Consider the following 57,671-nt stretch of genomic DNA (forward strand, 5'->3'; position numbering starts at 1 on the left):
TCGTTGAACAGTCCTATGTCAATTCACTCGGGGACAAAAGTCTCGAAGGTGCCCTGATCGGAAAAACCCTTCGTGTGCTGCCCATGTTCGATGCTCCATATGAAGTGCAAGTCGAAGAGAAAAAAGGCGGCCATGGCGGTGGAGACCCCGTTCTGCTTAATGATCTGTTCGGCGAGCCTGCAGAAGATCCGTATGCCCGTGCTGCCAACCATATTGATGGAGCAAGATCGATCCTGACCGGTATTGCAGCCAATCGTGCAATTTCAACCGGGATGCCGGTCCACATTAAGAGCCTGGTTCAGTTTTAATTTGATGGAAAGTTGATCCTACAACGGTCATGATTCAAGGCTGCGTATTTACGCGGTCTTTTTTCCATTTGCAATCTCTTCTTAAGAACCAAAAGCGAACATTGATTAATCACCAAGTTGAAGGAGGAAATGGATGTTCTTTTCATTAAAAAGCCGATTAATTGCCTTAATTCTTGTCCTGTTCGTCCTCTCGTTCGGCACGCTCTCCTTCCTGTTGTTTGCGGAGTCCCGGGCTGTAATCCGTTCCTATATCGAATCCTCTGCTCTCGAGAAAATGGAGGAATACGGCTCTTACATCGATATGGTACAAATGCAAATTTATGATGTAGCCTCTCTCGTCTTCAATAGCGATATGGCGAAAAACTGGGATAATGCCATGAGTGATCCACAACTGTCCGAGGGAGAGAAAATGCTGGCTAACCTCGCCATGAGCCGCTTTCTGACGCAGGCAACGAACAGCTATACCAGCATTTCGGATGTGTCCATCTATCGGCTGAACGGGCTTCGGATTGGCGGCGAAAATCAGGTCGTTAACAATCCTTCGTTTTTGCAAGAACCATGGTATACGAACTTCTTCACATCCGGTGACAGGTGGCTCGCTGCACATACCGACGTTCATGAAAGGGTCAGGGACCATGGCAACCCGGTGGTCAGCCTGCTTATGCCTCTGGGTACCTTCCATCATGCTACAGCGCGGAATGTCATGAAGGTCAATGTAAGCGAGTCCTATTTTCTCGAACCCCTCAGCCGGATTCATCTGGCCAAGAACAGCACCATTTTTCTGCTAAATGAACAAGGGTTGCCCCTCCTCTCCCAACAAGCACATGAGCTTGGGACCGGAACTCTATCCGACATCGAACATATTCGAAACCGCACATCAAAATCAGGTGTTGAATACCTGACCAATGATGTGGGCGGGCGAGACATGATGGTATACAAAAAACTTGGGCGCACAGGCTGGACGCTGGTAGGTCTGGCACCGGAAAAAGAGATGTATTCCTCTCTGCATAAACTCCAGACGACAACATTCGTGGTGACAATTGCCGTAATCCTGGTGTCCCTGTGTGCTGCGGCCTGGCTGTCCTACGGCGTAACCAAGCCCTTAACCCGCCTGGTTCTGGCAATGAGACAGGTACAGCGGGGTGCGTTTGATCAGGCCGAATCCCTGCTCCCCCCAGACCAGAATGTGAAGAGCGAGATTAGTTATGTGATATCTACATTTCGCTACATGATCATCCGCCTCAGACAGCATATCCAGAATGAATTTGAGCTGAAGCTGCTTCGACAGCAGGCGGAGTATAAGGCTCTCCTCATGCAGATCAATCCGCATTTTATGTTCAACACGCTGGAACTGGTCAGCAGTCTCGCGATGCAGCGGCGAACGGACGAAACTGTGCAGGTCATTGAGGATCTTGGGAAAATGATGAGGTACTCCATGCATACGAATGATGATCGTGTGCCACTGGCTGAGGAACTCACCTACGTCCGCCACTACATCTCCATTCTTCAAACCCGCTTCGGACCCAAGCTCGATATTTCCACCCAAGAATCGGGCAGGCTGGATCACCTTGTCTTGGTCAAGTTTATTCTGCAGCCGCTGATCGAGAATGCAGTTAAATACAGTTTTCAACATCAAACGACTGCTCGGGTGCGTATTCGAATCTGCAGGAACAAGGAACGCCTGCACCTCCAGATTAAGGACAATGGTCCGGGGATGCCTCTGGACATCATCTCCAGACTGCAGGATCCTGAGACCGGTACAGCACAACTCGAACCGATGCTTCGCCATTCAAGTTGGCATATCGGACTTGGCAATGTGGTTGCCCGGTGCCGGCTGCATTACGGTTCCCTCTTTGCCATTCATATTACGAACGGGGATACCCAGGGCACTTGTATTGAACTGGTTCTGCCCGTACAGGAGGAAAATCATGTACAACGTATTGATCGCTGATGATGAGATTGAGGTCCGTGAAGGCCTGAAGCTGAAAGCCGACTGGAGTGGAATGGGCTTTGCCATCTCAGGTGAAGCCGCAAACGGAGTGGAAGCCGCTCGGTTGCTCCAATCAGGACACTATGACCTGCTCCTGACTGATATGAATATGCCTGTCATGGATGGAGTGCAGCTGCTCGACATCTGTAGAACCCACAATCCATCCATCGAAATCATGATCATCACGGGATATGAGGACTTCCAATATGCCAGAGCCGGTGTTCGTAATCATGCCATGGACTACTTATTAAAGCCGGTAACCCGGGGAGAATTGAAAGCGGCTTTGATCAAAATCAAGGAGGAGCTGGATAAGAAACGCAAGGCTCGGGATGAATCCGAAAGGATCCAATGGCGCCTGTCCCAATACTATCAACAGATGAAAACACACTTTATTATGGATCTCGTCAAGGGTAACAAGCTCCCTCCTTCTTCACTGCCTGAACGAATCCGATTATTTCATCTGGAAGAATGGCAGCATTCCGAGGTCTGCTTCCTGACTGCAGGTTTGCGGGAAACAAACCATGCTCCTGCTTCCGAAATCCGGATTCCGGAGGACATGCATCTCCCATTCCAAATGATCTGTCACGAGATTGCTGAATCTTATACGGGAACTGCACTTGTATTTCAGGACACAGCTCATCCTGGAATCATACATTTCATGATCTTGGACGGAATGCAGCATGAATTTGTGGAAAGGCTCCGCATACAGATCATGTCCTATCTGACAATGGAAATGCAGATTGGAATTGGGCTGACAGTGGCTGGACTCGAACGCTGGAAGGAAGGGTACGTCCACTCCCTGCTGGCATGGAACCTGGCCGGACGTCAGTCTGGGCACGCTCAGACAACAGAGGTAACTGATCACAGTCCACTGATTCCCGAGGAGATCAACCGCGCCATGCATCGATGTCTTCTCCGAGGGGACCTGGATTCCTTTCGCAGCATGATTCGAAAAGAGCTGGACGATGCCTTTCACAGATCTACTTCCCGTTTAATCCGCTGTCTATTGCAAATTTCACTGCTGATGGAGTCTGCCGCCATGGACTACATGCGACATGCTTATGGCACATCATCTCACTGGATCTCTCCTGAATGGGTACTGTGGCTGGAGACTCCCGAACAAGCAGAACGGCTGCTGATGCAATGGGCACAGGATTTTGTAGACGGGCAGCAGCCATCCGAGACCACAGAAGCAACCATGATCGAATCAGCGAAATGTTATATCGAAGAAAACTACATGCAGGAAATTACGCTCACCTCTATCGCAGAGCAATTTAACTATCACCCTTCCTATTTCTCTGAAATGTTCAAGGAAGGTGCAGGCATCTCATTTATTCAATATTTGACGGAAACCCGGATGAAACACGCAACACGCTTACTGAAGGAAACTCAATTGAGTGTATGGGATATCACTGAGCTTACAGGCTTCTCTTCCCCGAGCTATTTCAGCGCCCGCTTCAAAAAGGTGCACCACATGAGTCCTTCCGAGTACCGGGTGCTTCAATCCGAAAAAATCACTAATGAGAATCCGAAGAAATGAGATTCCGGCCGCGTCGGCTCCCAGGTAAGATGAGGTTATCAGGACGTTCATCGCTTATCATGTAAGCGGATTCAGTTATTGGAATTGTGAATGTTCAACCACTCTTAGCCTGAAGGGAGGCAAATCATGAAAAAAATGTCCACGCCCTTATATGGCCAGCAAAATAAGACAGCCTACTTGTTCCTGTTGCCTTGGCTGATCGGACTGTTCTGTCTAACGCTGGGGCCAATGGCTGCATCGCTGTACTTATCCATGACCAAATTCAATCTGTTATCACCGCCGACGTGGACGGGGCTCAGCAACTATGTGCAAATCTTCAGTGAAGACGATACATTTCGCAGATCGCTTGGACTGACCTTCTTTTATGTATTCTTGTCCGTCCCGCTCCGCCTCGCCTTTGCGCTGCTGATAGCGATGGCGCTAAACAAAGGCATTCGCGGCCTCGGTATTTATCGAACCGTGTATTACATCCCTTCCCTTTTGGGAGGAAGTGTTGCCATCGCCATCGTATGGCGCCAAATTTTTGACGGTAACGGACTCGTCAATCAATTCCTGAACTGGTTCGGCATAGCGGGGCCTTCCTGGATTGCACATCCCGACTATGTCATTTATACCATCGTGACCTTATCCGTGTGGCAATTCGGTTCGGCGATGGTGATCTTCCTCGCTGGTCTGAAGCAGATTCCAGCCGACCTTTACGAAGCGTCGGATGTGGACGGTGCGAGCAAGCTGCGTCAATTTTTCCGCATCACGCTGCCCATGCTGTCACCGGTCATTTTTTTCAACCTGATCATGAGCATGATCAATTCCTTCCAGGCCTTCACTCCGGCATATGTCATCGGTGATGGTCGCGGAGGCCCACTTGATGCCACCATGTTCTACACACTGTATTTGTATCTGAAAGGCTTCTCGTTCTTTGATATGGGTTACGCCTCGGCACTCGCCTGGATCATGTTGGTCATTATCGGTATATTCACAGCTATCGTCTTTCTCACATCCAGGTTCTGGGTATTCTATGGCGACAATCAGGAGGGGAGGTAATGCATATGCCGTTCAAACGAAAGCTCATTCAAACCGGGAGACACACGGTCATTATTCTCCTCGGTCTGCTGATGCTGTACCCCGTGTTATGGCTGATCTTCAGTTCGTTCAAACCTAACCATCTAATCTTTACGAACAGCAGTCTGATTCCAACCAGCTTCACACTGGATCATTACGTGAATGGCTGGAAAGGATTACAGGGCGTTTCCTTCGGCCGATTCTTCGGCAATTCGGCACTCATCTCGGTCATGAGCGTTCTGGGAAATGTGATCTCCTGTTCGCTCGCTGCCTATGCTTTTTCCAGACTCCGCTTCAAGTTAAAAACGCTGTGGTTCAGCATCATGCTGGTCACGATTATGCTGCCTTACCATGTAACGCTTGTACCTCAATATATTCTGTATAACGAGCTGCAGTGGATCAATACGTATTTCCCGCTTATTTTGCCTAAATGGCTGGCACAGGACTCATTTTTCATTCTGCTTATGGTGCAATTTATCCGCGGTATTCCGCGGGAGCTCGACGAGAGCGCAACGATTGACGGGTGCGGACAGTCGCAGATTTTTTTCCGAATCGTGGTGCCTCTCCTTGTTCCTGCATTGATCACAACGGCAATCTTCACCTTTATCTGGAGCTGGGATGATTTCTTCAGCCAGATGATTTACCTAAGCAAGATCGATCTGTTCACCGTACAGCTGGGCATACGTTCCCTGTTTGATCCATCAGGACAATCCGATTGGGGAGCATTGCTTGCCATGTCCACGTTATCCCTGCTCCCTGTAACGATCATCTTTTTGGTATTTCAGCGCTATTTTCTCGAAGGCATTGCTACTACCGGTCTGAAGTAAGTTCTATTTTCGCAATCACCATATTCGTTAGGAGGATGAACGATGTTTAAGCGACTCATGATGGGAATGGCCGCCTCACTCCTGCTATTTGCAACAGCCTGCTCGGGTACGGATCATACGGGTGCTGGCGGTAATACGGATCAAGGTAACGAATCAAACGGCCAGGTCGAACTGCGCATGATGTGGTGGGGTGATCAGAAACGGGCAGATATTACAAACGAAGCTCTTCAAGTCTTCCAGGAAAAACATCCGGACATCAAAATTGTAGGTGAATTCGCCCCTTCCTCCGGATATTTTGACAAATTGAATACACAGCTGGCATCAGGAACGGCACCCGATGTATTCTTCCTGGGTGGCAATGTAGTCGATTATGCCAAAAAGGATGTATTGCTCAACCTCGATCCATATGTCGGAAATGAACTGAACCTGGACGGCATGGATACCACCATGGTGGAATACGGTCGTCTTGACGGGAAGCTTCAGCATATTTCAGCCGGTGCCAATGCACGTGGAATTGTAATCAACAAGGCGTTGTTCGATAAAGCTGGCATCCCTCTGCCTGAGACGGACTGGACCTGGGAAGATTATGCCGCAATCAGCAAGGAGCTCTCTGACAAGCTCGGCGATGGCATATTTGGAACGTATAACTTTACGGTGGACGGGATGGATATCTACCTGAAGCAGCGTGGTAAACAGCTGTATGACATGACCAACGGTACGTTGGGTTTTGCACAGGAGGACATTCTCGAATGGTTTCAATACTGGGAAAAGGCATCGGCCGACGGTGGTGTAGTCACACCTGAATTGCAGGTCTCCAATCCGCATGATGACACGAGCAAATCGCTGCTGATTACAGGCAAAGCGGCCATGACCCTGCTTCCGTCCAACCAGCTCGCTGCATTCCAGAGCCTGACGGAGGATCCGCTCATTCTGCATCCGGTTCCGCGCGGACCCAAGGGTACAGGCGTGGTATTTGAATCCAGCCAGGGATTGTCCGGCTATGCGAATACCAAACATCCCAAAGAGGTTGCCATGCTGATGGACTTCTGGATCAATGATCCGGATGCGGCCCGAATTCTTGGCAATGACCGCGGCGTCCCTGTTACGGAAACCAATCGGAATCTTCTTCAGGAAGAAGCCGGAGCCGTTGAAGAACTCGTTTATGACTATACCAATTTTGTATCTGAAGCCACCAAAACGGAGCCTTTTGACGTAAGTTATAACCCTCCTGGTTTTGCGGAATTCTCCAAGCTGGCTCAGACGACAACCCAGGAAATTGGATTTGGTCGCAAAAGTGTCGAGGAGGCGGTATCAAGCTTCTACAGCGGTACTCTCCGAATTTTCGAATCCAACCAATAGCAATAACCACCACAACCCATTAGGAGGCGAACATGGCAGAAGCACTATTGAACCGGCTGCGCCAGATGTCCATTCCAAACCTTGTTCAGCCCAGTAAGCCGGAAGAGGCAGATATCTTGCAAGAGTGGCAGGAATCGGGAGTCCGTTTTGCCGCTTCGGGCGGAGGCCTGGAACAGGCTTATTATGCAGCAGTAGAGAAGCTCCTTGCCTGCATCGTTCCCATGAGCAGCGGAGATCCTGTTCTCCAGGAAGGAGGCATCTATCTCGGCTGCTGGCTGGAGAGCACGGGCACGATTAACGCAGAACTGCTCTCCCGCCTGCTTCCTTCCGTTTCCCGAGCAACCTATCTAAGCTTTGCAGCTCATCAGCGGGAGGATGGATTACTGCCTTACAAACTGACAGAGACTGGCCCCTCCTTCCGTCAGATTCAATTGGTTACTCCGCTTGCACGAAGTGTATGGAATCACTATCAGCTTCACGGTAAGGACCGGAGTTTCCTGAGTACGATGTATACTGCCATGACACGTTATGACGAATGGATTGCGAAGCACCGGGATACCCGGGGAACCGGATGCGTAGAGGCTTTCAGTACATTTGACACCGGACATGATCTATCACCCAGGTTCTGGCATGTGCCGGATACGCCTTACCAGAATGATCCCGGTGCATACCATCCGGATTCTCCGATATTGCCGTTCCTGGCACCGGATTTAACCGCCAATATCTATTGCCAGCGTATGTATATGTCCCGTATGGCAGAGGAACTTGGCGAATCGGGTCAGGAATGGAAAGCAAAAGCTGAATTCAGTCTGGACCGACTCTTTCGCTACTGTTATGACGAAGAGGATCAGTTCTTTTATGATCGTGACCGCAATGACAAGTTTGTTCGAGTTCAATCGGATGTGCTGCTGCGCGTGCTGGCCTGTGAGGTGGGTGATCAACATTTGTTCGACCAGCTGCTGCAAAGATATCTGCTCAATACAAGCAAATTTTTTGCCCGATATCCCTTTACGTCCCTAGCCATGGATGATCCCCGGTTCGACCCTTCATCCACCTATAACAGCTGGGGTGGGCCGTCTAATTTTCTGAGCCTCATTCGGGCTCCCCATGCCTTCGAACATCACCATCGCTATGTGGAATTGACATGGGTGCTGAATCCGATTCTGGCTGCGTTATCCAGAGCGAAGCGTTTTGCTCAAACCCTTAGTCCATGGACCGGTGAAGAAGGCTTCACGGATACCTACTCCCCAGCCATCCTGTGTCTACTTGATTTTGTGGAAAGGTTATCCGGCATTATGCCTGTCGGTTCAGACCAGCTGTGGTTTACCGGACTTCTTCCCCCAGCCATGGATCATGGCGAAGAAGTTGCCGGGAGTACAGCCTACAGCCGAACGGTTGACGGGCAACCGTTTGAACTGGTAAACACCCCAGATCAAATGGTGGTCTATCGAAAAGGCAGCATTCATATTCAGGCTCCGGCTGGAATCCGGGTGATCACCGATCGTGATGGAAGGCTGGAAAGTATCATTGGAATGAGCGTGCGAACGATTAAGGGCGAGCTTACTTATCAGGGGAAGTCCCTTCCGATTCGAATTAAAGGAAATGAGATGCAGTGCTTCACTGGGGATGGTTTGCAAACCGTCCGGGATATTGGCATGATCTATCCAAGTTATCAATAGTAAAAAGGCGCAAGTGCAGAGAAGTCTCCATGCACCTGCGCCTTTGCTTATCCAAAGCATGTCCATTACCGAGGAGAGGGTGTCCATTCCTCCCGGTTTATGATGCTATAGAGAAACAGACTCACTCAAGCTTTTCGCTGCCACGACGGGTGGCGATAAAACTCAATCGTATCAATGAAACTTACATTGTATTCCTGCTCTACTTCCGACAAATCCAGCAGTTTGCGGTCAATTTCTTTTAATCCCATGACCACGTCATGCCGCAGCAGGTCCATTGCAATTTTGCCTACAAACCCGCCCTCGTTCTCCTTGTGTCGATTACGAAACTCTTCATTGTATATTAATTCCGGGGTAAAGGATGACTCAACAAACGCATTGACGAGTGTTAATTCTTTCCCTTCCTTATGAACCGCAATATAGTAATTTCCGCGGTCATCCTTGACCAAATCTTTACTCAGTTCCACGTTCATTGGAATCACTCCCTATATCTTAAATAATGGGCCAATACGATAAAACATGGGCAGGCAAATGCTCACCACCTGACCTGATCCGTTCATATAGTAGGTATAAACGGAGAACGGAGGATGACTTATGAAGTGGCATCATCTCCATACAGGCAAAACGCTGCAACAGCGTCTGGCGGAGCTGCAGGGACATCTGGCCGAGCTCAATACACCGCGGTCAGGACTTGAACCAGGCCGGATCAAACGGGTGTATTCTCGCCATTTTATCAAAGTAAATCGACAATTGTTTATTCCGCTCAGCCTTTTGTCCATCCGTGTGTTTGATACACATCAGACACGCCGAGGTGTTCGAGTAGGCATTCGCACCGTGTTCCCATCCAAGAATGCCTTTCGAAATATCCGGCTGGTTGGCGTGGGACTTGATTATCTGGAGCTGCAGGGAACCGGCAAATTCCCTTCCCGCATCCTGTTTCCCCTGAGTCAGATCGAATCCATCCATCGTCCAACAATCAAAAAGAAAAAGCAGACACGTTAATCGGCGCTGTCCCCTCTAATCCATACGGCCCATTTCATTATAACGCAACCTGTATCGATTTGCCTGCTTAGCGCTTCACGCCAAAAACGGTGAGCACAGAATTTCTCTGTGTCTCACCGCGTAGTTCACCAATTGAAGCTTATCCATGTAATGAACACTGTATTCGACTCTACTTGGGTTATCTCATTATAGCCCTGTCCATACATCCTTGGCGTAACGACCTTCCTGCTGTAAGCGTTCAAGCCATGCATCTGCCTCATCTAAAGGCTTGCCACTAATGTCGGTGTATGCCTGCTTGAGTGTTGCCTCCACATCAGGAGCCATCTTGCTGCCGTCTCCGCAAATATACAGATGCCCGCCATGCTCAAGCAGAGGAATCAGTTTTTCGGCGTCATCCCTCATCAGATGCTGAACATAACATTTATCCTGTCCATCGACTCTGGAAAAGGCTGTGTGAAGCTGGACAAGTCCTTCTTGCTGTGCCGCTTCAAGCTCATTTTTATACAAATAATCATGCTCCGGATTGCGGCATCCAAAGTACAAATGAGCTTCGCCCACGCTCTGTCCTTGTTCCTTCAGAACCCGTCTTGCTTGCAGGAATCCACGGAATGGGGCCACTCCCGTTCCTGGACCCACCATAATAACCGGCACTTCTGGATCAGATGGCAGTTCAAACCCGGATTCAGGCGTTCGGATAAACATGATCACCTCTTCACCCGGTTTCAGGTTTGCCAGATAATTGGACGCTATACCTTTGTACTCCCCTTGACCGCTCCAAGCCGGCGCTCGAACCACACTGACCGTAATACTGGCCTGCTCTGGCTGTACCCGAGGCGAACTTGAGATGGAGTAATATCTCGCTTTGAGTGAGGGCAGCAGTTCGAGGAAGCGTTCGAACGGCATTTCACACGCCTCATACTTGACGAGATAATCCAGCATCGATACGCGCTTACCCCGCACTTCTTCCATATATATCGATTCGTCCAGAAGCGCTTCAAGCTCCTTCTTATGCGGCGGGCATACGGTGTAGGCTGCCAGCTCTCTCAGCTGGGCACGTGTTGCAGCCTCCTGCAATTCCACGCTGTGGCTGAGCAAGTCAACCAGATTAACCGGCTGATGCAGTGGCAAGTGCGCAGCGCTTCGACCAGATGCATCCAAAACCAGGTGTTCCGTACCCGTAAAACCATAACGTTTGAGTACACGCTCCACGAGTTCCGGTGGATTTTGCGGGAGAACCCCCAGATGATCGCCTTCCTTGTAAGTCATGCCTTCAGGCAGCTGAATCTCCAGATGACGCGTGCTGCGGAGGCTGCCAGCATCATGAAGTTCCCGATTCTCCAATACGTGAGCCGCATGGGCATCGTACGTATCTGCAAGTGGAGTCACCGCATGCCCACTGACAAATTGAACGGACAACGAGCTGCGCTCACTGCCTGAGCTGCTGTTCAACTTCAATCCCATTGCGTGTGCCAGATCCGGCCACAATTGTTCGCTCCAGTCCTCAACCTGTTTCTCGAAATCTCCGCTGGCATCACTTTCGCCAAGTGGGGATAACCGGCTTGCTCCCTTGGAAGAGAGCTGTTCATCAATCAAACGCGGAATACGCTGATACGTGCTGGCCCAGTTATGATCCCCGCAGCCAAGAACAGCAAAGCGCACGCCTTCAAAAGCATTGGCATCTGCATGCTGAATCCACTCCACAAAATTCTTGGCGTTGCTTGGCGGCTGACCATTGTAGGATGCACTAACAATAATGACGACACCTTCCTTCGGCAGGTTGCCTACCCGATTGTCCAGTGCCTCTACTTCGCTACGAAAGCCCTGATATCGCGCAGTATCTGCAATCTCACGTGCAATGCCTTCCGCAGTACCCAGGTTTGAACCGTACAGAACCAGCATCGGGGTATGATGGGCATTTGCCGTATCCAGCTCTTTTCGTTTGACAGCAGGAGCTGGCTCTTCCAACGCAACACCCGGTACAGCCATGACAGGCTGCCCACCACGGGCACGAACACGGATCGTGAAATGGTCCGGCTTGAGCGTCAAGGTCTCTTTCACCTTCAACTGATAATCCGTATGATCAATGAAGTCAAAATGTTTCAAAACCATGCCCAGCACCAGCGTTGCCTCCTGAAGCGCAAACTGCTGCCCAATACATGCCCGCTGACCGTTACCAAAGGGCTTATACGCATCGTGCGGTACCTTGCTTGGATCCTCAAATCGCTCCGGACGGAACTCTTCCACATCGTCACCCCAGGCATCGCGGTCACGATGCAGCTTGGGAATGAGCACACTAACGCTGTCCCCTTTTTTCAACGGATACTCTCCGGCGAGCACGGTATCTTCTTTGGCATAAAGGGAGAACGCCGGGGCTGTTGGCCACAGACGAAGTGCTTCGTTTAGTGCCATACGGATATATTTCAGACTCCGAACCTGATTATACGTTGGAACCGGATCCTTCAAAATCTGATCAGCCTCGGCTTGCGCCTTAGCCAGTTTATCCGGATTTTTCATCAAATAATAAATGGCAAAGGATAATAGTCCGCTCGTTGTCTCATGTCCTGCAATCAGGAACGTAATGATCTGGTAGCGGATATTTTCGTCATCCAGTGTTTCTCCCGTCTCCGGGTCCTTACCGGTCAGCATATAGGATAACAGATCGTCTGCGCCCTCCTGAGGCTGTTCTTTGCGCTCGGCGATAATATGATCGACCAGCGCGAACATGGAGCGAATATCCTGCTCAAATTGTTTCTTTTTGCTAATCATCAATTTGTCCTGAAGACGGAGACGCTGCAGCGAACTCATGGATTCATCCAGAGCGCGAACCATGCTTGTAATAAAGGGGTGAGGTTCTTCCCGATAAAAGCTGTTAAACCGGTAATTGAATCCGCATAACCCGATCGTATCCAGTGTTAGACGTGTCATATCATCGGGTACATTTACCGTTTCATCAGGATTCAGCCTAGACCATTTCTGAACAAGCTGCACGGCCAGATCGATCATTTTATTATGATATCCCTGCATGGCACGCTGACTGAAGCTGGGCAGAAGCACATTATGTGCTTTTTTCCAATTGGGCTCATCCGTCCAACTTGTAAATAAGCCATCTCCAGCAAACGCACGAACTTTCGCAAGCGGTGCCCATACACGCTTGTCGAATTTGGATTCATCCGTCACCTCGGCAACCAGCTTATGACCCGAAATGTACAGCTCGCTCCGTCCCGGGTATTCCATTCGAAAGATCGGTCCGTATTCCTCAGCAAGCTTAACCAGGGATTGTACCGGTTCATCCAAGTTTAATTGTGGCAAGTTACCCAGTGGTCCAAAGGTTTTGGGCTGGGGTACTGACATTGACGACATCTTCTTCACTCCTATTCCAACTCATATGGTCGACTGATCATGAATAATGACACTGTTAACTTCAGCATTCGAATAAATAGGTATACCATCATTTTCTACAAGTACTCACATTTGATTCAAATCATGATAAAACATAATAGAACCAACTGACCAAATTGGTATATCGGTCAATTTTGAGTAAAAAAAATGAGGTGCTTCGTTATCTTACTTTTACCCTAACATTTCCAGTTCCAATCTTCAACAGTCTCAAAGTCATAGGACCATCGGGTCGCCCCTGCTCTTTGAACTAGGTGGTCCCTTGGCCTGAAACGGTTTCAGGCCTTCTCCACCCTTGATTTTTTCACGGCAGCTTCACCATGTAATCTAGCGTTTCTTCAGCAGTTCCCTGATTTTCGTTTCCATCATCATAGGTTCGACTGTCGTTTCATAGCGGGCACTAACCTCGCCATCCGCTCGGATCAAAAACTTGGTGAAATTCCACTTGATCCCGTCCCCGTAATACAATGCAGGATGGTTTTCCCTTACAAAATGATCCATCCACCGACCTTCTTCCGTTTCGAGATCATATCCCTGGAATGCAGCCTTTTCGATCAGATGACGAAACAGAGGATGAATGGATGTTCCGGTAACCTCGATCTTATCAAACATCGGAAAGGTCACATGAAAATTGCTTTTGCAATATTCGGTGATCTCTGCATTATTACCCGGTTCTTTATGGTTGAATTGATCGCAGGGAAACGCCAAAATTTCCAGTCCTTGCTCACCATACTTGTCATAGAGCTGCTGCAGCTCCGAAAATTGTCTGGAATAGCTGCACTTGCTGGCAGTGTTGACAATGAGCAGCACCTTCCCCTCAAACCTTGATAAATCAGCAATATGTCCATCCTTTGAAGAAACTTGATAAGAATAAATAGGATTCATATATAGGCCTCCCATAAGAAGTAGCCTAAAATAGGCTCTTTAGATAAATTATATCTGTGTTCATCTTATAGATGAAATATATAAAACATATCAACTTAATAGATAACATCTATTATGCATTGTGAAAGTATGCCAAAAAAACAACTGTCCTGAGAAGAAACGGATCTACTCCATTGGACAGTTGCTGTGCTGGGTTATTAATTAATTGATAAATTTGGAAGATTTAGACGTTCGCTTATCCCATAATCAGGCCGTATACTACACCCGGACCATGTACACCAATCGTCAGGTCATTTTCAATATCGGAAGACCGACTTGGGCCGGAAATAAAATGGATACCTGCAGGAAGGTTCTCTCTTCCTGCTTCATCAAAGCGATTCAGCGTCTCGCCCAATCGGGTATGCAGGCGTTCTACCGGAATGATAATGATTAATACGGTTGGCAGAAGGCTCACAGCACGTCCTTTCTCTGGTGAAGACAGAACCGTCACAGAACCTGTGTAAGCAGTCGCATAATCCGCCATGACCACGCCAATATCGGCCTCTGCGGCCCGGGCTTTCCAGTTTTCATCCGGCTTGCTGTTCCATACGGAAATCTGTACTTCCGGCAGCTCTGCTTCAAGCTGCAATTCATCCAGTTCCTGTTCGTTCTGACGAATCACATACTTTGCTCCCAGTTCATTCGCTTTCGTTGTAATAAAGATGGAAGCTTCATCCAAATTCTTCACCCGAACAATGTGGGCACCAACACTTACAAAGTTATCGGTAAATGCCTGTATACGTTTCTCTTCATCCCATTCCAGTTCATTCCAGAATGACGGCGCACCTCGAAAAGGCTGCGTTGGCGCATGGTTTTGGCGGGGCCTTCTTAACTTGGAAGCAATACCATTCATGAACTTCTCCTGTTTCTCGCGCGACCGCTTCTCCAATTGGTTCAGCCACTGCTGATGCTCAGTGCTCATGCCTGCCGCCTCCTTGCTCCCGTTCTCGCAAAATGTGCTCCATCCGGTTGCGGACATTGCTATCCATTTCTTTTCGATCTTGATCCAGTTCCTGATCCAGCTTCCTCCACTGCTGGCGGAATGAACGTTTGGCCAGGCTCGGTGCAACTCGGTATGTGTTCCAGCCCTTGAGCGGACCAAGCTTGAGCGAGATTCCTTCATTACGAACAACAGCCTTCTGGCCAAGCTGGCCCAGACGAATAGCCGCACTGAAACGTTTGGAGCTGGACACCACAGCGGCAAATCCCTTCATGCCTGCTCCCTCCAGCTTGTTTCCGTGGCCTTCTTCAACTTTGCGTCTGCGTAAATACACGAGCATATCATGTAAAGGTATTTTGACAGGACAGGCCTCATAACAGGCCCCGCATAAACTCGAAGCACTGGCAATGTCGTTCCACTCATCTATATTCCCATTCAGTGCTGGGGTCAACACCGCTCCAATCGGCCCGCTGTAGGTTCCACCATAGGCATGACCGCCTATATGACGGTATACGGGACAAGCGTTCAGACAGGCTCCGCAGCGTATGCAATTCAGCAGTTCCTGAAATTCAGGATCACCCAGCTGCAGAGATCTTCCATTATCCACGATAATAATATGCATCTCATCAGGACCATCCCCGTCTGCTGTTCGGCGCGGCCCGGTGATGCCGGACATATACATGGTCAATTTTTGTCCTGTAGCGGAACGCGGCAGCAGCGTGGCCATCACTTCAAGATCGGTCCAGGATGGAATGATACGCTCCATTCCCATCAAGGTAATCTGTGTCTTCGGTACAGTGGATACCATACGGGCGTTGCCTTCATTCTCGAACAGCACCATGGAGCCTGTCTCCGCAATGGCAAAGTTACAGCCCGTCATGCCAATGTCAGCCTCAAGAAATTTTTCACGCAGCTTTTTACGCACAAACCCGGCGAGCACGGATGTATCCGGTTCGAGGGTTTCCCCTGCTTCTTTTGATAATAACTCCGCAATCTGATAACGATTTTTGTGAATCGCCGGAATAACGATATGTGAGGGGGCTTCCCCAGCCAACTGGATGATATATTCACCCAAATCGGTCTCAATGGCTTCAATGCCGGCAGATTCAAGCGCATGGTTCAGATGCACCTCTTCCGACACCATCGATTTGGATTTGACCACGGACGCAGCTTCATTGTGGGCCGCTATATCGAGCGCAATTGCGGCGGCCTCGGCCGAAGTATCTGCAAAATGGATATGGACACCGTTAGCACGGGCGTTGTTGACGAATTCATTCAGATAATAATCCAGATGTGCGATCGTGTGCAGTCGAATCTGGCGGCCCCGTTCCCGCCATTCATCCCAGTTTCCGTGTTCCTCCGAAGCAGATTTCTTTCCGTTCCGCAGACGTTCTGTTGTGAACTTGACGGCTTTGCGCAGAAAATCATCATTGAGCGCGAGTTCCGCACGCTTCTTGACAGACACATCCATTACACCAGGCTGACTCATCCTGTTTGCACCCCCTCATACAGTAATTCCGCCAAATGCATGACACGCACCGGTTCATTCCGGTAACGCAGATTGCCTGCGATATTCATGAGACACGCCATATCCAGTCCAACAAGCACCTCGGCATCGGTCTCTTTGATATGATCAACTTTCTCGGTAACCATGGCGCCGGATATATCCGACATTTTTACAGCAAACGTTCCCCCGAACCCGCAGCAATCCTCTCCATAAGGAAGCGGTACAAATTCCAGCCCTTTCACTGCAGACAACAGCGCCATCGGTTCGTCTTTCACTCCGAGCAGCCTGCTGCCATGGCACGATGGATGGTACGTAACCTTGTGAGGGAAATGTGCTCCCAGATCCGTTATCCCCAGCACTTGCACCAGAAATTGCGTAAATTCATAGGCTTTTGCTTCCAGCCGTTTTGCCTTTTCGAGCCATACCGGATCATCCGCAAACAGCTCGGGATAATGGTGAATCATATACGTGCAAGAGCCGGAAGGACAGACTACAAAATCGCTGTCGTCAAACGCTTCCAAAATCGTTTTGGCTGCCACTCTCGTCTCATCCCAATACCCGCTATTATAAGAAGGCTGACCGCAGCAGGTTTGGACAGGTGGAAATTCCAACCGAACGCCGTGAGCGGCAAGCAGTCTGACCATCGCTTCTCCGACACGCGGGTAGATGGCATCGCTGAGGCAGGTAATGAATAAGGAGACCTTCATAAATACACGCTCCCATAATCAATTAGTAGTGGGTCTATTGAAGTTAACGCTAAGTATCAAAGTCAGAACGAGCAGACTATATGCCCCATCTGTTTATACAGTCGTAATTTGGATGTCATAGTCCTTCAATCGGTTCATGAGATCACCGTCCAGCTGCTCATTGAGTATGACAGCATGAACCGCATTCAATCCGGTTACCCTGGCGAACGCTCGCACACCAAACTTGCTGGCATCTGCGAGCAAAATAACCTGGTCGGAGATGCCGACCATTTTTTGTTTCAACCTGGCTTGCAGTTCATTGGATTCGCTAATTCCGCCACCATCCAGATGGACCCCCTTGCAGGACAAGAACAGTTTATCAACGTGATACGTTTCCAGTGAACGTTCGGCGAGCGGCCCGACAAACGATAGCGAACGCTGTGCCAATTGTCCCCCGGTAGAGATCACCTCTATCTTGTCCTTGCTGCTAAGTTCGGTCGCTACCTGAATCGAGTTGGTTAACACCGTCAGTGGGATATCCGGCATGTTCGCAGCCATATAACCTGCAGTGGTGCTGGCATCCAGGAGTATTCGATCCCCGGGGCGAATCATGGCAAGGGCTGCCTGAGCAATTCGCTTCTTCTCTTCCGCATGCGTCGTTTCCCTCACCCGATAGGGGATCTCCGGCTGATCATCCTTGATGCTCACAGCACCCCCATGGGAGCGCTTTAATCGCCCGGCTTGCTCCAGCCGATCCAGATCGCGGCGAATGGTCTCTTCGGTTACCCTACAGCGATCACTTAGCTCGGACACACGCATGCTTCCGCTTTCATTAACCATCTCGACAATCCGATCATACCGCTCAGCAGCCAGCATGGTTACACCTCACTTCCGGCCTGTGATTTCGATGAGTCCGTTATCCTAAGAAATCTGCCGTATGCCTCTTCCCAAATCGAGCTGTCTTTCGGTTCATACACGGTTACCGGGAACGAATCACGAATGACCCTGCGAGCCTCCCAAATGTCCTTGAACGCTCCGCTGGCAATCCATTGGACAGCCATATTACCGATTGCACTGCCTTCTGCCGGTCCTGCCCATACCGGTCTGCCAATAGAGCTTGCTGTCCACTGGCACAGCAATTGATTCTGGATGCCTCCGCCGACCATGTGCAATCCATTAAAAGACTGACCCGATAATTGTTCAGTCCATTCCAGTACTCTTCTGTATTTCAGCGCAAGACTCTCCAGGATGGATCTGGCAATAGCTCCTTGGTCCTGTGGTTCCTGCTGTCCCGTATCTCGGCAATACTGGCGAATCCGAATCGTCATGTCACCTGCTGGCATAAACAGATCGTCATCAGGGTCAAACAAACTTGCAAATGGAGGAGCCGCTTCAGCTTGTTTTATTAATTCAGCGTAACTGATCCCCTTCCCCTGACGCTCCCATTCCCGCATGCTCTCCTGCAGGATCCAGAGTCCCATAATGTTCTTCAGTAGACGGAATGTTCCGCCAGCTCCGCCTTCGTTCGTAAAATTCAAGGCCAAACTTTCCGGAGTAATGGCAGGATGATCGATCTCCGTTCCCATCAAGGACCAGGTTCCACAGCTTAAGTAAGCAAACGAACGATCCGTTGCCGGGACAGCGACCACTGCTGAACCCGTATCATGTTCGGCTACTGCAATAACAGGAACTGCTGATATTCCCAATTCACCGGATATACTGCTGCGGAGTTGACCTACTCGTGTACCCGGCATCACCGCTTCACCAAACAGCTGATCCGAGACACCGATGTGAGCAAGTAATTCTCCGTCCCACTGCCCGCTCACCGGGTTGTAGAGCTGTGTTGTCGTTGCATTGGTAAACTCATTCACCGCTTCTCCAGTCAAAAAGTACCGAAGCAGGTCCGGAATCATAAGAAAACGATCTGCTGTATCAAGCAATGGTGAACCGTTCCGCTGCAGAGTTGCGAGCTGGTACAGGGTATTAAAACTTAGAAATTGAATGCCTGTTCGCTCGAAGATCCGCTGGGAGGTTAACTCATTGCGAATCTGTTCCATCATGCCGTTGAACTGCCCATCACGATAATGATAGGGGTTACCAAGCAATTCTCCATTGTGGCCCAGAAGTCCAAAGTCAACTCCCCAGGAGTCGATCCCCAAACTGCCTGGTTGCTCTCCCTGCTGCTTGACCAGGTGCAGACCTTGCAGCACTTCATGATGCAAACGCAGAATATCCCAGTACATTCGCTCGCCTGCCTTGACCGGCTCATTCTTGAATCGATGAACTTCGGTGGCCGTTATTCCCCGGTCATCCAGATGACCCAGCAGCGCCCTCCCGCTACCAGCTCCCAAATCATATGCCAACACGCTCACTGCTCTACACCAACCTTTCTATACAAATGTTGCTTTTTACCTGCGATTAATTGTTTGTTTGTTTTTGTTTAATACTGTTTTGCTTTATTTTACGAGTATATCACTGTTGTAAGCGTTTGAATACCCTGTGTTTTGTTCTTTCCCAACAAAAAAACGACCTGATCCCATGGATAAGTCGTTCTTATGTTTGGCATTCCGTTTGGATTACGTATAAAAGCGGCCATTACTTACGCCGGACTGGGGCTGCACATCTCTCTCGAAATGCTTGAACCTTGTGCCCTGGTATGTCAGCAAGCCTTGGTCATTTTCCACCAGCATGCCATAGTTGCTTCCGCCGACGTTCAGTTCCACACGTTCTCCATTATCCAGTTGAAATGTTGCGTAGTACCAGGTGGAAGCACTACTGTCCCCGCTCCCTCCGGTAACTTGGGTTCTCTTCGCTACCACGGTGCAGTGCAGAGTGAGCAGTGTTGCTGCATTATTAGAAGACCATGTTCGAACCCCTGAAATAATAACGTACACAATCACACATGCAATGATGAGAAATATAGCACCAATAAATATGGATCCGAATGCACTCATGGCCCCAAACTCATTAAATCCCGAAAAAAAACCTCCCTGATTCCCCTCAAATCCCGGCACACTATTCATGTCGTCAAATACACCGAAGCCGTCTGTGGTTAATCTGCCCATTGATGAGGATATGTTGATCGTCGTCATTCATCATCATTCCTTTCCGGCTCCAAAATAAGATGCACCGCCCCTTGCCAAGGAGACGGTGCACGTGGACAACCTTACTTGCCTTGTCCGTATACTATATGAGCTTAATTAGGAATACAGACGTTCAAGTTCATCAACCAGACTGCCAACATACGCCACGGCTGCACGAATCGGCTCAGGTCCGGACATGTCCACACCCGCAAGTTTCATTAGCTCTTGAGGTGCGAGACTACCTCCTGCTTTTAATGCTTCGAGCCAGCGATCCACGGCAGGCTGTCCTTCCTCGCGTATCAGTCCGGCAGCTGCAGTCGATGCCGTCAAACCGGCTGCATAGGTGTAAGGGTACAGACCCATATAGTAATGAGGCTGTCTCATCCAGGTTAGCTTCGCCCCTTCATCTACAACCAGGTCAGGACCCCAGAACGCGGAAAGAATGTTTCCTTTTAGCTCACTGAGCAGCTTGGCTGTAATCGGTTCATCCTTGGTCGCAAGTGCATATACTTGGCGCTGTAATTCACCTTCAAGCAGATGGGTTACGAAGTTATGGTAATACGTGTTGAGTAATTGCAAGATTACCCACCGACGCATTCTTGGATTGTCAGAGCGTTTTAAGAGATGATCAGCCAGCAGCATTTCATTCATGGTAGATGGTGCCTCAATGAAATATAGAGAAGGCCTTGTATTGGTGATCCGCTGATAGCGTCCGGCAAGCATGAAATGTCCAGCATGTCCGACTTCATGAGCGAGCGTAAACGCACCGCGCATATTGTTAGCCCATGAGATAAGGATATACGAATGCGCCCCGTAAATGGATGAACAGAAAGCACCCGTTGACTTGCCCGCATTATCTGCGTAATCCACCCAACGTTCGCTGAATGCCCGCTCCACAATCTCGCCGTATTCGGGTCCAAGCACAGCAAGCGCTTCACGGATGAGCGTGCAGGCTTCCTCATATGTAATGGCCGGACTGAATTCAGGATCCAGTGGAGCCTTGAGATCGCAGAACATAAGCTTGTCCAGCCCCAGCTCGCGTTTCTTGAGAGCCGCAAGTTTGCGCATATGCGGTGCAAGTTCCTGCTGAATGATATCCAGGATATTGTTGTACATCTCTTTGCTAACTTGCTGTGGGCTAAGCAGCATATCGGTTACGTCGTCGTAACCGCGAAGCCTGGATAGAACAACCTGTTTCTTCACTTCGGTTGCATAACCTTCGGCAAATGTATTTTTATAATCATTTAGCTTGGAGCTAAAGGCTGCATAAGCAGAACGGCGCAGCTTGGTATCGGAAGACATTTCGTAGTTATTTTCATAGAAAGACCAGGACAGTGGACGGTTGTTGTCTTCTCCATCCAGCGCATCGTCGAAAGTCATGTCTGCCAGTTTACCGCGGAGGTAGATCCGGTATGGCGAATCCAATACTTCACCGAGGGAAGCCAGCACCTTCTCCGTCTCCGGTGAGAGACGATGTGCTTTTTCCTGAAGAAGAAGGTTCAGGCTGCGAGCATAAGGCTCCAGTCCGGGAAGTTCTGCAATATAACGTTCAACTGTACCCTCGGGAAGATCCGCAATTTCCGAATTGACAAAAGACAAGGAAGACGACAGAAAAGATAGGATGTCTCCCGCTTTGGCCGAGTTCTCAATGTTTACCGGATTGGTACTATCCTCTGATTGTTTCAGTCGTGCGTAGGATGCGGTCTTAACAATCCGTTCCTGAAGTGCTTCACGAGCGTCCAGACAAGCCAGCAGCTGTTCGGCACCTTGGCCCAGACGTCCTTTGAACGTTTCAATATCGACAGCTGCTTCAGGAAGTGATCTGAGTTCCTGTTCCCACTCCGCATCAGTCCCGAACAAATCGGTCAGATTCCATGTCGACTCCTGGCTTACCTCGTCGCGTGTACGTATTTTTTCCATCTGTATATTTCCTCCTCCTTGCATTTCCAATATCTCTCATCGTATCATATTACGACCGTTGATACCTGACATCTCCCAAATTGAGACTTTTGGTTCAAGCTGAATCAAAATAAACCGCTAAGGTGTGGAAATATTCCATACCTCGGCGGTTTAGTTGACTTAGGTTATTTGACTAAGATTTATTCTGATTTCCAGATTACATTTTCCCCGTAATTTTTGCCCCAATCGTACATGGCTCGCAGAACTGGCATCAGACTGTGTCCATGGTCCGTCAAGCTGTATTCTACCCGAGGAGGGACTTCTGCATAAACCTTGCGCTCAATCAGCCGATCTTCCTCCAGCTCCCGAAGCTGGTTCGTCAGCATTTTTTGGGTGATATGAGGGATCAATCGTTTCAATTCACTGAATCGCTTGGTTCCTTCCAGGCCCAGATGCCACAATATAATTAGTTTCCATTTGCCGCCAATAACAGCAAGGGTCAATTCCTTCTCACAGTTGATTTCTTTCAGATTTATCCGTTCCTTGACTTCGGCTGCCATGGCTCCGAGCCCCCTTAGCTTACATTCTTATATCAATAGGTACATTATTCGATATAGCTTCTCTTAATTCTACTACAGCATGGCCCGAATGCATAGGAGACGTGACCTAGCACCGTATAAAGCATGACAGAAAGGACCGGCTCCCCTCTTCTATATGAGGGGCCCGGTCCTGCCTATGTTTTCTTCAAGATCTATGAGCGATCTTCTATTCCAGATTCGCGTGACGACCAAACATGTCCGCCCCAGTCATCTCTTTCTTTTTCATCAACGTGAGTACAAGAGCATCCATAGCAAGCAGCAATCCCTGTTCAAAAAGCGAACCCATCGGCTGAATCGTGACTGCTGCGCCTGACGTTGCCGTATCCTCTTTCGCAGATGCAGGCAGACGAACGACGGTGCTAGCCAATTGACCAATGGTGGACTCCGGCTTGATCGTGATCAGACCTACAGGTGCACCTGCTTTACTGGCTTTTTGAGCCATCGCCGCCAGACTGCCTGTTTCTCCCGAACCTGAGCATAACAAAAGGAAATCCTTCGGACTGATGCCTGGTGTGACAGTCTCCCCGACGACAAATACCCGGAGTCCCATCTGCATCAATCTCATGGCAAAAGCTTTTCCCATTAGTCCGGAGCGTCCGGCACCTGCCACAAAAATCTGTTCCGCAGCCAAAATATGCTCAGCCATCGCCTGCATCTCCGAATCGTCAATCTGGCTTAGTGTACGTTCCAGCTCCTTCAGAATGTCTGCTGCGTATTGTCTGCTGCTCATTCCGTTACCCTTGTTGAACGAGACGTTGCATTTCAGCCGCAACTTTGGCTTTGTCTGCTTGTCCAGTGATTCCGCCGCCCACAATGACCAGATCCGGTTGTGCTTTGATTACTTCAGGCAATGTTTCCAGCTTGATGCCGCCAGCTACAGCCGTTTTTGCGTTTTTCACAGCAGCTTTGATGGTTTGCAAATCTTCGAACGGGCTTTGTCCTTCAGCTTGCAGGTCATATCCTGTGTGTACACAGATGTAATCTACGCCAAGCGAATCAACTTCACGAGCACGTTGTTCAAGGTTAGGCACGTTGATCATGTCCACAAGAACTTGTTTGTTTTGTTTCTTCGCTTCTGCTACTGCACCTTTGATCGTACTGTCATTGGTTGCCCCAAGCACAGTGATCAGATCCGCACCAGCTTCAGCTGCTTTCATGATTTCATAACCACCAGCGTCCATAATTTTGAGGTCTGCAAGAACTTGCAAATTAGGGAATGCTTCTTTCATCGCTTTTACCGCGTGCAAACCTTCATTAATAACGATTGGTGTACCAATCTCAACGATATCGATATATTGTTCCACTTCTTTAACCAGAGCGATACCTTCAGGGATATTTACCAGATCGAGTGCGAGTTGCAATTTCATGATTCATTTCTCCTTTGTTGTTCAAGTATGAGTATTGCTGTATAGGATTCTAAATAATTAGCCTGCACCAATCAGCCTCTTCAGATGCATGCAATGTTTATCTTGGCTACTCATTCATTGTAGGGCCTGACTTTCCATTCAGGAAGTACGCACTTTGAAGTCAGGTAGTTACCTACACGATACTATCGATTTATTAATGTTGTTATATGAAGTGTAATAATCAGAATTAATTAAGGAACACTCTATAGGAGAAGTAGCGAATACAAAACTCTTCCTTACATCAATAAAAATACCCTGCCATAAGGCAGGGCATTATTTCATGTATCTATGCATGTACAACTGGATCAATACGGTTTAGAAATAAACGGGTTTTACACATACCGGCTTGGAAGCACCTGTACTATGTCCTGTATATTTCAGACGTCCGCTTTCTTGATCTACAGTGAACGTAACGATGTTGTTGGTATCACGGTTAGCTGCAATGAGCAATTTACCGTTCGGTGTCAATGCAAAGTGACGTGGATGTTCACCTTCAGCAGAAACGTGTTCTACCAGTTTCAGATGTCCTGTTTCAGCGTCTGCTGCAAATACAACAATGCTGTCATGTCCACGGTTCGATCCGTATACAAAACGACCATCATTCGATACGGTAATTTCAGCAGTTGTATTTTCAGCGCCCTCATAACCATCCGGCAAGGTCGACACAGTGGATACTTCAGTCAACGTACCTGCTGCTGCATCATAACGGTAAGACGTAATGGAAGAATCGACTTCGTTAATCACATAAGCGAATTGGCCATTTGGATGGAACGCCAAGTGACGCGGACCTGCTCCTGCATGGGTTTTTGTTTCGCTATGCAGCACAAGCTCATTGTTGTCAGCATCGATCGTGTAGATGGCAATCTTGTCAGCACCCAAATCCTGTACCATCATGTATTTGCCATCCGGGCTGAAGAAAGCAGAGTGTACATGAGGCTTGTCCTGACGCTCTGGATGTGCGCCTTTACCCTCATGTTTTTTCTCATCCAAAAGCGCTCCGACTTCACCGTTATCCGTCAACGATTGCAGACCTACGAGTCCACCGTGATAGCTGGAAAGGATTAGGTAACGTCCAGAAGGATCACGCTGGATATGACATGGTGGAGCCGAGATGGAATCATTACGATTAAGCAAGGATAGCTTCCCTGTGGAAGGATCAATGTTCAGAGCAACCGCTTCGGACATTTTGTTTCCCTCTGGAGATACAGCTTCCCCAATCGCATACACTTTGTTGTTTTCGGCATTAACGTTTACAAACGTTGGATTTTTCACACCCGAGATGCCGTCCAGCTTGCTTAAGCTGCCTGTATCCTCATTCAATTCATATGCGTAAATGCCCTCATTTTCCGCTTCGGCATAAGAGCCGACTAATACGAGCAAGCGTTTTGATTCACTCATTACAGTTTCCTCCTCTATGTGTATGTAGTCTAGTTGCACCTCTTCTATAATAAATCTGCCATATCAAAATAGCAATCCGTCAGCCCTCTCCACCCTCAACATACAGGGGCTCATGGAAGTAATTGGAGAAATATCATGCGTGTATTCATTCACGATCCAGGACAACTTCTGATATGATTAGATAGGTTTTTCATCATGAAAGGACTGAATTCGGTTGCTGCAATCATTTCTACTTACGTTGTATCATGTTTTTTTGCCCATATCCCTGCCAGTTATCGGAGGCCTTCTGTTGAAACGGTTCAAAAATTGGGATACCCGGTCACTGTCAACCTTCTCCCTCTATATTTTGAGCCCTGCGCTGATCTTTGATACGCTGCTTCATGCCGAAATTACCTGGACGGACGTCACAGGCACGTTCTGGTTTTCCATTATTAATCTGATCGCGTTATGGGCACTGGCTGAAATACTAAGCCGGATCTTCCACCTGGGTGCAAGCGAAAAAGCAGGACTCACCCTTGTCTCCACGTTTACAAACTGTGTGAATTACGGGCTCCCGCTCGTTCTGCTTGCCTTTGGACAACTGGGATTGGACAAGGCCTCGGTCTATGTGATCGGACAGATGATTATTGTGAATACGGTCGGGATCTTTTTTGCAGCCAGGTCGGAATTCACGGTCAAACATGCCATTTTGTCCGTGTTCCGTATGCCGTCCATTTATGCCGCATTCATTGCAATCGTTCTGCGGTCCACCAGCATCAGTCTTCCTGAAGCTCTGGATGGTGGCATCGCGATGCTTGCAGCGGGGTATTCCCCGGTCGTGCTTGCCATATTGGGTGCACAGATGTTACGACCACGCGGTTCCGCTGAGCCATGGCAGCCTAACGTACGGCGTGCTTTCTGGACTGGACTTGTCGTGCGTCTCGCTGCTGCGCCGGTACTATCTTACCTGATTCTGACCGCACTTCAGGTCGAGGGCACCTTATTTAGCGTGCTGCTGATTCTGGCATCCATGCCAACGGCAGTAAACGCCGTTATTTTAGCTGAGCAATTCAATGCCTCACCGCAATTTGTATCCCGCTGCATTCTATGGACAACCGCAGCATCCATGGTCATTCTGCCGGTTATGATTGTGATGTCTTCCGGATAAGCACTGGTGCTGGTCCAGGAGATATCGCCGCTAGGCGGCGCTTCTCCATTCTTCGTTCATGGCGACGACGGAGAGCTCTGACATAGAAGAATTTGACCACAAAATACGAAATGAACCCCAGGATCACGCCAAAGACAGACATGCCTGTGAGGATATCAAGCCCACCCAGCAATAGTTCGCTGAGCGCAGACCAGTTGCCGCGAAACAGCTCCATAAAGGCACTCTCGTGCACAGGGCCCTGTCCCATGCTGTGCGCTGGCAATATCCATGACCCGATCTGCTTGGCTAGCGGCATGAGCAAAATCGGCAGAAATGTCAGTTTTCCAATCACATTGCCCACAATGGCTGCCGGAAGTGAACCGCCAGACAATCGCACAATGGGGTAAAACACGAGATAGATCAGTGATGCCGTGGAGATAACGATCAATTCGAGACCAAAACCGATCGCGAATCCGGTGGAAACCTTATGTGCTCCTCCGGGAGCACGTAACAATTTAAGAAAATTCAGCTTCAACGCACGTGTTAAACGCGCGAATCGGTTCGATTTGCTTTTCTGTGAATTCATACCGAACTTCCCCTTATTTTACACAAATGACGGCTCGCGCCGTCTCTTCATTTCTTTTAGACTGTTTTAACATCAGCTGTGACAATGACAGGCTGCGTTTCGATGGTTACATTCCCTGCGACCGCTCTTGTTATCATACAAGACTCTTCGGCCTTATGTGCAAGTCGATCCGCTTTGGTCAGCTCAGCCTCTGTTGCATTAGACTGAAGCACAATACGTGGTCGATGCACGATTCGTTCATAAGTAAATATGTTATTGGTGACATCCACCGTTGCTTCCGACTCCAGTGTCAGCTCATGCGGTGTAATATCCGAGCGTTCCAGCATGGCCGCCAGGGTAATTAGATAACAGGTAGAGGCTGCACCCAGCAGCATTTCATCCGGATTGGTTCCTGTACCTGGCCCCCCCATCTCCTGCGGGATGGATATGACCGATTTTAGTCCTCCAGCATCAATTGTGCCCTCACTGTTACGTCCGCCGTTCCATACGGCTTTCAGATGAAAAGGATGTTTCATTTCACTCATTCCTTTCTTGAAAAGTAAAAAATGAATCTACACAAGAGAACTCCGAAGTCAGAAAACTTTCAATCGCTGTTATCCCCAGATTTTTTAATTCCCTTTTTATAGGGGAAATCCGTTGATAAGCGTATGCTTCCGATGTAGCTTTCTTTGCAGAAAGCTTGTAGCGAACGCTCCGCTTTTCCAGTTTTTCTGCCCTCTCCGTTCAAGTGTAGATATTCGGTTATACTTTTCTATAACTACACTCGTTTACATGGTATGGATTGTTCGTTCAGTGCGCTAACAAGCTCTTCGTTCAACCCCACATCGGTAATAACCTGTGTCACACTGCTGAGTTCTGCAACTCTCGTAAAAGCCTGTATATCGAACTTGCTCGAATCTGCGAGCAAAATAACTTCATCCGCAATACTGATCATCTTCTGTTTCACGAGAGCCTGCAATTCGTTCGATTCGCTGATGCCTTTGGTCAAATGTACCCCTTTGCAGGACAGAAACACCTTGTCCACATGGTAGGCATCCAGTGAACGTTCAGCGAGCGGGCCTACAAAAGACAATGACTTGGAAGCAAGCTGCCCTCCCGTAGCAATAACCCTGATCTGTTCCTTGCTGCTCAGTTCAGCGGCCACCTTGATGGAGTTGGTCAATACAGTCAGCTGAATATTCGGCAGCCCTGCAGCCATATACCATGCCGTTGTGCTGGCATCCAGTGCGATCCGGTCGCCTGGCTGTACCATCTTGATGGCTTCTTCGGCTATTCTGCGCTTTTCTTCAGCATGCGTAATCGCCCGTTCAGGATAAGGGATCTCTGCTTGTCCTTCTTCTTTATATTTTACGCTTACCGCACCGCCGTGGGATCTTCTAAGCCTGCCAGCCTGCTCCAGCTTGTCCAGATCGCGGCGAATCGTCTCCTCTGTCACCCCGCAGCGCTCACTAAGCTCGGTTACACGCATGCTTCCCTGCGCATCCACCCATTCCACAATTTTCTCATAACGTTCAGCCACGAGCATTATTCATTCACTCCAAACCGTTGATATCCAAGATGAATCCTGTACATCCCATCATACCACAGTGCTACCTGAAGGAGAATTTTATCGGGATGAAGAACGTGCAAAAAGAGGGAGCCTATGCTCCCTCCGTAATTGCTAAGATGTATTATTTATCGTCTGCCAAAGGGAACCAGCCCGGCGTGTTGATGATGGCATTCCACAATCCGTCAGGGATAACCAGACGCTCCTGATCCGCTTTGGTCAAAACGGTCTCGATATCCTCTTCTCGTCCGCTCTCGATTTTTTCTACCCAGTCCGGTTCAATAATCAACTCACGTCCGATGGCAAGCAGTGGCACGCCAGTTTGAAGAGCTTCCGCTGCCTCGTCTGCCGTATGGATTGCACCTACACCAATAACCGGCAATTTGCCGCCTACACGGTCAAGGATAAATTCCATTCTGGAACGGGTATCTGCTTCGCCCCGGCGTGGTTTGGACCAGAACTCGTTCAGGGATACATGCAAGTAATCCAGATTTTTTTCTTTCAGTGCGTCAATAAGTGCGTAAGTCTCTTCCATAGTCAACCCTGGTGTTTCCGGTTCTTCAGGAGAGAAACGGTATCCAACAATAAACGGAAGCTTGGTATGTTTCGCAACAACCTTATTCACTTCATCCACTACGGCCAGCGGGAATGTCAGGCGTTTCTCAATGCTGCCACCCCAGCGGTCTTCCCGGCGGTTGGAATGCGGAGAGACGAACTGCTGGATCAAGTAACCATTCGCACCGTGGATCTCTACACCGTCGAAGCCGGCTTCAATGGCGCGACGTGTCGCTTCACCGAAATCGTTGATGATGGACGTAATCTCTTCGTCGGACAGTTCTCTCGGTTCAGGAGATCCTGGTCGTTCACTGGCAACTGCACTTGGTGCTACCACTTGACCAGCGGGTACAGCTTGTTCCGGAGTGAGACGTCCGGCATGGAAAATCTGAAGTACTGCTTTGGAACCTTGCTGCTTGATCGTGTCGGCGAGGCGTTTCAGGCCCGGAACGAAGCTATCGTCATAGGCTGCAAATTGCGCCGGAAATCCGATACCGTTCGGTGTAACATACGTTACGGCAGTCACGGACATGCCTGCACCGCCAGTGCGACGAGCATAATAAGCCAGTTCAGCATCCGAGACGGTACCGTCGGGATTCGAGGACATATGAGTCATAGGAGCGAGTACGATCCGGTTTTTGAGACTAATGCCGTTTGGTAGTGAAACTTGTTCAAACATTTGGCTATACTTTGGATTCATTCGTGGTTCCCTCCTGATTATAATATCTCTTTAAATAGATATATGAATACGTATTTCGATTACTGTAACTATTATAGTTACTATTACTCCATATTTCAACTTTTCATTTTCAAATCTTTTTGGACGATTCGATTCCTTCATTTATTAAACACAATCACGCCGCATCAAGCTCACAGCAAAAAGGGCGAAGTGAAATCCAACACTCCGCCCTATGGATCACCATCCACAGAAATGCGTTTAGAAATTGCGTACATACGCGAGCTTCAGATCCATCTCTTCCACACATTCATAACAATCATGTTCATCGTTAGCTACCATAGGTGTCACCGGGTACAGGTTCATATCTGTCGTATTGTACGATTTGAGAAGAGGTAGCAGCTGTGTCACCCGTGTATTAGCAGGGTCAAGCCATGTGTTGATTTCGTCTTCAGAGAGAATCGCCGGCATTTTGCTCCCGAACTCCCGGGTCACCATGTTGGCACCAGTCATTAGCATCGTACAGGTGCGAAGCGGCTGTTTGCGGGTATCTTTCCAAATTTCATATAACCCTGCGATACCAAACAACCCCCGATCCGGCATTACCACTCGTACCGCGTAGCTTTTTTTGCCTTCCTTGCGCCAGTAATACAGTCCGTTACATGGGATAACGCATCGTTTCGTTTCCACCAATTTGTAGTAGGATGGGTTCTCATGCACAGTCATCAGGTTGGCATTGACGGCATCACGCCCCCAGAACGGAATAAATCCCCAGCGAAACTCGTCCAAAACCCGTTCACCGTCCTGATGCAAAATGATCGGCGTATGCTGCGTCGGACTAATGTTATACCGGTTCTTGTAATAATACATCACGCGTTCAATCTTGAAATGGTCCCTCACTTCATCCAGATCAGCTGCTAATGAAAAACGATTGCACATGCTTAACGCTTCCTTCCCTGTGTGAATTTGAATGTATTGTTTGTTATTAAAGGGAAATTATGCATGGCAATATGGAAAGTATTGATGCGCAATCCAAGCGTACAAGACGTTACATCTCGAGACACTTATGAAAATGACAAGATCATGCTAATCATCACAACATGTTGTTATACTCCGCTGAAAACATCCATTATACAATGAGTTAGAAGTACCTTACGTATGCAAGATGATGCTGCTTACTATTGTCTGATACAGGCACAGCAGCTTCATGTGCAGTTAATCATTTTTATTGTAAAAGGAGCTAATACATATGGAATTCAACCGTCCCGTTCAAATGGGCGTCGATTATTATCCAGAGCATTGGGACTCTACGTTATGGGAACAGGATGCACGTTTGATGGCCGAAAGCGGTGTACACATTGTGCGTGTGGGTGAATTTGCGTGGAGCCGTATGGAGCCTGCAGATGGGCAGTTCGATTGGAAATGGCTTGATCAGGCCCTGGATATCCTGCACAGTCACGGATTAGAGATCATCATTGGAACCCCCACCATGACACCACCACGCTGGCTCACTGAGAAATGTCCGGATATTCTGCCTATCCTTCCAAATGGTCAACGATACCACGAAGGGGTTCGTGGCCACCGCTGCTATAACAGTCCGAGCATGAGAACATACAGTGCACGCATCGTGCAGAAACTGTCTGAACGTTATGCAAAGCACCCCGGAGTAGTAGGCTGGCAAACCGACAATGAATTCAGCTTCACGGATTGCCAGTGTCCCGCCTGTGCGGACGTTTTTCGGGAATGGGTTCAAGCGCGTTACTCTACGCTGGATCAAGTCAATCAACACTGGGGTACTGTGGTGTGGAGCGGTGAATACAGTGATTGGGAACAGATTACACCGCCCTATGGGGGATCTACGTTTCAGAATCCTTCTTTCTTGCTGGACTATTCCCGTTTTCAGTCGGATTCCATCGTCGCCTTTCAGCAGATTCAGATAGACATCATTCGCTGTAATTGTCCAGACCATGCGATTACGCATAATTTCCATAGTTATCCGCAGAAGGCGGATCAATATAAGATTGCAGCAGAGCTCGATTTCGCTTCTTTTGATTATTATCCGAATCCATCACCAAACAAAACCGAAACGGCACCATACAGTGGGGCACTGTCTCTGGACCTGACACGTGGCATCAAACGCCGCAATTTCTGGATTATGGAACAGCTAAGCGGACCGCCAGGATGCTGGTTTCCGATGTGGCGTGCACCCCGTCCGGGTTTTCTGCGTGCTTACTCGTGGCAGACCATAGCCCGCGGTGCAGATGCGGTTGTGCATTTCCGCTGGCGGAGTGCTACCGTAGGAGCAGAACAATTCTGGCATGGCCTTATAGACCACAGTAATGTGCCCGGCCGGCGGTTTAAAGAATTCCAGCAGCTATGCACGGAGGTGAACAGACTCGGCGAGCGTCTGCAAGGTTCAACGCTGGACAATGAAGTTGCCATCCTGCATTCGCATGAGCAATTATACGCCCTGGATATTCAACCTCAGGCTGAAGGATTGAATTACTACGAAAATATAAAAGTATGGCACCGTGCCTTGACCAAATTGGGGATCAGTACAGATGTCATCCACTCTTCAGCACCACTGGATGGATATAAAATTATTATTGCTCCTCATCTGTACCTCCTGGACGAGGCAACCGCAGAGCGACTCCAGGCATTTGCAGCTGCAGGAGGAACCCTGATCCTTACACATCGTTCCGGCGTTAAGGATGACCATAATGTATGTGTGATGGCCCCGCTTCCGGGCTTGTTGTCCGCTTGTTCCGGTGTAAGAGTGACCGAATATGACCCAGTTGGCGGCGACACCATCACGATTCGGGATGATCAGGGCAATGAATATGCCGCATCCCAGTGGGCAGATGTGCTTGAACTCGATACGGCACAACCTGTTGCTGTATATGCGGATCAATTCTATGCCGAGAGTGCAGCCGTTACGCGGAACCAGTGGGGTGAGGGTGAGGTCTATTACATAGCCACCCAGCCGGAAGAGGCCTATTTGCGCAAGCTACTGCGAACGATTGGCGACAAGCGCCAGCTTGCCGGAATTGAAGCTCTACCTGACGGAGTCCAGCTCACCACCCGGACGGGTCCAAATGGATCATTTCGTTTTATTCTGAACTTAAGCCCCGAGCCTGTTTCCATCCAGTTGAATGATACCTATACGAGTGCACTGGACGGCACAGTCAAAGGCCCTCACCTGGAACTCGGTGCTTACGATATTGAAATTATAGAGATTACTGAGTAAGCAGCATCCCGTCCCTCGAATAATGTGTTGACAAGAAAAGGCCCGGTGTGCAAGTTAAATGCATCCGGGCCTTAACATTTAAGGGAAAACACTAGTTTAGTTGTCGAAATCACTCTTCGCTGGCCTCTGTGTTAAGCTCAATGATCCAGTTAGCCAGATCCTATGTCAGCTTGAGCAAAGCTTATCGGATCACGGAACCGTGACTCTTCCTCTGTCCATATGGTATAAAATTTCCTTAAACCATTAGATCCAATAGAGTAACACTGGCGATTTCTTCATATTTTAAAATTTCCATTTTACTACCTCACGTAATTAAAGAATATCTCTTTAATTTTTTTCGAATTCTGTTTCTGTGGATCTTCTCCGTCTACCATCTTAGATGTATTGGTTATGGGTAACCCGTTATTTTGAAACATCTTCGTGATAATCATACCCTTTCCCATTGAGCCATTTGTTTTTATAGTACTGATTCGGATTTGATCGAAGTTTATTAAGATAATCTACTATACTTCCTTTATTGATAGAACGATAAGAATTGATATCCGTAGTCCCATCATCTTGCCACTTGCAAGAGGGACAAATATCATATCCTGTTCCTGCACTCTTATCATAGAGTTCTGTTAGGGTTTTGAGACCACAACAAGGGCATGGAAACAACTCTTCCACCTCACCAATAACTTCAACTTCATATCCTGTAACAGCATAGATTATTTCTGATAAATATCCATTACTGACACCTTCGAAATCCATCTCGCTTAGTTCCATATTAATGTTTGAAGAATCTTCATCAAAATACTGGTGCAAATCTATCTCTTTTTCAACAATATCACGTACTGAGCATATTAATTCAAAGCACTTTTCCCTAGATATATTTCTCATAAAATTAATCCATCCCTCTTAAGAATAAGATTACAGTATCATCAGGATGACTATCCCATAACGGAAGACATTAGGCACTACTTGTACTCATTCAAGATTTTTTCGGATGTATCCCGAGGTCTCGATGACATCTCCACGAGCATTAGTCACATAGAACTGCCACTTCGACACATGTCCCTCGACATGAGAAAAAACCTTAAGGACATTGCATCAAGGTTTAAACTTAGGTTCATTATACATGTTCACTATATAGAAAAAATAGAAAATAATAACAAATTCGGAGTCCTGATTCAAAATAAGATCAAGAATACTGATGTGGATTTCTCCCCATTGATATGATCATACACAACCTACCTTATGTATTACTCTACAGAATATCATTTAAAAACGAATCTATATAATCCTTTGAAGATAAAGTCTTTTAAGCCTAATTAACAAAAAACCGCTGTCTCCCTAATTAAGAAGGAGAATCAACGGTTTTGAATTAAAGAGTTTCTTAGTTAACCAGCTTCAAAGATTACAGCTTAATAAAATCAGCCATCGAACGAACCTCAATCTCACCAGCTTTCGAGGTAGCACCAGCATTCTGTAATCCTTCTCTGGACGTGAACTTGACCTTCACCGGAATGCCAGGAATGAGATCGAAGAAGTTATCGGAGAACACGCCTTCAGCTTCTGTAGAGATCCATACCTGTTTAGCCAGGGTGTCACTCTCCAGAACCAGATATGAACCATCGGACTCCTGCACTTCAGTCACCTGGATCGCAGCTTGCTTCAAGCCTAGATCCTTCGATGGTGCAAAATAGTGTTCCTGCACAATGTCTGCGTGACCCTTCTGCTTCAGTTCCAATCGCAACAGGGTTGCTGCCGCATCGTGGCCTTGGAGCCAGTCGGCGTTGTTCAGGGTCAGGACCTGTTTGCCGGAATTCGGCTCCAGACTCACTGCGTGCTCTTCCTCCCTGTATACCGTACCATCGAACCCTATGAGCTGCACTTGCAATTGACCCTCAACCGGCTGCAGCTGATCCGAAATCAGGTAAACATCCGTTCTGTCTTCCTTCGTTCCATCCACCGAGACCAGTACGTCACTGAAACTGCGTTTGGCATAATACTGCAAGGCCTTCCAGTTCCCGAAGTAGTCCATGCCTGCCCAGGAAGCGACCGGCCAGCAATCATTCATCTGCCAGTAGAGTGTTCCCATACAGTACGGTTTACGACGGCGATGTGCCTCAATGGCAGTTTTCATTGCTTCAGCCTGAAGCACCTGACTCATGTACAGGAAGGATGGGAAGTCCTTCGGTTCATGCATGTACATGTCCATGTACTGTTTGATCAGACGGTTACCTGCACCGTTCTTCTGGTGTGCCAGCATCACTTCGGATTCCAATGCCAGATCTTCTTCCTCCGCATATTTGCGAACGGATTTGTATTCCGGGAACGACTGGAATCCATATTCGCTCATAAAACGGCCAACGTAAACGTTGTAGTTTTCAAATGGTTCAACGCTGTGCCACACGCCCCAGTAGTGAATATCCCCTTCCGACGTCGATGGATTAGCATGCTGCTTCTCATCACCCGTCAGTGATACAAGTGGCGAAGATGGCCAATAGTCCACACCTGGCGCATAGGCTTCAACCACTTCCGGAAGAAGCTCATGGAAAATGGCTTCATAATCTGCCCAGATCTTCTCGCGCTGTTCGGCATTATAATCCTTTTTCCAGCCCCAGCCACCGTCTTCAATGTAATGAGCCCAAGCTGAGTCGATTTCGTTATTTCCGCACCACAGTACGATGCTTGGATGATTGCGCAAACGTTTCACATTATCGATGGCCTCATGTCTCACACTGTTCAGGAACGCTTCGTCACCCGGATACATGCTGCATGCAAACATAAAGTCCTGCCAAACCAACAAGCCGTACTCATCGCATAATTCATAGAACACATCTTCTTCATAAATACCGCCGCCCCAGACCCGCAGCATGTTCATGTTGGACTCGGCTGCTGAGACAATCTCATGCCGATAACGCTCTGCCGTAATCTCCGTAATAAAGCTGTCATTTGGAATGTGATTGGCACCTTTTGCAAACACGGCAACACCGTTCAACTCAAAGTAGAAAGAAGCTCCAGCTTCATCCTTGTCCCGCACCAGGCGAATAGATCGAAGTCCTGTCTTAACCGTCGAGTCGGCCACAACCTGCTCTCCCTTGAGCACTTCTGTAACAAAAGAGTACATATGCGGATCACCCAGTCCCCTGCTCCACCATAGCTTCGGTTCGTTAATCGAAACTGGAATTTCGATCGTTTGCACACCTGCCTGCAGCGAAGCAGCCTGTTCCCATGTCTGACCATCCGTACCAATACGGATAATCGTTTCAATCGGGTTGAACGTTTCAACCTCCACGATGGCCGTCAGCGAGGCAGCGGAAGCGGTTACTTCATTTTGCCGGATGAATACATCATTGATTTTCACTTCGGACCAGCCTTCCAGACGCGCTTCACGCCAGATGCCACTGGTTACGAAGCGGGGGCCCCAATCCCAACCGTAGTGATACGGTGCTTTCCGGGCAAAAATACTCACCCGTTTATCACCAAGTCCACCGACATCGGACTGATCATTGGATGCGGGCAATGCATAACCCAGCTTCTCAAGCTTGGGCAGATCTTCCTGGATCGGTGACCGAAAACGAATTCGGAGTACGTTACCACTGGCCTTCACAATGGACTTCACATCCACATTCCACACGCGGAACATGTTGTCAGCGGATAATACGTGCTGGTCATTCACATATACATCCGCATATGTATCGAGACCGTCAAACACAATCTCCAAATGTTCCTGTGACAACAAATCCTCGTTTATATCAAACACTGTCCGGTATTCCCAATCCTTCTTGTCAATCCACTGAATCTCTTTCTCGTTGGTTCCATAAAACGGGTCCGGAATCTTATCCAGTTTCAGCAAATCCGTATGCACACAGCCGGGCACCTGAGCCGGCAACCATTCTTGATCCTCACAAGCCTTGAACGTCCAATTTTGAAAAATCTGTGATTGTATTTTACTCATAACAGCCTCCGTTTATCGATGAAGTGTCTTAAGCGAAACAATTTGTTAGGTTTTGTTATTAAATTATAGAATAACTTACAAAACAAAATTAACACGATAACCTACTTAACGTCAATCCGTTTTTCTTAAATAACAAAATAGGAAAACAAAAAAGACATGAACGGTTCATTGTTCATGTCTTTTTCTCTATCCGATTAGCATTTATTCACCTTGATCTTGCTCACGAATGGCGTTGTACTCATCCCGGACAACCAAATCGGAATAGATCAACTTGCGTTCATACGGCTCATGGTGATGATCCATACGCCATAATAATTGATCCACTGCTCTAATGCCGAGGTTCTCCTTATTAATATGAACCGTGGCCAGAATAGGCTCATCTACACTCGTATTATCAAACCCCGTTACCGCACAGCGCTCTGGCACCGCAATGCCTCGACTCTGTAAAGCACGCAGTACGATTACTGCCGTATGATCATTGGTACAGACGATGACTTCTGGAATATCTTCTAACGGCATTTCGGTTATTGCCTTCTGAATGAGCTTGAGATCCGGTCCCAGCAAGTCAGCATGCTGCATTGTTGGTAGCTGCATTTCTTCAAGCACCGTTCGGTATCCTAACCAACGCTCTCTAAAGCTTGCCGCATCAGGAAGCTGGCCGGCAAACTGGAATCGTCTGTACCCCTTGCTTACGAGCATCAGCACCAGTTCTTTCATACATTTGATATTATCCGTAAATACGGTATCCCCGTGAATGGCCGGGTCTTCATGATCCACCATCACGAGTGGAATTTGAAGTCTATAGATCTCAAGCAGTATAGGGGTGGAGATGGAACCCACGGTTATAATGCCGCTAATTGCTTCAGGATTAAGTACCGAGAACATCCGGTCCGAAGATGGTTCGGTTAAAGTTAATATATCCATCCCCTGTTCGTTAAGGCGGGCAGAAATACCGTCAAATACAGGCCCCCAGTACAGTGAGGAGCGATTTTGGGAACGAATATTGGGAAACAAAATGAGAATCGTGCCTGACTGCACTGGCTTGCTGCTGCGTACAGGCTGTGGCTCAACAGGATATCGCTTGGTTTCTGTTTTGAAATACCCCAGTTGACCTGCGGTTCTCACAATCATTTCCCTGGTTTGTTCACTCACCCCTGGTTTTCCCGTCAAAGCACGCGAGACTGCGAATTTTGACACCCCCGCAGCATCGGCGATTTGCTGCATGGTCACTTTTTTGCCCATATTACTCACTCACCCGTTCTCCCTTAATTTACATTTAGTGTAGCATAAAAAACATAATCCAACAAAACAAGTTATAATTTTGTTTGTTTTGTTAGTCAACAAAATTGCAATTTATACCAAAAAAGAGTTCGTCCACTCTTCTAGAAAGAGATGTTCGAACTCTTTTGTCTTATGCCCATTTTATATTCCGGAAGCTCCCTGCTCCCCTAGGTCTGCAGGCAATGTTCCCCGCTTCCTGCGCCAAAACCTGACGTCCAATGTTTTAATTTCTGTGATTAATACACCCAGCAGCATCAATGCGGCTCCCGTATATCCTTGCAGCGTCAATGTCTCTCCCTGGAAGCTAAAAGCAAAGGCTGCCGCAAACAGCGGTTCAAGAGAGAAAATGAGACTGGTCCGGGTAGGCGAGGCATGACGCTGAGCCAGTGTCTGGAGGATATATCCAATACCACTGCACAGTACCCCGAGTCCGAGAATAGCCACCCACGATTCCGGGCTATCCGGCAACCGCGGACTCTCGAACAGGAATGTGGACCCGATTCCCCAGAGCGCTGCAACCCCCAGCTGAATGGTGCCAAGCGTTAAGGGATCATGTTTCGGAATATACCTTCCAGCAATCATGATATAAATAGCATACGTTAAAGCAGCCAAAATACACAGGATATCACCGGTATGCAGGCTAAGCTCATGCTGGAGTGTGAGCAGACCAAGTCCGGCAACAGCCACAATAATGCTAATCATCAGCCTTGTATCCGGCATGCGTCTATGTAAGATGGTACTTAGGATCGGCACAAAGATTACGGCCAAACTAATCAGAAATCCTGCCTGCGAAGTCGTTGTCCGCTGTACGCCATAAGTAATCAGTACAAAAGCTGCAAATAATGCAGTACCCATAATGGTACCCGCCCCAAGTGTTTTCATATCCATTCGGAACAGTCTCCGGTGGAAAATAACCGCTGCGGCAATAAAAGCGATACTGAAGCGAAATGCGACCAAATTGAGTTCTTGCATGGACTCCAGACCTGACTTCATGAATAAATAGGAGGAACCCCAAATAACGGTTGCGAGCAGCATCTGCAGATCTGCCCTTCTTGAAACATTAACTTGTTTTCCAATGACTCTACCCACTCTGCTTCAACCTTCATTCTATGTATTGTTCTATGTTGAGTCCGTACAAATTCAACTCGCCTTGGCAAGTATAAACGATCTCTTTCCATTATAAAAATGAATATTTATAATAGTATTTATGAAATGAATTCATGCATTACTCACCGGAAGGAACGGATTGAATTATGTCATTGGTCAAGTATGAAATTCTGAATGCCGTCGTAGATTACGGAAGCCTTACCAAGGCTGCGGATGCCCTGAATATTACTCAGTCTGCCATCAGTCATGCCATTGCCAGTCTGGAGTCGGATTGTGGATTTACATTGTTGAATCGAGGCCGAACAGGTGTAAAGGTTACCGCTGAAGGGGAACGGATTCTTGGTTATACGCGTGAAATTTTGCGTTGGAACGAGCTCATGAACCAGGAAATATCACTGATTCGCGGAGCTGAGGTCGGTACAGTACGCATTGGAACATTTGCCAGCGTCTCGACTCAATGGCTGCCTGGAATACTGAAGCAATTCCGCTTGCGGCATCCGGGTATAGAGATCAAACTGTGGGAGGGTGACTATGCTGAAATTGAAGCCTGGCTGGCTGGCGGTGCTATTGATCTCGGCTTTTTATCCCTTGGCGAATCGATGTCTTATGAGACCATCCCATTGCAAAAAGACAGGATGATGTGCATCCTGCCCCTAGGTCATCCACTTGCGGATGAGACTTCTGTATCGTTTGAATTGCTCCTGGAACAGCCTTTTATCCTGCCCCGCTGGGGTGGTGACAATGAGATTGAACGTTTGATTCGGCAGCACGCCGCCAAGCTGAATGTAGTCTATGAAGTTGCTGAAGATCAGGCCATCATGGCCATGGTTCGAAACGGACTCGGGATCAGTCTCCTGCCTGAGATGGTATTACAAGGGCATACGAATGAATTGGCACTTGTACCACTCAGCGGCGACCCTTACCGTACCATTGGGCTAGCCTGCCCTTCTCTTGCCAATCTGTCTCCAGCCACCCGCCGTTTTATTGAAGCTGTACAAGAATGGCTGGCTCATACCCCTTAATCAGAATAGGGGAGTGTGCCTCCCCTTCCCCTTAACTCGCATTACTTACAAATTGTATAACTCCGATGCATATCATGAGTATAAAGAGGAAAGCCAACACAACAGCAAAGCCAATCAGAAATCGCGTAGCGGGTGAACGCCGGTTTCCCTGATGATGAACTGCCAAATGATCCAGCTTCTGCTCAAGCCGATCCATTCTTTCGTTCATCTGTTCCAGTTCTTCATTGGAGCTCATGATATCATCCCCTCTTTATTAATGCTGAGTTAAAAAATGTTTTACTCCCAGATGCGATCGAGTTGACCCGAATAAAAGCGGATTGCCCTGCTGTAATCATGTATGCCTTGATCCGTCGATGTATCCGCCAGCTGAACCAGCAGCCGTTTCATGGCTTCCGCATGTTCCCCGGTATTGTAGAGTACCATGGCATAGAAGACTTCAAATTCCCGCTGCTCCGGAAATTCTTCCATTCCCGTTCCCAACCATTTCTTAGCCTGTTCATATTGACCCAAGGTCCGATATGTACTGCCGAGACCCAGAATGGCTCCTGCTCTGTCTTCCCCCTTTAATCCCTGGCTTAGCGCTGTTTCATAATATGGAACGGCTTGACGTTCCAATCCAAGTGAATCATGTGCCCAGGCCAATTGATACCATACGTCCGCATTGCCCGGTTCCTTCTCCGCGATGGTATGCAATAACTCGATCGCTTCCTGCGTCTTGCCTTCCTGTCTTAACTGTATTGCTTGCTCTAGTTGACTCATATCTCTGCACCCTTTTTCCCTAAAATTATCCACTTAACATCTGTTAATTATAACAAAAAAACACCTCTGGTCCTTAATGAAGACAATCAGCTTGTCCACACGTTGTTCCATAAGGCGTTCGTTTTGATGGGTTACCTCCAGGTCGTATTCACAACCATTAGGATAAAAATTAGCATTAGATAGTTAACCGAAATCAAAAAGTTGATTTTGGCCCATTTCTCGTCATCCTGCGTCTTCAACCCGCTAAGGGTGTGGATGAACCAGACCACACTGCTTAGCAGTGACACGATCAGAAAAACCAGTCCAACGTAATCGTAGTAGTACAACAGAAATACAGCAGGGAGCAGCAGGAACACATAAGGGACCATTTGAAACTTGGTCCGTTTAATCCCTTTCACAACAGGCAAAAGCGGAAACCCCGCTGCACGATATTCCTCAACCCGCCGAATCCCGAGCGACCAGAAATGTGGCGGCTGCCATAGAAATAACAGTGCAAACAGCAACCATGCCCCTATATCAATCTGATTGGTCACCGCGCAGTAACCAATTACCGGTGGCATCGCACCAGCTATGCCGCCGAGGGAAGTGCTCCAGGTTGAGCTGCGCTTCAGCCACATCGTATAAATGACGATATAGGCAAACCACCCAAGAAGGGAAAGCCAGCCTGACAGCGGGTTGACCCAGATGTATAACACGGCGAAACCGGCAACACCCAGAATAATACCGTACCATAGCACAAAGGCGGGACGAAGATGATTGATATACTCGATGCGTTTTTTGGTCCGCTCCATCTTCTGATCGAGTTCTCGATCCCAGTAATTGTTGATGACACATGCCGATGCGATAACCAGAGTAGATCCAATAATGACAAGCAGCAGGGATAACCACGAGATATCCCATTTTGAAGCGACCCAGAATCCTACCGCAACCGCAAATACATTGAGCCGCAGAAGTCTGGGCTTCGTTAATGCAATCATGTCTTTAAGCATGAGAAGCCTCCTGAACTATGTAAAAACACCATTCCAATAATGATACATGTACCTACAATGAATTACAATCTTCTTTAACATTTTGTCATAATCAAAAAAAAGCATCCCTCACCGTTCTGACGAACAGGAGGAATGCTAACTAAGCTCATAATGTTATGGGATATATTGCTGTACGATTTTTGTAACCTTGCCATCCTGCACAGTAAGGTGATATGGGAATACGGACAGATCCACAATGTTTTTGTTGTCGTACAAGGATTCAAATTTGCTGAGAGCAATAGATTCATTCCACTGGATTTCTGTTCCTTTAACCGTTCCGTCGCGATCATACAGCTGCATCAGCACTTCGGCATTGCTGCTTACTTCAATCTTGTCCTGCTCCTTGCTGTCGTTGATAATATAGTATCCATCCGGAGCTCCATCTATACCCGAATCAGGGTTGCGCTGCTCGAACACTTTATCCGCTTCTTCTCCCTGATACCAACCAATCCTGTCCACGATCAAATAGAGTTTGCCATTCTCCTGCTGAAGCTCATCCACATATGCTGTATACATCTCGGAATTGGCTGCCTGAGCTTCTTTTGCGGAAGCCTGTGAGGAACCGGCACTTTCCTCGGCATTCGCTGGTGTAAGCAAATATGTAGTAAGTCCAATGATACCAAGCAGCAGTGCAGCAGTACCAAGTATTTTTAATTTCCATTGTTTCGCCGCGTTCTTCATAGGCAGCATCTCTCCTTATATGAACGTTACTATTTCCTTAACCGGAAGGGTTTGGCTTCAAACGGTCATGTGAAAATTCGTTTCAACTTTTACTATAATCATCATACTTGTTTACAATCATTTAAAAGTATCAGCGAGATGAAAAATAGTTACAATAAAAAGAACCTTGAATGCCTCGCATCCAAGGTTCTCTTGCTATTAATGAGTGTGCTGTGCAAGACGGACCAGCATATGAGCCAGCATATGTCGCTCCTCTTCCTTACCCACATTCCATAGCTCCTGCAGCAGCTTCTCTTCACGATTACGCGGCTCTTCTTTGGCTGCCAGATAATCGGCTACCTTCTCAGCAATTTTGGCCATCTGCTCTTCCCCCAGGCCAATGGATTCTCCCATAGCAATCCGTTTACCCAAATACTCTTTGAATGCATCAAAGTTTTGCAGAATCTGCTCTCTTTCCTCAGGTGCAATTTTGTCGATGGCATTCTCAACCTTCTCCGTTGCCACTTGACCATCTTTATGAATTACATGATTACTCTCATTCATTTTAAATTCCTCCTTGAGCGTAATAATTTGGCTTGTCATCTATAATATAAACGTCTCGCTGGAGTTTAATCAGGCTATTTCTGCACTTCATCTATTGTCGGGTTGTTGCATCATTTGAGCGCCATATGGATATACTTCCCCAAACATACAACAAGGCACTTAGATAAAACAAAACATCAATCGTAAGCCAATCGATCAGCAGTCCACCGATAATCACGGCAAATCCTGATGCAGCTGATGTCCAGAAATGATAATTACCAACCGGCTTGCCCCGTCTGCCTGGGTCCGTATAATCTGCAAGCAGCACCCGTTCACTCATTCGCTGCATGGCATTGCAGAGCCCCATGATTACCTGCAGCAGCAATACCCATATGTAGCTTGTAATCCACGGAAAAGCAATCATTGCACCAGCCATGCCCAGCGAACTCATCATGAGCCACCGTTTGGCATACATGTCCAGACGAGGGGCGAGCCACTGTGATGCAGCCGCTGAACTGATTGTAAAAACAGCAAAGGCAAGGCCATATTTGGAGAAGCTGTTACCGAGATTTTTAAGAAACAACAAATAATAAGGATAAATCATACCCGAAGCAAGGGTAACCATGCTCTGTGAACGGACCAACCACTTCATATTCATTTACCGTTCCCCTCCGTATTGCTCCATAAAATAGTTCATAAATACATGCTCTGGATCGTACTGTTCCTTCGCTGCAAAAAAAACGTCCTTGTGAGCGTAGGCCTGTTCGAATTGATCTGCTGTGGCATATGCCTCATAAGGCAGGTAATAGGTCCCTTTGAAGCGGATCACTGAATCTATGATCTTCTGCAAACTAGCCTTGAACTTACCCTGTTCTTCGTCCGACAGTGAGGCATGGAATAGGCATACCAGACCGAACATGTCCTCTGTCGCATAGGATAGAACGGCTTCATCGTCTTGTGGCACATATCGAACGGTTATGTTCAGCAGATCGAGTTTCTCTTGGGAAATAATCTCCCCCATCTCCTTAACGAAAGCAGGAAAAGCATCCATAGGGATAAAATACTCCTGCAGCAAGTCGTTAGTGCCGGGCTGATGATATTCCATAAACGCAGATGGAGAAGCCATCGCATTATTCCTACTGATCCTCGTTCCGTCCTGTGAATCGAAATATCGCTGCTGCAATTGCCAAAACCACTCTCTGCCCCAAACCGTTCCGCGATTAAGGTTGAAAAGAATCTTGGCAGGCAGCACGCCAGGTTCACGTACAGACATTTTATTATAATCTTGAAGCGAGGCTCCCGTATCAATCGCATAATTAAGAGCATACATATCGCTAAAATACCCTTCACCAGGCTGAAGTGAGATGCGGGCCAGATGCATCCGCATGTCCGGATCGACAAGTACATTTTTACGGAAATACGTTGGGTACGCTGCGGCCTGAATTCGGTCTACGTTAAGTTGATATAATTCATCGTCCGTCAACGTCAGCGTCACATCCAAAATCAGGCCAAAGAGTCCATATCCGCCTAATACCAACGGAAATAATTCCGAATTGGACGAACGACTCACTTCCTGGATCTGCCCATCTGCAGTCAGGAGACGAAAGGACTCCACGCTCTGAATCAGTGATCCGTTACGAAGCTCCCTCCCGTGGGCATTCACACTAATTGAACCTCCGACCGTAAAGATATTTTGAGACTGCATATTTTTGAGCGAAAGGCCATAAGGATTGATTGCACGCTGCACATCCGCCCATGTCGCTCCGGCCTGAACGGTTATCATTTTGGCTTCCGGTTGAATGTCCAGTATACGGTTATAAGAAGTCATATCAATAATGATGCCGTCCCGGTAATAGGTATGTCCGCCCTGACTATGACGTTGTCCTGCAATGGAGACTGTCAGATGATTCTCCCTTGCATCCTTCAGCAGCTCTACAAGCTGCTGTTCCTGATGACCCTGCACGACGCGTTCCACTTTTACCGGGTGTAGGCGACTGTAGTCTGTAATGAGATATGGATTCTGATCTTCTCCTCCCGTTCTCCAATACGTCCAAATACATAAAACGAGGAGCAGCAGGAGTACACCCATTTTTTTGAACACATAACGACCTCCTTCAACCCAAAACGTTTCAAACCCATTCCAGCGGTTAATCGTTTACATATACATTACAACGTTTGGAGATGTTAAGGAACACCTAGACCTGATTGATTAAGGAGGATATACGTATGAGTGAACCTAAAAAAGAAAAGAAAAACAAAGATCTTGAGCCAGGTGTCAATACTGTCCTTCATCCTGATCCCAACAATCCTGGCCCGACAGACATGATTGAGGATGCGATTGGAGATATCGTGGACAATATTTCTGGACATCCCAAAGACAAGTCGGCAGCAACCAACCGAAGTAAATCAAACGAATAGAGTCTCAACCTATTTGCAGCTCAATCAAAAAAGTCCTTCAACCTAAACAGGCTGGAGGACTTTTCCTATGTCTATGAAAGGTAAAACTGGTCGCACCGTGCTTGAGCCTACAACTGCTTCACCTTGTTTTCGTTTTTGATCTTCTGTAACTCCTTGTGAATCCAGATGGCCGCTATGGAGCCTTCGCCCATCGCTACTGTAGCTTGCTCCGCATGAAGTCCCAAATCCCCTGCAATCCAAACATTCGGGGCAGCCTGCAAACTGCGATGATCGGCTTCAACATGTTTATTATCAGCGATAACCGCTCCAAGCTGCTCTGCCAGCTCGAAATGTACCCGGTTGCCACCAAATGCAATAAATCCTCGTTCTGATTCATAGATCTGCCCATCTTCGGTCAGTACCCCTGTAATATATCCGTCCTCTGTTTGTTGTACTTCCTGGACCGCAGCCTCAAGATAACGTACACCTGCCCCCTTCATGCTTCGGTGAAGCTCAGCAGAGATTGGTTTCTGTTCATGGTTGATATACAGAAGATCATTGGTACGCTCGATCAGAACCATGGCCATATTGGCACCAGCTTCTCCTGATCCCAGCAATATGGTGCGACGATCCTGAATTTCATAACCATCACAGTCCGGACACACGTAGACTGATCTGCCCAGTGTTGGCCTGAGTCCCGGAATCGCGGGGAAACGGTCACTAAGCCCGGTTGCCAGCAGCACAGTCCTTGCTGAATATAAGGTGCCTGAGGAACCCGTTAATTGAATCTGTTCTCCTACTCGTTCTGCTTTAACAATACGATCCTTTTCAAATGCAACTCCGGTCTTCTGAGCTTGCATTCTGCCTTTGGATCTTAATTCTTCACCTGATATACCCTCTGGAAATCCCAAAATATTATGATAGGTTCTGCACAAGGTTGACCTGCCTTCTCCAGCATCCACCACCAGCACCTGATGCGAACTGTAACGTCCCAGCTGAATGGCAGCCTGAAGTCCTGCGAGTCCGCCACCTACAATGATGCAATCATACTCTCGCAACCTTCATCTCCTCCAGTCCATCCTTTTGTCTTGGTCTCTGTAGATCGCTTCCGATCCTTCTATACATTAAACCGCTCAATCAGACTCAAACGTCCTAGCTCCAGCTTGTACAAAAAATAAATAACCCAAACCGTCCGCATGGTTCACGGTCCGATTTGGGTCCCTTATTCCTTACATTAGATTAACATTAAAATTGATATGATTCAAAACGGGAAGCGTTGGAGATGGCATCCCAGACATCTGCTGTTTCCCCGCCCATATACCAATAAGCCAGCCCCGCTATCTTCCGGTCTGTACTCATTCTAACTTTGGCAGTTAAGGAGCGGCTCTCCTCTGCCCAGATGTATCTTGCCAAGCCGTTATTCGAATAACCAATAACATATTGCTCCAAACTTGCATTCCACTGTCTCACAGAGCCCACAGCACGTGCCCGAGTTCCCTGCTCCGCAAGTGTAATATCCCATGAACCTGTTGCCGGGCTAGCCGATGACCAGTCTCTGGTGTAGAGCGGAAGCGCCAAAATAACTTTGGCACGTACAACGTCTGTAAGCATGGTATCCAGTGCTCTTTCTACCCAAGGAAGTGAGGCAACCGAACCGGCTATAGGATCTCCATTCCAATGTTCCTCATATCCCATAAGGACCATGTAATCGGACACGGCGCCAAGCTTGGCATAATCAAATGCCTCGGTCCAGTCCGTACCCAGATCAGGAGACACATCCACTGAAACGACAGCACCAATCGTATGCAGCGAAGCAGCAAGCGACGTCACAAAAGCAGTCATGCCTGCCCGATCCGCTGGCAATACGTTCTCAAAATCCACATTAATACCATCCAATTGGTATTTCTTCACATAAGAAGTAACTTGAGTGATGACCGACGTCCTGTTGGCTGAACTGGATAACATCTGGTGCGTCATCGCAGCATCGGAACGGTTGCCAAGCAGAGGCCAAACTTCCCGATTGGTTGACGATGCCCATGTGAGCAGCGCAGAGTCTGTATGGTCTGTAATCTGCATGCTGCTGTTCAAAAAGAACCACCGGGGAACCAGTGTATTCACCTTGGATTGTTCAACCTGCTTCTTGAATTCCGCTGTAGTGGAGTTATACTGCCAGCCCAGTTGTATTCCCAAGGAATCAGCATTCCCAAGCTGCTGCGACCATTCTTTCTTTTGTAAAATGGCATCCAGCATCACGGCAGCTTCCTCGCGAGTCACCTGATCCTGCGGTCGGAAAAAACCATCACTTCCACGCATCAGTCCGAGCTGATATACCTTCTGTACATAAGGCTTCGCCCATACCGATATATCAGATGCATCAACATAAGTTGTAGACAAAAGTCCTGTAGAACCGGACGTCTGTTTCAGCATTCTCACGAGCAGGGCAGCTGCCTCTTCTCTCGTTATGGATGCGTTCGGTTGAAACGTTCCCTGCCCTTTCCCCTCCAAAATGGATAGATTGGTCATTGCAGAAACATTGCCATAATACCATGCCGTGGTACGGGTATCATTGTATGGACTAATATTATTTTTAACAGGTTTCAAACCGAGCAATCGAACTGCAAAAGTCGCAAATTCAGCTCGTGTCACGGCCTTCTTGGGTTCGAACCTGGTTTCTGACGTTCCGGCAGCAATACCCTCGTTCACCAAATGAGTTATCGCATCTTTCGCATAACTGGTGCTAATATCCTGGAACTGCTGTTTTGCCGTTGCTGCTTCCACCGAGATGGGGAAGACTGGTACTAGTCCAATTATACATAGAGCAACGAACAAGACTGTTGCCACTCTTCGACCAGCATGTTTCTTTATTCTATTGTTCACATCAAAAAGCCTCGCTTCATTGGAGTACGATCTTACATCATCGTATCAAATTGAAGCGAGGCCGTATGTGTTTAAATGTTGGAAATCTGCCTAAAGCTTAATTCTTATTTGTGTACTTTAACACGTTCTTCAATCGGTTGGAATTCTTTCTCGCCTGGTGTTGCTGTTGGCTTACCAAATGGCATTTGAGCGATCAGTCTCCAGTGTTCTGGAATATTCCATTCTTGTTTCACTTTCTCATCAATCAGCGGGTTGTAGTGCTGCAGGGAAGCCCCGAGACCTTCCTGCTCCAATGCTGTCCAGATCACGAGCTGCAGCATGCCGTTAGATTGATTAGCCCAGATCGGGAAATTATCCGCATAGGCTGCAAAGTTCTGTTGAAGCTGTGCAATCACATTGTTGTCTTCGAAGAACAATATTGTACCGTATCCGCTGCGGAATCCGGCCATTTTCTCAGCTGTGGATTTGAAGGCTTCTGCATCCCCCACCACTTCACGTAAAATTTCTTCAGTGTAGTTCCACAGTTTGTCATGTTGTTCACCAAGCAAAACCACTGCACGGGAAGTTTGTGAGTTAAAAGAAGTTGGCGTATACTTTACGGCTTCCTCAACGATTTCTTGAATTTTGGCATCCGAGATCGTGGATTCCTTGCTGATTCCGTAATAGGATCTTCTGTTTTTCAAAGCGTCAAAGAAAGATTTAGACATAACGATTCGCCTCCACATTGTTTAATATCAAGATTTTTTAAACTAACATTAGTAACTATAATATAGTAACATACATTAGTCAACAAACTATTCTATTTTCACTAAATATGCAAATATGCTAAATCAATCTTTGTCGGTCTCCCTATAATCCGCACGGTATTTCTCTTCAGTCGAAGAATTGCTCTTGGTCTGATCCTTATTTTTCTCTTCTTGCTGTTCCATATTCAGGTCCTCCAAGGGGATGGGGTCCACGGTCTGCTCTTCTTCATACTGGTCAAGCAAACTTTCCTTCTCCGTCGGGTATTGTTCGGGATTATCGTGCGCATGTGCCTTATTCGGTTCTTTATTCTGACCCTGAATTTGATTTTTCATTCTTAAACGCCTCCTATGGTTTCATTACCCTTTCTTTACCTTTTCTGCATGTCTTCTAAACACAGCAAAAAGACCACCCCGAGGATTTGGGCAGCCTTTAATCTCAATAATTAAGCAACGACCTCTTCAAAACTTAATCTTGCTTCAAAAATAATATTCTGCGCATCTGCTCCTGATCGTCCGCGAATCCATATAACGCCATCTATCGCTTCTGTTCGTTCCACAACCAATTCTTCTTGCATTCGAATTTCCCGGTGATACGATATCTGCATGCCTGTCAGACGAGCAGCAAGTTCTTCAGCACTAAGTGCGTCACAGCACACATCGGCATATCTCGCATTATTCATATGACCGTTGCTGTCCGTGCTGCTGTATCGAACGATCAGGCGATAGTCTTCCTGTGGCTCCAGTCCTGATGGAAGCATCACTTTCTCCGGGGGTTCACCCAGCGATAATTTGGGATGTGACTTCACTTCAAACGGCAATGCAGCTGGTCTGAGGAGCTTTCGTTTCTCCAGATCGACAAGCGCCCAGGAAGTCCGTGCCTCCGCGATGTGATTCCCCTCTGTATCGGTAAGAACATAATCCCTCAGCCACATGACTCCTTTGTTGCCTTTATGCCAGGTCTGCAGACTGACTTCTTCCTCCAATCGAGCTTGGCGGAATATAGTCAAATCCGTTGTGATTAACATCCAGCCCAGCCCCTGATCCAGCATTTCCGATACGGTAATACCCATCCGGGCCAGATCGCGGTCTGCTGCAAGCTGCATATGTTCCAGCAATGCGGAAGGCTTATATAATGACTTATAGTCCGATTCGGATGATCCAATTCTGTACTGAAATGCATAAGGTAGTTCCGTTGTCATTCCATTAAAACCTCCTTCGGTTCGAACCAATTGTGTGTATTGATAAGGGTAAATATCATGCCGTATTCCATCACTGGGTCCTGTGTAAGCGAGTACGATATAGATCAGGTGCACAGCCCACGTTTTGTTTGAATATGCGGCTGAAATGCGACAAACGCTTAAAACCCGACAACCGGCTTGCCTCGGTTACCGAGATATCAGGCTGAAACTGAAATAACAGTTTGGCCTGATTAATACGGCGGTCATACAAATATTTGAATATGGTGCTGCCTGTCATTTCTTTGAACAACCCCGCCAGGTAAGGCTTGGACAGATGAAGCTCGTTCGCCAGATCATCCAAACCAATATCCTGCATATAATGCGTATCTACATAACCCATGATGTGCTGGACATGACGCTCCTTATCCGATGAAGGGCGATGATCCACCACGATACCATGGCAAATGCCAGCCACAAAATATAACAGGTCGCACAAACGTACTGTCATTCGTTCCTGTCTGAACTCGCCTGAATGAACCGATAGCTGATCCAGGTTCAGCAGCAGGGATTCAAATTCCGCACGGATGTCACCCGTCAGATTGATTCGGCAGTTTCGGAGCTCATCAAAAGGCATAAGTACCTCGCTGATTCGATCTGGATGAAGGCTGCTGCGAATAAGTGATGGATCAAAGTGCAGTGTTGTGCGTTCATATAAGCCGCCAGGTACCGGATGTGCCCGATGAAGCGTCATCCCATGCATTAGAATCAGATCGCCAGGTTCCAGGCTGTACACACGGTCACCTATAATATAGGTGCACTCTCCGGCATGAAAATAATAGACCTCATAGTGCGGATGAGAATGAAATCCGTCTGACGCCCCGCTGGAAAAAATGCGCGTGGAACGATAACTGTATTCCAGCGGTGCATTAAACTGATGCATACGTGTCATTTTGAGCGCCCCCTATGGGAGAGGTTTTCTTATCTAGCATAGAAGCCATGAACGTACCGCTGTTCACGGTTCAACTCATGGCCTCTTCAAAATCTCTATAATTACAACAGCTGCTCAATGCTAGTCTGAACTTCATCCATGGAATCCACAGGCTCGAAGCGTTTGACTACTTGCCCTTCGGCATTAATCAGAAACTTCGTGAAGTTCCACTTGATTGCATCACCGTGCAGCCATTCAGGTGCCTTATCCGCGACCATTAACTTCAGCAGCTTGGCTTGCACATCGGACTCGTCAAACCCGGCGAAAGGTCCCGATTTTTTCAGAAAGTCATATAGGGGATGTGCCGTGTCGCCATTTACGTCCATTTTGGAGAACATGGGGAATTTCACACCATAATTAATCTGGCAGAACGAAGCAGCTTCTTCACTGCTTCCGGGCTCCTGTTCAGCAAATTGATTGCATGGAAAACCGATAACCTGAAGGCCTTGATCCTTATACTTATCGTAAAGCTTCTGGATATCATCAAACTGATGCGTATATTTGCATTTGCTTGCCGTATTCACAATCAGCACGGGCTTTCCTTCATATTGATAGAGCGGGAATCGTTCTCCGCTAGTTTTGGTAACTGTAAAATCATAGATGGTTGCCATAGATTGGTGCACCTCGTTGTTATGTAGTATGTAGAATGATACGTGTCCTCTATTATATACGAAATGATCTCTGCTGTATTAAAAAAGTATGGACATCATCATTTCAGTACTACCTTAATGGATAGATCAGTTGAATCGGTTCTTTGATTAGTGTCTCTTGGAACAAATAATTATGATCGGCTCCTACAATACACAGAATTCTCTTATTCGGATTCGAATCCATTATGTTTTTCACCCGCTGAATCATGATTTGATTACGCACGACCCAGCGAATGTTGTGAGCTGTTGGATTAATCTCGTTTAACCATTCATATTTCAGGCGAGTCATCTCATCAAACTCCACCGAATTGAAGGGGATGTCTCCAGCTGCATGTGTACTCATTTGTTTGAGAAACCATTCATCGTCTTTTTTCTCCAACTCTTTACGTTCCACTTCAGAGTAACCGCCAAATGGATCGAAATTATTCCACACATCTAGTTCAAACCAGTCAATGGGTACAAATTCAATCTGGTTTTCCTCACATAATGGAAAAATGAGCTCCCAATATTCGCTTGCCGGCTCTCCCCAATATCCCTTATTATTGCGGTCCTTGATGTATTTCTGCCAGTTTAACGGATGTACTTCTCCGCATATGATATCCGGTTTAAATTCAGTTATAAGAGATTCGTATAGGGCGAGTGAACAATTATATTTTTCTCTCAATTCCGGATTATGAATGGTTCCAAGTATACCTACAACAGTCATTTCCCTCACCTTCCTCTAACAAAATAAGCTGCCCGTTGAGGCAGCGTTTTTTTTTCAGTTCTGAAGCATTTGCCATATGAAAATAACCCATACCTTTTTCATAGAAAAAAAGTTAAAACTGACCTGTAGCAAGCATACGCTCTCTGGTAATAGGAATGAGAGATAACACAACCTCTTGAGCTGCGTTATAATCATTGCTGGATAAGGCGTGCAGCGTATCCCGATTAATCCCGATTGCACTGTAGTGTTTGATATGTGGAGTTCGCTTGAAGCGGACGATGGAATACATGTAGAGTTTATCCCGAAAGGAATCAAATGTGTTCAGCATGACGCCATTGTTCAAGGATTCAACAATCTCCCGCATGAAAAGAAAATGATGTTCGGTATATAAAGGATAATCATTCCTTTTCTCGGCGGTTCGCTGAACCTCCACATGAGCTGCGAGTGATTCCAAATTTAAATAGATCTCTCGGTTCGGGTTTTTCATCATTTCAAAAGAGTAAAAAAGCATGGATTGTATCTGTTCAATTAGATCAAGAAATTCCTTCCCGCCGACATCCTTAACCAAGACACCGCGATTTTTGAGAGCAGTTACATAACCTTCTGATTCAAGACGAGCAATGGCATGACGAATCGGGGTACGGCTCATCTGGTACTCCTCCGCCAATTCGTTCTCAGATAGCAGGGTTTCGGGCATTAATTCTCCGCAGACCATTCGCTCACGCAGCATCATATATGCTGTATCGACAAGCGATATTTTGTTCATATCATAATCCCTTTCTCCCATTGATGAGGACTTCATTTGAATTTTAACGCAATCTACACATTTCACCCTATATTACCAGTCTTAGAAGAAGTTACGCAACCAGACGGAGGCAAGAAGGAGTCCGAGCACTGTATTCCAGTGTCTGGACTCCATTTTATTAAATCAGATATTTGTTTTGAAGAGCTATCCTTTGCTCTGAGGTAATGCCTAGTCCCTCAGAAAGATACTGCTCGAAAGACCCGTAGTTCTCATCGATTGCTTCGAGTGCAGCCTGGATGAAGGCCGCTTTCATCATTTCCGGGATCGCTCCCTGTAGTTCAGGCATTTGATCCATATATTTCTGATAGTCCTTGTTGCTTCCCGATAGGAAACGCTGCATGAGTCCGTCCACCGCGAGATTCGTTAGCTCATAGTCTTCAATAACAACTTCTCGCGGCACACCCAAGGTGAGAAGAATCAATGCACATACAACTCCGGTTCGGTCTTTACCCGCGGCACAGTGGAATAAGGAAGTATCCCGCTCTTCTTTTAATAGTTCATTTAGGATAAGTGCACATTTCTCCGTATTTAATATCATGGCTTTGTAGCCTGCATGCAGATCATGTCCGATCTTCTGCATTTCCTCCGGACTTGCTTCCGCCATAAAGGGAATATTCGTGTTGATCGCATGACCAATGGCGGGGCTTGGACGGCTGGCTACTTCAAAATCGCTGCGCAGATCACAAATCCAGTCAATGCCTAGCGGGGATGCCGTTTGCAGGTCCTGCTCACTAAGCTCATGCAGATCAGCAGATCGCAGCAGCATGCCCCAACGGGTCGTGCGGCCATCTTCTGTAAGGTAACCGCCCATATCCCGGAAATTAATTACGCCATCCGTGTAGATCATGCGGTCGTTAATGGTTGACACTGACCCATTAGTAAACTTCACATGATAATAGTTGCGGCCAGGAGACACCGTTCTCGTAAATACCGCTCCTGCCGGATCAATCTGTATATCTAGCAGCGTGCTGCTGGATTCAATAAATTCCGGACTAACGGAATGGTAAACTGCCTCCACCTCCATGTTCTCTGCCATATTCCAGGCTAACGCTATCCCGTTATTTTCGCTATACTTAGCCTGAACCGTAGGGCCTTGTTTTAAAAGTGAATTAGATGTTGACATTGATCTTCCTCCTCAAATTGATACACAATTTATGAAATTTGAATGAATTAGTTCTGACGTGTTTTTAGCTTCATTTTGTATCGGTTTGCCACAAACTCCACGCTGAATACCATGGCGAACACGACCAACCCGACAAATAAAGCTGCTGCAAAGTTATAGGATTTCATGGCATGAGTCATCTCATATCCAATACCTCCTGCGCCAACCGCACCAAGAATTGTGGATTCGGCAATACCGCCTTCCAGCTGCAGCACGCACCAGGCAATAAAGGCTGTCTTCACTGTAGGCAAAATACCCTGCATGACAATCTGCAGCCAGCTGGCACCCGTGGACTGCATCGCTTCGAGTACGCCCTTGTCGATTTCCTCCAGTGACTGGGCAAATACTTTGATAAGCATACCTGCAGCAGATACAGCAATCGCAAGCACTCCGGGAAGCGGTCCAAGACCCACAGACACGATAAAGATGAGAGCCCACACGATCGTAGGAATCGCACGAAGCAAGGAAGCCGCACTACGAATGATCCAAGCAACGAACGGATGAGGCGTCAAATTGCTTGCAGCCAAGAAGGAGAGAAAGAATGCTACGACGATCCCCAGCACCGATCCAAGAATGGCAACTTGCAATGACTCTACAGCCGCGAGCAGGACATGGCGCCAGGCCGAGAAATCAGGTGGAAACATGGTTCCCATGTAACCGCCGAGTTTCGTAAAGCCTTGGGCAATCTTGGCATAGTCGAACTGCAGCTGCACGAGACTGAATACAAAAATCACAGCAATTAGCGGCAGACCGATGACTAACAGCTTGTTCCTTTTCGGCTTGGGTGGCTCTGGCATGGAAGTATACAGCGTAAAGGATGGCTTCACTTCGTTCATTCGCATACTCATATGATTCGCTCCCTTACACGATTGGTGATCGTTTCCACAACAAGAACGATAACGAGTACAAGCAACACGGCCATGCTGGCTTCCTGATACTGAAACAACTTCAGTTTGGATTGCAGGATAAATCCGAGGCCACCGCCTCCAACCATGCCTACAATGGTGGATGCACGTACGTTGATTTCGAAGTTGTATAAGCTCCAGCCGATAAACCCGGGAAGGAATTGTGGAAATACGGCTTGGGACAACACTTGAAAATAACTTCCGCCAGCAGCACGAACCGCTTCTACCTGCCCCATGTCAATCTCTTCAAGCACCTCGGCAAAGGAACGCGTCAGCATCCCGATCGAGATCAGGATCAGCGACATCGTACCGACTACAGCACCCAGTCCAAACGCTGCAACAAGCAGAATCGTCCAGATAATGACCGGAATGTTACGAAACAGCGATGTAGCCGCACGAACAAATACCTGAAGGTAAGGATGCGGGCTTGTTGTGGCCGCGGCTAAAAAGGATAACATCCCTGCTACAACCGACCCGATGACCATCGCTACCACACTCATATAAAGTGTCTGCAGTGCAGGCTCAATGAGCTGGGAAAGCGAAGAAAGATCAGGTGGAAGAAAATCAAAAAAGATAAATCGGAAGCTCTCTCCTACCCCTGCGAACAAAGCTCCGAATGAAAACTCTGCGCCGATGGAAGACCAGATGATAAGAGCCAACAGCACGATAAAGAACAATATCGTCTGCGTGCGTTTCATTTTTCGGGCAGATTGCAACTGAGCCGCATTCATGTCAGGCTGTCTCCTTCACTTGGGGATTGGTCTGGTTGTAAATGAGCCGGATCATATCTTCCGTCAGTTCATCAGGTGTTCCATCAAACACCTTGGACCCTTTATGAATACCGATGATACGGGTTGCGTATTTCTTCGCAATATCTACCTGATGCAGATTGCACAGACAGGCAATGCCTTCCTCTTTGCAGATTGTATACAGATAATGCATAATCGTCTCCGAGGAAGCTGGGTCGAGACTGGCTATCGGTTCATCCGCCAGTATCAAATCCGGCTTCTGCGAAAGGGCACGTGCAATGCCTACTCTCTGCTGCTGACCTCCACTGAGCTCATCTGCTCTCTTGTACATCTGTTCATGTAAACCAACACGGTGAAGCATGACCTTGGCTGCTTCTGTATCTGCTTTGGAGTATAGACCCAGTGCCCCTTTGAGCGGATTCATGTAGCCTAATCGTCCATGCAGTACGTTATTAAGAACGGATACCCGGGTGACCAAATTATATCCCTGAAAGATCATGCCCATATGACGGCGGAGTTCCCGAAGCTTTTTACCCTTGATGCCCATGGTTTCACTGCCTTTAAACTGGATCTTTCCGTTTGTCGGCTCGATCATTCGGTTCAGGCTTCGCAGCAAGGTGCTCTTCCCGGCGCCGCTCGGTCCAATGACGACAACGAATTCTCCGGCATTAATCGTCAGGTTCAAGTTATCAAGTGCTTTTGTTCCGTCGGGATATACCTTGGACAACCCTTCCACCTGTAAAAGTGTCATGTTATTTCCTCCTTATCTTTCACGTTTGAATACTATTTCTTCAACAGTTCCTCTGGGGACATATCCAGTGCTTTGGCGA

General features: G+C 47.6%; 56 protein-coding genes (2 of these 56 only partly in view). 12 read left to right on the forward strand and 44 right to left on the reverse strand.

Annotated elements, in window-relative coordinates:
- From ABIC22_RS27295 to ABIC22_RS27325, 7 genes are all read left to right on the forward strand, one after another.
- Nucleotides 1-308, forward strand: partial view of a Gfo/Idh/MocA family oxidoreductase gene (locus tag ABIC22_RS27295; RefSeq protein WP_354485215.1) — the 3' end only. It extends 982 nt beyond the left edge of the window; the window shows 308 of its 1,290 coding nt (coding positions 983-1,290); its start codon lies beyond the left edge, outside the window; it ends in the stop codon at nt 306-308.
- A gap of 133 nt (nt 309-441) precedes the next feature.
- Nucleotides 442-2,259, forward strand: a complete 1,818-nt coding sequence (locus ABIC22_RS27300) for a cache domain-containing sensor histidine kinase (protein ID WP_354485217.1) — start codon at nt 442-444, stop codon at nt 2,257-2,259.
- Complete coding sequence (locus ABIC22_RS27305) at nt 2,237-3,838, forward strand: response regulator (RefSeq protein ID WP_354485219.1); 1,602 nt, start codon at nt 2,237-2,239, stop codon at nt 3,836-3,838. Before ABIC22_RS27300 ends, ABIC22_RS27305 begins: the two co-directional genes overlap by 23 nt.
- 126 nt (nt 3,839-3,964) lie before the next feature.
- A complete protein-coding gene (locus ABIC22_RS27310) occupies nt 3,965-4,879 on the forward strand; it encodes a carbohydrate ABC transporter permease (RefSeq protein ID WP_127536134.1) in 915 nt (304 codons plus the stop codon).
- Between the two features lie 5 nt (nt 4,880-4,884).
- Nucleotides 4,885-5,724, forward strand: a complete 840-nt coding sequence (locus ABIC22_RS27315) for a carbohydrate ABC transporter permease (RefSeq protein ID WP_336779732.1) — start codon at nt 4,885-4,887, stop codon at nt 5,722-5,724.
- Nucleotides 5,725-5,766: 42 nt separating this feature from the next.
- Nucleotides 5,767-7,083, forward strand: a complete 1,317-nt coding sequence (locus tag ABIC22_RS27320) for an ABC transporter substrate-binding protein (protein ID WP_354485222.1) — start codon at nt 5,767-5,769, stop codon at nt 7,081-7,083.
- A gap of 32 nt (nt 7,084-7,115) precedes the next feature.
- Nucleotides 7,116-8,762 carry an MGH1-like glycoside hydrolase domain-containing protein gene (locus tag ABIC22_RS27325; RefSeq protein WP_354485224.1) on the forward strand — a complete coding sequence of 549 codons (1,647 nt, stop codon included), beginning with the start codon at nt 7,116-7,118 and terminating at the stop codon, nt 8,760-8,762.
- A gap of 125 nt (nt 8,763-8,887) precedes the next feature.
- On the opposite strand, the gene ABIC22_RS27330 is transcribed toward ABIC22_RS27325, so the two are convergent.
- Nucleotides 8,888-9,232, reverse strand: a complete 345-nt coding sequence (locus ABIC22_RS27330) for a hypothetical protein (protein ID WP_354485226.1) — start codon at nt 9,230-9,232, stop codon at nt 8,888-8,890.
- Nucleotides 9,233-9,353: 121 nt separating this feature from the next.
- On the opposite strand from ABIC22_RS27330, the gene ABIC22_RS27335 reads away from it, so the two are divergent.
- Nucleotides 9,354-9,761: a hypothetical protein gene (locus ABIC22_RS27335; RefSeq protein ID WP_095358485.1), complete on the forward strand. Its 408-nt coding sequence runs from the start codon at nt 9,354-9,356 to the stop codon at nt 9,759-9,761.
- Between the two features lie 186 nt (nt 9,762-9,947).
- Here ABIC22_RS27335 and ABIC22_RS27340 read toward each other — a convergent pair whose 3' ends face one another.
- The 13 genes from ABIC22_RS27340 to ABIC22_RS27400 form a co-directional block, all read right to left on the reverse strand.
- The gene (locus ABIC22_RS27340) at nt 9,948-13,121 is read right to left on the reverse strand and encodes a bifunctional cytochrome P450/NADPH--P450 reductase (protein ID WP_354485228.1); all 3,174 of its coding nucleotides are present in this window, start codon (nt 13,119-13,121) and stop codon (nt 9,948-9,950) included.
- 363 nt (nt 13,122-13,484) lie between these two features.
- A complete protein-coding gene (locus ABIC22_RS27345) occupies nt 13,485-14,042 on the reverse strand; it encodes a glutathione peroxidase (protein ID WP_354485230.1) in 558 nt (185 codons plus the stop codon).
- Between the two features lie 235 nt (nt 14,043-14,277).
- Nucleotides 14,278-15,003 carry a LutC/YkgG family protein gene (locus ABIC22_RS27350; protein WP_354485232.1) on the reverse strand — a complete coding sequence of 242 codons (726 nt, stop codon included), beginning with the start codon at nt 15,001-15,003 and terminating at the stop codon, nt 14,278-14,280.
- Nucleotides 14,993-16,510, reverse strand: coding sequence for a LutB/LldF family L-lactate oxidation iron-sulfur protein (locus tag ABIC22_RS27355; RefSeq protein WP_354485234.1), 1,518 nt, complete (start codon nt 16,508-16,510; stop codon nt 14,993-14,995). The genes ABIC22_RS27350 and ABIC22_RS27355 overlap by 11 nt, the downstream gene beginning before the upstream one ends.
- On the reverse strand, nt 16,507-17,235 hold the full coding sequence (locus tag ABIC22_RS27360; RefSeq protein WP_095287592.1) for a (Fe-S)-binding protein: 729 nt from the start codon (nt 17,233-17,235) through the stop codon (nt 16,507-16,509). Before ABIC22_RS27360 ends, ABIC22_RS27355 begins: the two co-directional genes overlap by 4 nt.
- A gap of 93 nt (nt 17,236-17,328) precedes the next feature.
- Nucleotides 17,329-18,090: a DeoR/GlpR family DNA-binding transcription regulator gene (locus ABIC22_RS27365; protein WP_354485236.1), complete on the reverse strand. Its 762-nt coding sequence runs from the start codon at nt 18,088-18,090 to the stop codon at nt 17,329-17,331.
- Nucleotides 18,091-18,092: 2 nt separating this feature from the next.
- Nucleotides 18,093-19,586, reverse strand: a complete 1,494-nt coding sequence (locus ABIC22_RS27370; RefSeq protein WP_354485238.1) for a rhamnulokinase — start codon at nt 19,584-19,586, stop codon at nt 18,093-18,095.
- Nucleotides 19,587-19,790: 204 nt separating this feature from the next.
- Nucleotides 19,791-20,306 carry a DUF2500 domain-containing protein gene (locus ABIC22_RS27375; protein WP_246058072.1) on the reverse strand — a complete coding sequence of 172 codons (516 nt, stop codon included), beginning with the start codon at nt 20,304-20,306 and terminating at the stop codon, nt 19,791-19,793.
- 108 nt (nt 20,307-20,414) lie between these two features.
- Entirely contained in the window at nt 20,415-22,217 is a 1,803-nt protein-coding gene (pepF, locus tag ABIC22_RS27380) for an oligoendopeptidase F (protein ID WP_354485240.1), read from the reverse strand.
- A 179-nt stretch (nt 22,218-22,396) separates the two neighbouring features.
- Nucleotides 22,397-22,756 (reverse strand): winged helix-turn-helix transcriptional regulator, encoded by a 360-nt coding sequence (locus ABIC22_RS27385; protein ID WP_095287596.1) that lies wholly within the window; start codon nt 22,754-22,756, stop codon nt 22,397-22,399.
- A 205-nt stretch (nt 22,757-22,961) separates the two neighbouring features.
- Nucleotides 22,962-23,525, reverse strand: coding sequence for a 6-phospho-3-hexuloisomerase (hxlB, locus tag ABIC22_RS27390; protein WP_127536146.1), 564 nt, complete (start codon nt 23,523-23,525; stop codon nt 22,962-22,964).
- A gap of 4 nt (nt 23,526-23,529) precedes the next feature.
- Complete coding sequence (gene hxlA / locus ABIC22_RS27395; RefSeq protein WP_090993813.1) at nt 23,530-24,162, reverse strand: 3-hexulose-6-phosphate synthase; 633 nt, start codon at nt 24,160-24,162, stop codon at nt 23,530-23,532.
- Nucleotides 24,163-24,516: 354 nt separating this feature from the next.
- Nucleotides 24,517-25,599: a lactonase family protein gene (locus ABIC22_RS27400; RefSeq protein ID WP_154893499.1), complete on the reverse strand. Its 1,083-nt coding sequence runs from the start codon at nt 25,597-25,599 to the stop codon at nt 24,517-24,519.
- Nucleotides 25,600-25,813: 214 nt separating this feature from the next.
- Here ABIC22_RS27400 and ABIC22_RS27405 point away from each other — a divergent pair, with 214 nt between their 5' ends.
- Nucleotides 25,814-26,746: an AEC family transporter gene (locus ABIC22_RS27405; RefSeq protein ID WP_354485244.1), complete on the forward strand. Its 933-nt coding sequence runs from the start codon at nt 25,814-25,816 to the stop codon at nt 26,744-26,746.
- On the opposite strand, the gene ABIC22_RS27410 is transcribed toward ABIC22_RS27405, so the two are convergent.
- The 5 genes from ABIC22_RS27410 to ABIC22_RS27430 all read right to left on the reverse strand — a co-directional run bounded on the left by ABIC22_RS27410 (nt 26,721) and on the right by ABIC22_RS27430 (nt 31,027).
- Nucleotides 26,721-27,311 carry a DUF2062 domain-containing protein gene (locus ABIC22_RS27410; RefSeq protein WP_354485246.1) on the reverse strand — a complete coding sequence of 197 codons (591 nt, stop codon included), beginning with the start codon at nt 27,309-27,311 and terminating at the stop codon, nt 26,721-26,723. The genes ABIC22_RS27405 and ABIC22_RS27410 overlap by 26 nt on opposite strands.
- Before the next feature lie 56 nt (nt 27,312-27,367).
- Nucleotides 27,368-27,826: an OsmC family protein gene (locus tag ABIC22_RS27415; protein ID WP_127536150.1), complete on the reverse strand. Its 459-nt coding sequence runs from the start codon at nt 27,824-27,826 to the stop codon at nt 27,368-27,370.
- Between the two features lie 242 nt (nt 27,827-28,068).
- Nucleotides 28,069-28,836: a DeoR/GlpR family DNA-binding transcription regulator gene (locus ABIC22_RS27420; RefSeq protein WP_095358499.1), complete on the reverse strand. Its 768-nt coding sequence runs from the start codon at nt 28,834-28,836 to the stop codon at nt 28,069-28,071.
- A gap of 145 nt (nt 28,837-28,981) precedes the next feature.
- Entirely contained in the window at nt 28,982-30,112 is a 1,131-nt protein-coding gene (locus ABIC22_RS27425) for an NADH-dependent flavin oxidoreductase (protein WP_354485248.1), read from the reverse strand.
- Between the two features lie 237 nt (nt 30,113-30,349).
- Nucleotides 30,350-31,027, reverse strand: a complete 678-nt coding sequence (locus tag ABIC22_RS27430) for an SOS response-associated peptidase (RefSeq protein ID WP_153978113.1) — start codon at nt 31,025-31,027, stop codon at nt 30,350-30,352.
- A 310-nt stretch (nt 31,028-31,337) separates the two neighbouring features.
- On the opposite strand from ABIC22_RS27430, the gene ABIC22_RS27435 reads away from it, so the two are divergent.
- A complete protein-coding gene (locus ABIC22_RS27435; protein WP_354485251.1) occupies nt 31,338-33,335 on the forward strand; it encodes a beta-galactosidase in 1,998 nt (665 codons plus the stop codon).
- A 402-nt stretch (nt 33,336-33,737) separates the two neighbouring features.
- Here ABIC22_RS27435 and ABIC22_RS27440 read toward each other — a convergent pair whose 3' ends face one another.
- The 4 genes from ABIC22_RS27440 to ABIC22_RS27455 all read right to left on the reverse strand — a co-directional run bounded on the left by ABIC22_RS27440 (nt 33,738) and on the right by ABIC22_RS27455 (nt 39,648).
- Nucleotides 33,738-34,214, reverse strand: a complete 477-nt coding sequence (locus ABIC22_RS27440; protein ID WP_354485253.1) for a CPCC family cysteine-rich protein — start codon at nt 34,212-34,214, stop codon at nt 33,738-33,740.
- Between the two features lie 517 nt (nt 34,215-34,731).
- Nucleotides 34,732-37,278 (reverse strand): beta-mannosidase, encoded by a 2,547-nt coding sequence (locus ABIC22_RS27445; protein ID WP_354485255.1) that lies wholly within the window; start codon nt 37,276-37,278, stop codon nt 34,732-34,734.
- Nucleotides 37,279-37,479: 201 nt separating this feature from the next.
- Entirely contained in the window at nt 37,480-38,520 is a 1,041-nt protein-coding gene (locus tag ABIC22_RS27450) for a LacI family DNA-binding transcriptional regulator (protein WP_354486125.1), read from the reverse strand.
- A gap of 180 nt (nt 38,521-38,700) precedes the next feature.
- Nucleotides 38,701-39,648: a DMT family transporter gene (locus ABIC22_RS27455; protein ID WP_246058073.1), complete on the reverse strand. Its 948-nt coding sequence runs from the start codon at nt 39,646-39,648 to the stop codon at nt 38,701-38,703.
- 164 nt (nt 39,649-39,812) lie between these two features.
- On the opposite strand from ABIC22_RS27455, the gene ABIC22_RS27460 reads away from it, so the two are divergent.
- Nucleotides 39,813-40,688, forward strand: a complete 876-nt coding sequence (locus ABIC22_RS27460) for a LysR family transcriptional regulator (RefSeq protein ID WP_354485257.1) — start codon at nt 39,813-39,815, stop codon at nt 40,686-40,688.
- Between the two features lie 31 nt (nt 40,689-40,719).
- Here the strand turns inward: ABIC22_RS27460 and ABIC22_RS27465 are convergent, their stop codons facing one another.
- From ABIC22_RS27465 to ABIC22_RS27495, 7 genes are all read right to left on the reverse strand, one after another.
- Nucleotides 40,720-40,923, reverse strand: a complete 204-nt coding sequence (locus tag ABIC22_RS27465; protein WP_354485259.1) for an OadG family protein — start codon at nt 40,921-40,923, stop codon at nt 40,720-40,722.
- Nucleotides 40,924-40,964: 41 nt separating this feature from the next.
- Nucleotides 40,965-41,447 carry a tetratricopeptide repeat protein gene (locus ABIC22_RS27470; protein ID WP_354485261.1) on the reverse strand — a complete coding sequence of 161 codons (483 nt, stop codon included), beginning with the start codon at nt 41,445-41,447 and terminating at the stop codon, nt 40,965-40,967.
- 131 nt (nt 41,448-41,578) lie between these two features.
- Nucleotides 41,579-42,436 carry a heme o synthase gene (cyoE, locus tag ABIC22_RS27475; RefSeq protein ID WP_354485263.1) on the reverse strand — a complete coding sequence of 286 codons (858 nt, stop codon included), beginning with the start codon at nt 42,434-42,436 and terminating at the stop codon, nt 41,579-41,581.
- A gap of 153 nt (nt 42,437-42,589) precedes the next feature.
- Entirely contained in the window at nt 42,590-43,156 is a 567-nt protein-coding gene (locus tag ABIC22_RS27480; RefSeq protein ID WP_127536159.1) for a hypothetical protein, read from the reverse strand.
- A gap of 198 nt (nt 43,157-43,354) precedes the next feature.
- The gene (locus ABIC22_RS27485) at nt 43,355-43,699 is read right to left on the reverse strand and encodes a DUF3243 domain-containing protein (protein ID WP_095287616.1); all 345 of its coding nucleotides are present in this window, start codon (nt 43,697-43,699) and stop codon (nt 43,355-43,357) included.
- Nucleotides 43,700-43,790: 91 nt separating this feature from the next.
- The gene (locus ABIC22_RS27490) at nt 43,791-44,336 is read right to left on the reverse strand and encodes an MFS transporter (protein WP_154893512.1); all 546 of its coding nucleotides are present in this window, start codon (nt 44,334-44,336) and stop codon (nt 43,791-43,793) included.
- Nucleotides 44,337-45,779 carry an FAD-binding oxidoreductase gene (locus tag ABIC22_RS27495; protein ID WP_354485265.1) on the reverse strand — a complete coding sequence of 481 codons (1,443 nt, stop codon included), beginning with the start codon at nt 45,777-45,779 and terminating at the stop codon, nt 44,337-44,339.
- Nucleotides 45,780-45,904: 125 nt separating this feature from the next.
- Here ABIC22_RS27495 and ABIC22_RS27500 point away from each other — a divergent pair, with 125 nt between their 5' ends.
- On the forward strand, nt 45,905-46,096 hold the full coding sequence (locus tag ABIC22_RS27500; protein ID WP_354485267.1) for a hypothetical protein: 192 nt from the start codon (nt 45,905-45,907) through the stop codon (nt 46,094-46,096).
- A 107-nt stretch (nt 46,097-46,203) separates the two neighbouring features.
- Here ABIC22_RS27500 and ABIC22_RS27505 read toward each other — a convergent pair whose 3' ends face one another.
- From ABIC22_RS27505 to ABIC22_RS27570, 14 genes are all read right to left on the reverse strand, one after another.
- The gene (locus tag ABIC22_RS27505) at nt 46,204-47,133 is read right to left on the reverse strand and encodes an NAD(P)/FAD-dependent oxidoreductase (protein WP_354485269.1); all 930 of its coding nucleotides are present in this window, start codon (nt 47,131-47,133) and stop codon (nt 46,204-46,206) included.
- 187 nt (nt 47,134-47,320) lie between these two features.
- Complete coding sequence (locus ABIC22_RS27510; protein WP_354485271.1) at nt 47,321-48,952, reverse strand: S-layer homology domain-containing protein; 1,632 nt, start codon at nt 48,950-48,952, stop codon at nt 47,321-47,323.
- A 104-nt stretch (nt 48,953-49,056) separates the two neighbouring features.
- Nucleotides 49,057-49,659: a nitroreductase family protein gene (locus ABIC22_RS27515; RefSeq protein ID WP_354485273.1), complete on the reverse strand. Its 603-nt coding sequence runs from the start codon at nt 49,657-49,659 to the stop codon at nt 49,057-49,059.
- Between the two features lie 123 nt (nt 49,660-49,782).
- Nucleotides 49,783-50,031, reverse strand: coding sequence for a hypothetical protein (locus ABIC22_RS27520; RefSeq protein ID WP_154893515.1), 249 nt, complete (start codon nt 50,029-50,031; stop codon nt 49,783-49,785).
- 110 nt (nt 50,032-50,141) lie between these two features.
- The gene (locus ABIC22_RS27525; protein WP_354485275.1) at nt 50,142-50,897 is read right to left on the reverse strand and encodes an acyl-[acyl-carrier-protein] thioesterase; all 756 of its coding nucleotides are present in this window, start codon (nt 50,895-50,897) and stop codon (nt 50,142-50,144) included.
- Nucleotides 50,898-50,967: 70 nt separating this feature from the next.
- The gene (locus ABIC22_RS27530) at nt 50,968-51,825 is read right to left on the reverse strand and encodes a helix-turn-helix transcriptional regulator (protein ID WP_127536165.1); all 858 of its coding nucleotides are present in this window, start codon (nt 51,823-51,825) and stop codon (nt 50,968-50,970) included.
- Between the two features lie 101 nt (nt 51,826-51,926).
- Nucleotides 51,927-52,475 carry a glutathione peroxidase gene (locus ABIC22_RS27535; protein WP_354485277.1) on the reverse strand — a complete coding sequence of 183 codons (549 nt, stop codon included), beginning with the start codon at nt 52,473-52,475 and terminating at the stop codon, nt 51,927-51,929.
- 109 nt (nt 52,476-52,584) lie between these two features.
- Entirely contained in the window at nt 52,585-53,220 is a 636-nt protein-coding gene (locus ABIC22_RS27540; RefSeq protein ID WP_354485279.1) for a hypothetical protein, read from the reverse strand.
- A gap of 112 nt (nt 53,221-53,332) precedes the next feature.
- Nucleotides 53,333-53,986: a GntR family transcriptional regulator gene (locus tag ABIC22_RS27545; RefSeq protein ID WP_164764153.1), complete on the reverse strand. Its 654-nt coding sequence runs from the start codon at nt 53,984-53,986 to the stop codon at nt 53,333-53,335.
- Between the two features lie 157 nt (nt 53,987-54,143).
- Entirely contained in the window at nt 54,144-55,148 is a 1,005-nt protein-coding gene (locus tag ABIC22_RS27550; protein WP_354485281.1) for a tyrosine-protein phosphatase, read from the reverse strand.
- Between the two features lie 47 nt (nt 55,149-55,195).
- The gene (phnE, locus tag ABIC22_RS27555) at nt 55,196-56,035 is read right to left on the reverse strand and encodes a phosphonate ABC transporter, permease protein PhnE (protein ID WP_354485283.1); all 840 of its coding nucleotides are present in this window, start codon (nt 56,033-56,035) and stop codon (nt 55,196-55,198) included.
- A complete protein-coding gene (gene phnE, locus ABIC22_RS27560) occupies nt 56,032-56,823 on the reverse strand; it encodes a phosphonate ABC transporter, permease protein PhnE (RefSeq protein ID WP_127536171.1) in 792 nt (263 codons plus the stop codon). The genes phnE (ABIC22_RS27555) and phnE (ABIC22_RS27560) overlap by 4 nt, the downstream gene beginning before the upstream one ends.
- A 1-nt stretch (nt 56,824) precedes the next feature.
- A complete protein-coding gene (gene phnC / locus ABIC22_RS27565; RefSeq protein ID WP_354485285.1) occupies nt 56,825-57,592 on the reverse strand; it encodes a phosphonate ABC transporter ATP-binding protein in 768 nt (255 codons plus the stop codon).
- A 32-nt stretch (nt 57,593-57,624) separates the two neighbouring features.
- On the reverse strand, nt 57,625-57,671 hold the 3' portion of the coding sequence (locus ABIC22_RS27570) for a phosphate/phosphite/phosphonate ABC transporter substrate-binding protein (RefSeq protein WP_246058076.1). 874 nt of this gene lie beyond the right edge of the window; only the last 47 of its 921 coding nucleotides appear in the window; the start codon falls outside the window, past its right edge; the stop codon is at nt 57,625-57,627.

Origin of the sequence: Paenibacillus sp. PvP094 (assembly GCF_040546835.1) — a bacterium.
In the GTDB taxonomy this organism is placed as follows: Bacteria; Bacillota; Bacilli; order Paenibacillales; family Paenibacillaceae; genus Paenibacillus; species Paenibacillus illinoisensis.

Coding starts and splice junctions, on each gene's coding strand:
- ABIC22_RS27300 (WP_354485217.1), top strand. CDS start 442: ATGTTCTTTTCATTAAAAAGCCGATTAATTGCCTTAATTCTTGTCCTG.
- ABIC22_RS27305 (WP_354485219.1), top strand. CDS start 2,237: ATGTACAACGTATTGATCGCTGATGATGAGATTGAGGTCCGTGAAGGC.
- ABIC22_RS27310 (WP_127536134.1), top strand. CDS start 3,965: ATGAAAAAAATGTCCACGCCCTTATATGGCCAGCAAAATAAGACAGCC.
- ABIC22_RS27315 (WP_336779732.1), top strand. CDS start 4,885: ATGCCGTTCAAACGAAAGCTCATTCAAACCGGGAGACACACGGTCATT.
- ABIC22_RS27320 (WP_354485222.1), top strand. CDS start 5,767: ATGTTTAAGCGACTCATGATGGGAATGGCCGCCTCACTCCTGCTATTT.
- ABIC22_RS27325 (WP_354485224.1), top strand. CDS start 7,116: ATGGCAGAAGCACTATTGAACCGGCTGCGCCAGATGTCCATTCCAAAC.
- ABIC22_RS27330 (WP_354485226.1), bottom strand. CDS start 9,232: ATGAACGTGGAACTGAGTAAAGATTTGGTCAAGGATGACCGCGGAAAT.
- ABIC22_RS27335 (WP_095358485.1), top strand. CDS start 9,354: ATGAAGTGGCATCATCTCCATACAGGCAAAACGCTGCAACAGCGTCTG.
- ABIC22_RS27340 (WP_354485228.1), bottom strand. CDS start 13,121: ATGTCGTCAATGTCAGTACCCCAGCCCAAAACCTTTGGACCACTGGGT.
- ABIC22_RS27345 (WP_354485230.1), bottom strand. CDS start 14,042: ATGAATCCTATTTATTCTTATCAAGTTTCTTCAAAGGATGGACATATT.
- ABIC22_RS27350 (WP_354485232.1), bottom strand. CDS start 15,003: ATGAGCACTGAGCATCAGCAGTGGCTGAACCAATTGGAGAAGCGGTCG.
- ABIC22_RS27355 (WP_354485234.1), bottom strand. CDS start 16,510: ATGAGTCAGCCTGGTGTAATGGATGTGTCTGTCAAGAAGCGTGCGGAA.
- ABIC22_RS27360 (WP_095287592.1), bottom strand. CDS start 17,235: ATGAAGGTCTCCTTATTCATTACCTGCCTCAGCGATGCCATCTACCCG.
- ABIC22_RS27365 (WP_354485236.1), bottom strand. CDS start 18,090: ATGCTGGCTGCTGAGCGGTATGATCGGATTGTCGAGATGGTTAATGAA.
- ABIC22_RS27375 (WP_246058072.1), bottom strand. CDS start 20,306: ATGACGACGATCAACATATCCTCATCAATGGGCAGATTAACCACAGAC.
- pepF (WP_354485240.1), bottom strand. CDS start 22,217: ATGGAAAAAATACGTACACGCGACGAGGTAAGCCAGGAGTCGACATGG.
- ABIC22_RS27385 (WP_095287596.1), bottom strand. CDS start 22,756: ATGGCAGCCGAAGTCAAGGAACGGATAAATCTGAAAGAAATCAACTGT.
- hxlB (WP_127536146.1), bottom strand. CDS start 23,525: ATGAGCAGCAGACAATACGCAGCAGACATTCTGAAGGAGCTGGAACGT.
- hxlA (WP_090993813.1), bottom strand. CDS start 24,162: ATGAAATTGCAACTCGCACTCGATCTGGTAAATATCCCTGAAGGTATC.
- ABIC22_RS27400 (WP_154893499.1), bottom strand. CDS start 25,599: ATGAGTGAATCAAAACGCTTGCTCGTATTAGTCGGCTCTTATGCCGAA.
- ABIC22_RS27410 (WP_354485246.1), bottom strand. CDS start 27,311: ATGAATTCACAGAAAAGCAAATCGAACCGATTCGCGCGTTTAACACGT.
- ABIC22_RS27415 (WP_127536150.1), bottom strand. CDS start 27,826: ATGAAACATCCTTTTCATCTGAAAGCCGTATGGAACGGCGGACGTAAC.
- ABIC22_RS27420 (WP_095358499.1), bottom strand. CDS start 28,836: ATGCTCGTGGCTGAACGTTATGAGAAAATTGTGGAATGGGTGGATGCG.
- ABIC22_RS27425 (WP_354485248.1), bottom strand. CDS start 30,112: ATGAATCCAAAGTATAGCCAAATGTTTGAACAAGTTTCACTACCAAAC.
- ABIC22_RS27430 (WP_153978113.1), bottom strand. CDS start 31,027: ATGTGCAATCGTTTTTCATTAGCAGCTGATCTGGATGAAGTGAGGGAC.
- ABIC22_RS27435 (WP_354485251.1), top strand. CDS start 31,338: ATGGAATTCAACCGTCCCGTTCAAATGGGCGTCGATTATTATCCAGAG.
- ABIC22_RS27440 (WP_354485253.1), bottom strand. CDS start 34,214: ATGAGAAATATATCTAGGGAAAAGTGCTTTGAATTAATATGCTCAGTA.
- ABIC22_RS27445 (WP_354485255.1), bottom strand. CDS start 37,278: ATGAGTAAAATACAATCACAGATTTTTCAAAATTGGACGTTCAAGGCT.
- ABIC22_RS27450 (WP_354486125.1), bottom strand. CDS start 38,520: ATGGGCAAAAAAGTGACCATGCAGCAAATCGCCGATGCTGCGGGGGTG.
- ABIC22_RS27460 (WP_354485257.1), top strand. CDS start 39,813: ATGTCATTGGTCAAGTATGAAATTCTGAATGCCGTCGTAGATTACGGA.
- ABIC22_RS27465 (WP_354485259.1), bottom strand. CDS start 40,923: ATGAGCTCCAATGAAGAACTGGAACAGATGAACGAAAGAATGGATCGG.
- ABIC22_RS27470 (WP_354485261.1), bottom strand. CDS start 41,447: ATGAGTCAACTAGAGCAAGCAATACAGTTAAGACAGGAAGGCAAGACG.
- cyoE (WP_354485263.1), bottom strand. CDS start 42,436: ATGCTTAAAGACATGATTGCATTAACGAAGCCCAGACTTCTGCGGCTC.
- ABIC22_RS27480 (WP_127536159.1), bottom strand. CDS start 43,156: ATGAAGAACGCGGCGAAACAATGGAAATTAAAAATACTTGGTACTGCT.
- ABIC22_RS27485 (WP_095287616.1), bottom strand. CDS start 43,699: ATGAATGAGAGTAATCATGTAATTCATAAAGATGGTCAAGTGGCAACG.
- ABIC22_RS27490 (WP_154893512.1), bottom strand. CDS start 44,336: ATGAATATGAAGTGGTTGGTCCGTTCACAGAGCATGGTTACCCTTGCT.
- ABIC22_RS27500 (WP_354485267.1), top strand. CDS start 45,905: ATGAGTGAACCTAAAAAAGAAAAGAAAAACAAAGATCTTGAGCCAGGT.
- ABIC22_RS27515 (WP_354485273.1), bottom strand. CDS start 49,659: ATGTCTAAATCTTTCTTTGACGCTTTGAAAAACAGAAGATCCTATTAC.
- ABIC22_RS27520 (WP_154893515.1), bottom strand. CDS start 50,031: ATGAAAAATCAAATTCAGGGTCAGAATAAAGAACCGAATAAGGCACAT.
- ABIC22_RS27525 (WP_354485275.1), bottom strand. CDS start 50,897: ATGACAACGGAACTACCTTATGCATTTCAGTACAGAATTGGATCATCC.
- ABIC22_RS27530 (WP_127536165.1), bottom strand. CDS start 51,825: ATGACACGTATGCATCAGTTTAATGCACCGCTGGAATACAGTTATCGT.
- ABIC22_RS27535 (WP_354485277.1), bottom strand. CDS start 52,475: ATGGCAACCATCTATGATTTTACAGTTACCAAAACTAGCGGAGAACGA.
- ABIC22_RS27540 (WP_354485279.1), bottom strand. CDS start 53,220: ATGACTGTTGTAGGTATACTTGGAACCATTCATAATCCGGAATTGAGA.
- ABIC22_RS27545 (WP_164764153.1), bottom strand. CDS start 53,986: ATGAACAAAATATCGCTTGTCGATACAGCATATATGATGCTGCGTGAG.
- ABIC22_RS27550 (WP_354485281.1), bottom strand. CDS start 55,148: ATGTCAACATCTAATTCACTTTTAAAACAAGGCCCTACGGTTCAGGCT.
- phnE (WP_354485283.1), bottom strand. CDS start 56,035: ATGAGTATGCGAATGAACGAAGTGAAGCCATCCTTTACGCTGTATACT.
- phnE (WP_127536171.1), bottom strand. CDS start 56,823: ATGAATGCGGCTCAGTTGCAATCTGCCCGAAAAATGAAACGCACGCAG.
- phnC (WP_354485285.1), bottom strand. CDS start 57,592: ATGACACTTTTACAGGTGGAAGGGTTGTCCAAGGTATATCCCGACGGA.